We start from the raw sequence: 54,587 nt of genomic DNA, 5'->3' as shown, positions 1-54,587 counted from the left end.
GCAGGCGCGAGCACAGCGAGCACGTGGTCTTGCCCTCCGGGATCAGCTCCTTGACCACCGAATAGGTGTCCTTTTCGACGATGTGGTACTCCACCCCCAGTTCCTTGAGGTAGGTGGGCAACACATGCTCGGGGAAACCCGGCTGCTTCTGGTCCATGTTCACCGCGACGATCTCGAACTTGATCGGCGCCACCTTCTGCAGGTGCAGCAGCACGTCGAGCATGGTGTAGCTGTCCTTGCCTCCGGACAGGCAGACCATGACCTTGTCGCCATCCTCGATCATGTTGAAGTCGGCAACGGCCTCCCCGGCCTGGCGGCGTAGACGTTTCTGCAGTTTGTTCTGGTTGACCGTAAGAGTGCCCATGGCGCTTGAAATCCGCGAGGTGTGACGAAAGGCCGGCATTTTACGCAAAAACCCGGGGCGGGCGAAGTGCCCTGCGTCTTCTACGGTTATCGACCAACCAGCAGGGCCGCTGTCATGCAGCACAGCGATTAAGCCCGGGGTTTACAGCGCGATTTGCTCTAAAGCCCCTGCTCCTGCGTGTTCCAGTCCTTTCTATACTGCGACATAAGGTCGCACACCTGAAGACCTTTACCGACTTGGCCACTGGCCCGTAGGCGCTCCGTTGGGGGGCGACAGCAATCACGTAGGAGTGACTGACTATGATCCATCACGTCGTGGGGCTTTTCACCCACCCAGATCAAGAATGGAAAGAAATCCGTGGCGACCAAGAGGAAAGCATCAGCCACATGTACCTCACCCACACGCTGATCCTGGCGGCGATTCCGGCAATTTCCGCGTTTATCGGCACGACCCAGGTGGGCTGGGTCATCGGCAGTCGGGCGCCCGTCATGCTGACCATGGAAAGCGCGCTCTGGATGACCATCATGTCGTACCTGGCGATGCTGGGCGGGGTCGCGGTCATGGGCGCGTTCATTCACTGGATGGCCCGCACCTATGACGCTACACCGAGCCTGGCGCGCTGTGTCGCCTTTGCCACGTACACCGCCACGCCGTTGTTCATCGGCGGCCTGGCCGCGCTGTATCCACATATGTGGCTGGGCATGATCGTCGGCACCGCGGCTATCTGCTACACGGTCTACCTGTTGTATGTCGGCTTGCCGACCTTCATGAACATTCCAACGGACGAAGGGTTTCTCTTCTCAAGTTCAGTGCTTGCCGTAGGGCTGGTGGTGTTGGTGGCGATCATGGCCTTCACCGTCATTGTCTGGGGCCTGGGCGTCGGCCCGGTCTATACCAACTAAACCAACATTCAACGCAAGCCGCTGGAGCGAGCAAGGGACGCCGCCCATGAAACAAACGAGGATCTGCCAATACCGGCCGCCGCAAGGCGGCCTTTTGCTGGGACCACGACCATTCGGCAGCCAGGCGATTCGCAATGGCCTGGGTTTGCAGCATACTTGTGGCCTCTGGAGATCCGTTAAGCATGCCCGAGCAACTCAATACCCGCGTCGAAGACTGTTTCCAACAAGCCGAATCCTTTTTCAAACGCCCTTTCAAGCGCCCGGTGGTCAGCCTCAAGTTGCGCGGGCAGAAGGCCGGCGTGGCACACCTGCACGAAAACCTGCTGCGCTTCAATCCGCAGTTGTACCGCGAGAACAGTGAAGATTTCCTCAAGCAGACCGTGGCCCACGAAGTCGCGCACCTGATCGCACACCAGTTGTTTGGCGAGCGCATTGCACCCCACGGTGAGGAATGGCAACTGATCATGCGCGGCGTCTATGAACTGCCGCCCGACCGTTGCCATACCTACGCTATTAAACGCCGCAGCGTGACCCGCTACATCTACCGCTGCCCGTGCGCCAACAGCGACTTCCCGTTTTCGGCCCAGCGCCATAGCCTGGTACGCCAGGGCCGGCGTTACCTGTGTCGGCGTTGTCGGCAGACATTGGTGTTTACCGGGGAGTCGCGGGTCGAATAGTGGGATAGGCAGAGCCTTACCTGGCCCTATCGCGAGCAGGCTCGCTGCGAACCTGCGTCACCTCTAGAGAATGACCTTGGTCCGCCGCAAATCGTCGATCCGTTGCTCGCTGTAACCCAACTCGTGCAACACCTGGCTGGTGTGCGCCCCCAGCGTCGCACCGATATTGCGTGGTTGCGGCAAACCTTCGGAGAACTTCAACGGGCAAGCCATTTGTGCCTGGCTGCTGCCATCGCCGCGCGGTACCTGGGTCACCAGCTCCCGTGCCTTGAGCTGGGGATGGGCCACCGCTTCGGCCACGCTGAGTACCGGCTCGACACAGGCATCGACGTCGGCAAACAGCGCACACAGGTCGCTGAAGTCGCGCTTTTCGAATTCGATCTGCAAGGCCAGCTTCAGGGCCTGTTGCTGTTCGGGTTTAGGCGACAGCCCCTGGGCCGCCAACTCGGGACGACCGAGGGCGGTGCACAATTGCTGCATGAAGTTGGGCTCCAGACTGCCCACCGACATCCAGCGTCCATCCCGGCTGCGGTAGTAGTCGTAGAAGCTGCCACCGTTGAGCATCTGCTCCTCGCACCCCGGCTCCACGCCACACGCCAGGTACCCCGCCCCGGCCATCGCGTTCAGGCTGAATGCGCAGTCAGTCATGCTCACATCCAGGTGCTGGCCCTGCCCGCTCTGCTGCCGGGCAATCACCGCGGCCAACAGGCCGATCACCCCGTGCAGTGAACCACCAGCGATGTCCGCCGCCTGGAACCCCAGCGGTAACGGCCCGCTGTCGGCACGCCCGGTGTAGCTGGCCAGGCCAGCCAGCGCCAGGTAGTTGAGGTCGTGCCCGGCGCGGTCCTTGTAGGGGCCGGTCTGGCCGTAGCCGGTGATCGACACGTAGATCAGTCGCGGGTTGATCGCCCTCAGCGCCTCATACCCCAGCCCCAGCCGTTCCATTACCCCGGGGCGAAATTGCTCCAGCAAGATGTCGTGGTCCTGCAGCAGTTGCTTGACCACCTCCAGCGCCGCGGGTTGCTTGAGGTCCAACGCCAGGCTGCGCTTGTTGCGGTTGAGGTAGGCGTGGCTGGCCGAGATGCCCTGGTCATGGGGCGGTAGCACCCGCAGCAGGTCCATGCGGGTTGGCGATTCGATGCGCAGCACCTCGGCCCCCATGTCCGCCAGCAACAGCGAGGCGAAGGGCCCCGGCAACAGTGTCGAGAAATCCAGAACCTTGAGTGATGCCAGTGGACCCTGCATAAGCCATCTCCTTGAGCGATACCTGCAGACTAGGCAGCCGTCCGCCTGACGGCAATCACCTTAACCGTCAGGACGGGTGACCTTTGCGCTCAGGGCGCTGCCGCGAGCAGGTTTGGCTCCCGCCCCGCAGGCAACAAAAAACCCGCCGTAGCGGGTTTTTCATTGACGTGCGTGAGTTACTTCAAGGAAGTCGGGGCCGGGCCTTCGGCCACACCCAGGTCATCCATTTCACGATCATCGGAGATACCACGACCACCGGACGCCAGCTCGACTTGCAGCTTGTCTTCGTCCAGCTCCTTGACCCACTTGGCCACCACCAGGGTCGCAACAGCGTTACCCACCAGGTTGGTCAGCGCCCGCGCTTCGGACATGAAGCGGTCGATACCGAGGATCAGCGCCAAGCCGGCCACCGGCAGGTGGCCAACAGCCGAGAGGGTTGCAGCCAACACGATGAAGCCACTACCGGTCACGCCTGCAGCACCTTTGGAGGACAACAACAGCACCAGCAGCAAGGTGATCTGGTGAGTGATGTCCATGTGGGTGTCAGTCGCCTGGGCGATGAACACGGCCGCCATGGTCAGGTAGATCGAAGTACCGTCCAGGTTGAACGAGTAGCCCGTTGGAATCACCAGGCCTACCACCGATTTCTGTGCGCCCAGGCGTTCCATTTTGATCAGCATGCGTGGCAGCGCCGATTCGGACGAGGAAGTACCCAGTACGATCAACAGCTCTTCACGGATGTAGCGGATCAGTTTCAGTACGCTGAAGCCGTGAGCACGGCAGATCGCACCCAGTACCAGCACCACGAACAGCACGCAGGTGATGTAGAAGCAGATCATCAACTGGCCCAGTTGCACCAGCGAGCCAACGCCGTAGGCACCGATGGTGAAGGCCATGGCACCCAGCGCACCGATTGGCGCCAGTTTCATGATCATGTTGATGATGTTGAACATCACGTGGGCGAAACGATCGATGAAGTCCAGCACCGGCTTGCCGTAGGCACCCAGGCGGTGCAGGGCGAAACCGAAGATCACCGAGAACATCAGGACCTGCAGGATGTCACCGTTGGCGAAGGCGCCGACAATGGTGTTCGGGATCACGTTGAGAATGAAGCCGACGATGCTCTGGTCCTTGCCGGCCGTGACATAGGCCGCGACTTTGGAGGCGTCGAGGGTGGTCACATCGATGTGCATGCCGGCGCCCGGTTGCACCACGTTGACCACGACCAGGCCGATCAGCAGGGCGATGGTGGAAACGATTTCGAAGTAGAGCAGCGCGTAGCCGCCGGTTTTGCCCACCGACTTCATGTTCTGCATGCCCGCGATACCGCTGACTACGGTGCAGAAGATGATGGGTGCAATGACCATCTTGATCAGTTTGATGAACCCGTCACCCAGTGGCTTGAGCGCCACCCCGGTCTGCGGATAGAAGTGACCGAGCAAGATGCCGATAACGATGGCAACGATTACCTGGAAATACAGGGATTTGTACAGTGGCTGACGAGTCGTCATTGCAAAGTTCCTCAAGAGCACCGCGTTGTCATCATCCATCTGATGCAAACGACGCCTAAAGTGCGAACCCTCCTGCACTGGAGGGATTTGTTGTGGCGAGCTGCGCGCTGGCAGACCTCTTGGCCTTATTGCAGAGCTCGTGCCACCTTTGCCAAATCCCTCACAAGCCGCTTGCCACAAGGGCTGCAGCACTTTCCACGGTGCGGCGCGCAGGAGCCACTTGGCGGATTCCCGCCCAATGCCCGAATCGAGTCCTGCAATTTGGCGGAAATCCGCCTTGTCCCATCCGGGAGGGCTGGCTAAGATCCGCCACTCAATGGCCGGACCCCACTCCCCATGCGCGAACGCACCATCGCCAGTCATTTCGCCCGCGCCGCCACCGGTGGCGCCCGGCGGATGGGCTATGACTATGCAGAGCTGTTGCACCAGCTCGGGATCAGCGCCGAATTGCTCGACGAGCCCCGCGCCCGGATCGCGCCGGAGCAATTCAGCGCCCTGTTGCAAGGCCTGTGGCTGGCGCTGGATGACGAGTACCTGGGCTTGGCCCGCAGTCCCAGCAAGCGCGGGACTTTCGCCATGATGTGCCACGCCCTGATTCACTGCAGCACGCTGGAGAAAGCCTTGGGGCGCGGCCTGTTGTTTTACAGCCTGTTTGCCGACTCGCCAGGCCTGACCCTGACCCGGGAAGAGCAATGGGTGCGCTTGAGCCTGGATGATTCGCAGCTGCGCGACCCCGATCACTTTCTCAGCGAAAGCCTGCTGGTGATCTGGCATCGCCTTGGCAGTTGGTTGATCGGCCAGCGCATCGCCCTCGAGCAGGCCAGTTTCAGTTACCCGAAACCCGGACATGGCGCCGAATACGACCTGCTGTTCCCTTGCCCACTCGAGTTCGCCGCCCAGCGCACCAGCCTGCTGTTTCACAGTCGCTACCTGGGCATGCCGCTGTTGCAGGACGAACGAACCCTCAAGCACTTTCTGGAACGCTCACCGGCCGACCTGCTGTCACGCCCGGATGACGGCGACAGCCTGAGCAGTCAGTTGCGCCGCCTGCTCAGCCGTGACAGCAGCCGCTGGCCCGATCTGGAAGCCGTGGCGGCGCACCTGCACATCAGCCCGCAAACCCTGCGTCGGCACTTGCGCGAAGAGGGTTCGAGTTTTCAGGAATTGAAGGATCAGTTGCGCCGCGATATCGCGATCTATCATCTGCGTCGCGCCGACCTGTCGTTGCAACAGATCGCCTGGCAATTGGGCTTTTCCGAACCCTCGGCGTTTCACCGGGCGTTCAAGAAATGGACCGGCCTGACCCCGGGCGCCTATCGCGCCCAGGACAGTTGAAGCGCGGCTTCACGCCAGCGGGAAATGAATCCGGAAGGCCGCCCCGCCCAGGGCCGAATCGCCAAGGGTCAGCTGGGCGCCGTAGCTTTCGATGATGTCCTTGACCACAGCCAGGCCAATGCCCTGCCCCGGATGCTGGCGGTCCAGGCGTTCGCCACGCTGGAGGATCCGCGCCCGTTGATCCTCTGGTACACCCGGCCCGTCGTCTTCAACGCAGACTTCGATGCTGGCACGGGTCTGACGCAGGCTGATCCGCACTTCGCCGAGACATAGACGGTAGGCGTTTTCCAACAGGTTGCCGAGCATTTCCAGCAAGGCACCCTGCTCGATCGGCACATAACAGGACTGCGGCAAGTCGAAGCTGGTACGCACCCGTTTGTCGCGATAGACCTTGTCCAGGGTGTCGCACAGGCTCTTGAGTACCGGCTGTAACTGCACCTGGTGCCGCACCAGCCCGCTTTTACGCAGGCTGGCACGCTGCAACTGGTAGCTGATCTGCTGGCTCATGCGCTCGATCTGCGTTTGCAGGACCCACGCCTGCTCGCGCTCTTCGGGACGCTGGGCCATGTCCTCGCTGACGCCTTGGAGGACCGCCAGGGGGGTTTTCAGACTGTGGGCCAGATCGTCCAGCGAGTCGCGGTAGCGGCTGCGTTGCTCGCGCTCGCTGCTCAGCAAGCGGTTCAGCGAGCCGGTCAGGCGCAACAGTTCGCGCGGGTGTTCTTCACTGAGGCTTTCCAGGTCACCGCTTTCAATCTGGTCGAGCTCCTGGCTCAGGCGCCGCAACGCGCGCAGGCCCCAGGTCAGGCCGATCCACAGCAGCGCCAGCAACACCAGCAAGGCTGCGCCAAATCCCAGGTAGAGATTTTCCCGCAGGCCTTCGAGTGTCTGCTGGTACTCGCGCACCGGCTGCAGCGCAACGATACTGAATGCCGCACTTTTGCCGCCCAGCAGTTTGACTTCGACGTCATAGACGAAGAACTCCTGGCCGTCGGCCTCACGAATACGCGCAAACTCATTGCCGCGCCCGTCATAACGCGGCTTGTAATTGATGTGTTCGTCCTGGGTCGCCCGCGAGCGCCAGACCAGTTGCCCTTCGCGGTCGTAGATGTAGCCCAGCAGGCGACTGTCGGCGAGATTGAAGCGCTCGTCCGGCAACTGCGAAGGCATCATCAACTGTTTGTTCTCGATCCGTGCCGCAGAAATCAGCGTGGTGACGTCCGAGGCCAGGCGCTGTTCGATCGAATCTTCCAGCGCCAGGCTGAAGGCGCCCTGCATGGCTGGCAACAGCGCCAGCATGAACAGCACCGCCAAGGTGGTAGCTGCCAGCATCAGGCGCAGGCGAAGGGAGCGAATCACTGGCAGCGCTCGTTGAACAGGTAGCCCAGGCCTCGCACGGTCTCGATCGGCTTGAACCCGGCCGGCGCTTCAAGCTTGCGCCGCAAACGCCCGACCAGCACTTCAATCACGTTCGGATCGCGCTCGTCGTCATCCGGGTAGAGCTGCTCCATCAGGCGGTCCTTGGCGACCACTTGCTGATGATGGCGCATCAGGTACTCGAGGATCCGGTATTCATAGGCGGTCAGGGCCAACGGCTGCTCGTCGAGACTGGCCTGCTTGCGGTTGAGGTCCAGCAACAGCGGGCCGGCGATTATCGTCGACTGGGTAAAACCGCTGGAGCGGCGCAGCAAGGCATTCAGGCGCGCATCCAGCTCTTCGAACTGGAATGGCTTGACCACGTAATCATCGGCACCAGCGGCGAGGCCTTCGACCTTGTCCTGCCAGTTGCCGCGTGCGGTGAGGATCAGGATCGGGAAGGTCTTGCCTTGCGATCGCAACTGGCGAATCAGGTCCAACCCCCCCATGCCCGGCAGGCCGAGGTCGATCACTGCCAGGTCATGGTTGTATTGACCGGACTGGTACAACGCCTCTTCGGCGTTGGCCACGGACTCGACCACATGGCCATTTTCAGTCAGGCGGGTATGCAGATGATGGCGCAATAGCGCCTCGTCTTCGACGACCAGTAATTTCATAACGCTCTCCCAGGCAAATCAACCACTCCACGGGTGCCATGCACCCAGCTTACCGACATGCCTGCGCCGGATCACCTCTAGGGCCGATCCGGCGCAGGTCCTGCTTGCCCGATGATTAGAAAGCGTAGTTGGCGGACAGGTAGGTCTGGGCGCTGCTGTCCAGGCTCAAGGAGCCCCGCTTGCTGCCTTGGGCACTCATTTCAGTGCTGGCATTGCTGCGCAGGTAACGGTACCCCAATTCCACCGAGGCGTTCTTGGAAACCTGTTGCAGGACACCGCCTTGCACGCCCAGGGCATAACCGATATCGCTGTCGCGGCTGTAGCCCGGCGAATCCTGGGTGAGTTTGGTCAGGCCGGCGCTAGCGCCAGCGAACAGCTTGGTGCTGCTGGTCACGGGCAGGAACAGGTCGTAACTGCCGAGGAGGTTTTCCTGGCGCAGCTTGATGCCGTTGTGGCTGCCGGAAACGTTGTCGTAGGTGGCGTAGTAACGACGGTCATTGTTCTGCTGACCGAGACGCAGACCCCAGGTGGTGTCCTTGCCAATCACACCGTTGGCATTCGGGTGATCGAGGTTGCTGTTAAGCAGGCTGGATTTTTTCACCTTGTCGCTGGTCTGCCCCAGGGTCAGGCTGGCGAAGTTGTCGTCAGCGGCGTGAACCACGGCGCTGGCGCCCAGGACAGTCATGGCCAGAATGAGCTTTTTGAAGTGGGTCATGTTGAGTTTCCTCGTTCGCAATGTGTTTTTAGGTGATGCGCTCAGGTTAACCACCCCCCACTGAACTCCCCCTGAACACACGCTGAACCCTGGCTGAACAAGCTCGACACTCCTCAGCACTACCCAGCCACGCGACTAATCGGCAAAATGCCGCAATGAATCCGCCCCCCTCCCTGCCCGCCTGCTGCACGCCGCTCGACGACCAATGGCCGTTGCCTGATTCGCTGCCTGGCACAGTCCTGCTCAGCACACGCTTCGATCCCTCATTACTGGCGCTCGACGATTTCCGTCGCAGCCAGATCGAGCCGCCACCGAGCATCCAGCGCTCGGTGGCCAAGCGTCAGGCCGAGTTTCTTGCGGGGCGACTGTGTGCACGTGCTGCACTGCAAAAATTGCAGGGGCTGGACTGCAGTCCGGCAATTGGCGAAGACCGGGCGCCGGTCTGGCCGCCCGGCATCTGCGGCTCGATTACCCACAGCACTGGGCACGCCGCCGCCATCGTTGCGCAAAACACCGACTGGCGCGGCCTGGGCATGGACCTGGAAAACCTGCTCACCACCGAGCGTGCCGAACGCCTGGCCGGTGAGATCCTCACCCCGGCGGAGCTCAAGCGGATGACGGCCGGCCGGCGCGAACAACTGGCCTTGTGGGTGACCCTGACGTTCTCGGTCAAGGAAAGCCTGTTCAAGGCCCTGTACCCCATCGTCCAGAAACGCTTCTACTTCGAGCATGCCGAAGTGCTGGAATGGACCGACCGCGGGCAGGTGCGCCTGCGCCTGCTGACGGACTTGTCCGGTGAATGGCGCAATGGCACCGAGCTGGATGCGCAGTTCGCGGTAAAAGCGGGGCAATTGTTGAGCCTGGTGAGTATCCGGGCCTGATTAGACAGGTCAGCGCTCGGGCTTTTCCTGGTTGCGCGGCCAGCTCAGGCTGAAACACGCCCCGCCCAGGTTCTTGCTCTGGCTGATCAACGCGCGCCCGCCATGCCAGTGCACGATCCGGCGCACGATGGACAACCCCAGACCGTGCCCCCCCGAGGCTCGGGTGCGGCTGTCGTCCAGGCGCAGAAAGGGTGTGAAGATTTTTTCCCAGGCACTTTCCGGCACTCCCGGGCCGTCGTCCTCGACATCCACCCGGCAGCGCTGCTGCCCGACCTGATAGCTGATCGAGACCTGCCCCTGGGCATGGCGCATGGCATTGCCCACCAGGTTCTGCAACGCCCGGTGCAGGTAACGCGGCTCGGCCTCGACCCAGGCGCCGTCGCAGTCGGCTGCCGACAGGCACAACCCGCGCTGCACCCGGACCTCGGCGCGTAGTGGTGCCAGTTCGCTGATCACTTGATTGACCAGGGCATCGAGGTCGACCCGCTGAAAAACCAGCGCCGGCGAACCCTGCTCCAGCCGTGCATAGGTGAGCATCTCGTCCACCAGGCCATCGAGGTCCTGGATGTCGTGGTCCATGCCTTCGAGGTACTTGTCCCGCGCTTGCGCGGTGGACGCCGTGCTGATCATCTCCAGGCCAAACCGCAAGCGCGCCACCGGCGTACGCAACTCATGGGACACTGCACGCACCAGTTCGCGCTGGATCGCCAGCAATTGCTGCAAGTGCTCGGCCATGCCGTTGAACGCTGCCGCCAGCCGCCCTACCGAGTCCGCGCCCCGGGTCGGCACACGGGTTTCCAGGCTGCCCTTGGCGATGCGCGTGGCGGCCGACTCCAGGCCGCTGAGGCGCCGCTCCAGCTGGCGTACCAGCAGGTAGACGATCAGGCCGATCAGGCTCAGCCCCAGGGCCGCAATCAACACCAGCCACTGCGGCGGATACGGATTCATCTGGTACAGGGGGCCGATTTCCAGCACCCATGGCGTGCCCACCATCCCGGCAAACACCCGGATCGAATCGCCCTCCTTGCCCAGCGCCATCACGGTGTCGCCCTCGGACACCCGGCGGCTCTGGTCTTCGTCCATGTCCGCCTGGTCCACCGTGACCAGTTGCAGCTCGAAGCCAAACCCCTTGTCTTTTTTCAAGGCCTCCAGGCGCTTCGGTTGTTCGGCCACCGGGTAGCGCACCAGTTCATCAGCCAACAGATAAATAGTCGCCCGTGCCAGTTGCTCGCTGATCTGCTGCACTTCCCCCGTCAGCACCAACTGCTCCTGCTCGCTGACCAGCCGGTAGACCTTTGCCGCATGAGGCCCGGTCTGTTCCACCAGCGCCTGGCCACGCAATACCCGGGTGCGTTCGCCCAGATCGAGGCCGGTTTGGCTGAAGGTCTGCAGGTTGAGGGGAATACCCAGCAAGCGCTCCCACACCAACAGCGCACGCCGGCGCTCGGTGAGGTTCATCGGCTGCAGGTTGTCGGCCATCAGGGAAAACGTACCGTGGGCCAGGCGCTCGCGGTATTGCTCGCTGCGCACTTCGTTGAGCAGGTGCAAGGCCAGGACCCCGAGGGCGGCCACCAGAATCAGCGCCGCACACATGCCGCCGTAGATGCGCAGGAAGATCGAGTTCACAGCGGCTGGTCTACGCAGGCTTCGGGAACGAACAGGTAGCCCTTGCTGCGGATGGTCTTGATCAGGCGCGGGTGGTCCGGGTCATCGCCGATTTTCGGGCGGATGCGTGAAATGCGCACATCGATGGAGCGATCCTGGCCGTCATAGCCGATGCCGCGCAACGCGGTGAAAATTTCCTCGCGGGACAAAATTCGCCCGGCATTGGCCACCAGCAGCCAGAGCAGGTCGAATTCGGCACTGGTCAATTCGATGCCCTGGTCATGCAGCCAGGCTTCGCGCAGGGCGTTGTCGACCACCAGCGGGCCGAACTGCAGGCGCCGCAGCTTTTGCGGCGCGGCCGGTTCGGGCGCCTCGCTGCGCCGCAGCAAGGCCTGGATGCGCGCCAGCAGCAGCCGCGGACGCACCGGCTTGCACACGTAGTCATCGGCGCCCATGTCCAGACCCTGGATCTGATCCATGTCATCGGTGCGCGCCGTGAGCATCAGGATCGGCCCATCGTAGTGGTCGCGAACCTTGCGGCAGATGGTCAACCCGTCTTCGCCGGGCAGCATCAGGTCAAGGATCACCAGGTCCGGCTGCTCGGCAATGATCCGCGCCGCCGCCAATGCGCCGTTGCCTTCGATGGTTACCTGCAATCCATTGCTTTCCAGGTACTCACGAGTCAACTCAGCCAGGCGCTGGTCGTCCTCGACAATCAATACCTGCCAGGCTTCTTGCTCCACGGGTGACCTCTGCTTGCCAGAACACTATTAAGGAAGGCTCCACTCATCTTTTTGTCATCTTTGAAGTGGATAAGACTGCTTACACAGCGCCCGATTGTAGCAACGCCCACCCTTGAGAACACAAGCTGGCAAATGCGCTCGGTAACCGGGATTTTTTGTGATAGGGTTCGCGCCCGCAAAAATCCCCCCAGGCTATTTTTCTGGGTAATAAACAGTGACAAACGGTCGACCCCAGCAGGGTCGCGGCCTACACGACGATTGGCTGTTTCATACACATTTTACGCACAGCTTTATCCACAGGTAGTACGTTGCAATCACCCCCCAAAACGCATTATCTTGTAGCTCGCGCTCAGAAAAACCCTACATATAGGGTTTTGAGGCAAAAACCAAACACAAATCAGACAAGAAACTCAAGTGCTTTTCTTGCATGTTTTTGGTTGAACCAAACTCTTTTTCAGAAGCCCAAACCGCTCCCGCGGATGGCAACTGTTTTTCCGCCCAAAACGGCAAAAACGGTACGGGTGTTGCAGTCGTTTACTGTCACCCCAACGGAATTCGGTTTCCAGCCCCTGGCTTGAAACCAAAGACTTCGGCATGGAAGCGGCGCCCGACGGCCCCTTCCTACTGTCCCGAAGTTGTTATGCCCGGCGCTTGCCGGTTGTAGTGCTTCAGGACGGAACGGTGGGCACCTTCATGGTGCCCAAACAAACATAGAGAATGTGGAGACACCCATGCAAACCGACACAACTCGCGAGAACCCGCAGGGCACCTTGCCGCAGGGCGCAGATTCGAATTCCGATCTGTCCGCCACTGCGCCAGGCCAACTGCGCGTGATCAAGCGTAACGGCACTGTCGTTCCTTACACCGATGACAAGATCACCGTCGCCATCACCAAAGCGTTTCTCGCAGTTGAAGGCGGCACCGCTGCCGCCTCGTCGCGAATCCACGACACCGTTGCGCGCCTGACCGAGCAGGTCACCGCGACCTTCAAGCGTCGCATGCCATCGGGCGGCACCATCCATATCGAAGAAATCCAGGACCAGGTCGAACTGGCCCTGATGCGTGCTGGCGAGCAGAAAGTAGCTCGCGACTACGTGATCTACCGTGACGCCCGCTCCAAGGAGCGCGCAGTCCGCGCCCCGGCCGAAGACGCGGTGCAGGCGCACCCTTCGATCCGCATCACCCGCGCCGATGGCACTTTCGCGCCACTGGACATGGGCCGCCTGAACACCATCGTGACCGAGGCCTGCGAAGGCCTGGAAGAGGTCGACGGCGACCTGATCCAGCGCGAAACCCTGAAAAACCTGTACGACGGCGTGGCCCTGACCGACGTCAACACCGCCCTGGTGATGACCGCGCGGACCCTGGTCGAGCGTGAGCCGAACTACTCGTTCGTCACCGCCCGCCTGCTGATGGACACCCTGCGTGCCGAAGGCCTGGGCTTCCTCGGCGTCGCCGAAAGCGCGACCCACCACGAAATGGTCGACCTGTACGCCAAGGCACTGCCGGCCTACATCGCCAAGGGTATCGAATTCGAATTGCTGAACCCGATCCTGGCCACCTTCGACCTGGAAAAACTGGGCAAGGCGATCAACCACGAGCGCGACCAGCAGTTCACCTACCTGGGCCTGCAAACCCTGTACGACCGTTACTTCATCCACAAGGATGGCGTGCGCTTCGAACTGCCGCAGATCTTCTTCATGCGCGTGGCCATGGGCCTGGCGATCGAAGAGAAGCACAAAGAAGACCGTGCGATCGAGTTCTACAACCTGCTGTCGTCCTTCGACTACATGTCGTCGACCCCGACCCTGTTCAACGCCGGCACCCTGCGTCCACAGCTCTCGAGCTGCTACCTGACCACCGTGCCGGATGACCTGTCGGGCATCTACCACGCGATCCACGACAACGCCATGCTGTCGAAATTCGCCGGCGGCCTGGGCAACGACTGGACTCCGGTACGTGCCCTGGGTTCGTACATCAAGGGCACCAACGGCAAGTCCCAAGGCGTGGTTCCGTTCCTCAAGGTAGTGAACGACACCGCCGTAGCCGTCAACCAGGGTGGCAAGCGCAAAGGCGCTGTGTGCGCCTACCTGGAAACCTGGCACATGGACATCGAAGAGTTCATCGAGCTGCGTAAGAACACCGGTGATGACCGTCGTCGTACCCACGACATGAACACCGCCAACTGGATCCCTGACCTGTTCATGAAGCGCGTCTTCGATGACGGCCCGTGGACCCTGTTCTCGCCCTCCGAAGTGCCAGACCTGCACGACCTGACCGGCAAGGCCTTCGAAGAGCGCTACGAGTACTACGAAGCCCTGTCCCAGTACCCGGGCAAGATCAAGCTGTTCAAGACCATCCAGGCCAAAGACCTGTGGCGCAAAATGCTCTCCATGCTGTTTGAAACCGGCCACCCATGGCTGACCTTCAAAGACCCGTGCAACCTGCGCAGCCCGCAGCAGCACGTAGGCGTGGTCCATAGCTCGAACCTGTGCACCGAGATCACCTTGAACACCAACAAGGACGAGATCGCCGTTTGCAACCTGGGCTCGATCAACCTGCCGAACCACATCGTCAACGGCAAGCTGGACACCGCCAAGCTGGAACGCACCGTGAACACCGCCGTACGCATGCTCGATAACGTTATCGACATCAACTACTACTCGGTGCCACAAGCGCAGAACTCCAACTTCAAGCACCGTCCGGTCGGCCTGGGCATCATGGGTTTCCAGGACGCCTTGTACCTGCAGCACATCCCTTACGGCTCCGACGCTGCCGTCGAATTTGCCGACAAGTCGATGGAAGCGGTCAGCTACTACGCGATCCAGGCCTCCTGCGACCTGGCCGACGAGCGTGGCGCCTACGAGACGTTCCAGGGTTCGCTGTGGTCCAAGGGCATCCTGCCACTGGACTCGCAACAGATCCTGATCGAAGCCCGTGGCCAGAAGTACATCGACGTTGACCTGAACGAATCCCTGGACTGGGCACCGGTACGTGCCCGTGTACAGAAAGGCATTCGTAACTCCAACATCATGGCCATCGCACCGACCGCGACCATCGCCAACATCACTGGCGTATCGCAGTCGATCGAACCGACCTACCAGAACCTCTATGTGAAATCGAACCTGTCGGGCGAATTCACCGTGATCAACCCGTACCTGGTTCGCGACCTCAAGGCTCGTGGCCTGTGGGACTCGGTCATGATCAACGACCTGAAGTACTACGACGGTTCGGTGCAACAGATCGAGCGCATCCCGCAAGAACTCAAAGAGCTCTACGCGACTGCCTTCGAAGTGGACACCAAGTGGATCGTTGACGCGGCCAGCCGTCGTCAGAAGTGGATCGACCAGGCCCAATCGCTGAACCTGTACATCGCTGGCGCATCGGGCAAGAAGCTCGACGTGACCTACCGCATGGCCTGGTACCGTGGTCTGAAAACCACTTACTACCTCCGTGCCCTGGCCGCGACCAGCACCGAGAAGTCGACCATCAACACCGGCAAGCTGAACGCTGTTTCCAGCGGCGGCAACCACGGTGACGACTCGGTCCTGGCAGCTCCAGCAGGTCCTGCACCAGTGCCGAAGGCTTGCGCCATCGACGAGCCGGATTGCGAAGCTTGCCAATAAGCTAAGCCCGTAGGCGCCACCCGGCGCTTACCCAAAACCCCCGCCAGGTCCTCCGGACTTGCCGGGGGTTTTCTTTTGCCTGCCCATCCGTAGGAGCAAGGCTTGCCCGCGAACAGCCCCTGCGGACGCTGGCTGCCAGCGAATATCGTATTGTTGCTGAGTGCATCGCGGGCAATGGTCGACTCGTTGGTGGTTGAAGGTACATTCTCCAGACCAAAAAAAACCGCCTCGATCGAGGCGGTTTTTTTGTTGCGAGTAACCGGGTTATTCAGCCAGCTTGAAGGTAATGAAGCTCGCGCGCCCCTGGCGCAGGACCCGCATCGACACCGAACGATTCTTCGGCAGTGCCTTGGCGATCTCCGTGAACTCCTTGGCCGATACGATCGCCTGATTGTTCAGGTGCGTGATCACATCGCCTGGCTGCAGGCCGATCAATGAAGCAGGACCGTCCTGGACCTCCTTGATCACCACGCCGCCCTTGAGGTCGAACGCCTTCTTCTGCTCGTCGCTGAGCTCAATCACAGCCACGCCCAGACGATTACTGCTGCGCTCGACACCGTTTTTGGCCAGTGCATCGAGCTCCTTGCCTTCTTCCGGAATCGCGCCAACCGTCAACTCGACGTTTTTGCGCTTGCCGTCGCGAATCACTTCAAGGTTTGCCTTGGCGCCGGCCTTGAGTGCGCCCACCAGGTGCGGCAGGTCTGCCGACATGACGATCGGCTGATCGTTCATGCTCAAGATCACGTCACCCACCTGCAAACCACCCTTGGCTGCCGGACCGTCGTCCTGGATCTGGGCCACCAGCGCGCCGGCCGGCTTGTCCAGGCCGAAGGACTCGGCAAGATCCTTGTTCACTTCCTGGATCACCACACCCAGCCAGCCACGGCTGACTTTGCCACCGCTTTTGAGCTGGTTGGAGACATCCATTGCCACATCGATCGGGATGGCGAACGAGACGCCCATGAAACCACCGGAACGGGTGTAGATCTGGGAGTTGATCCCCACCACTTCGCCCGCCAGGTTGAACAGCGGGCCACCGGAGTTGCCCGGATTGATCGGCACGTCGGTCTGGATGAACGGTACGTAGTTTTCGTTCGGCAGGCTACGGCCGATCGCGCTGACGATGCCTTGGGTCACGGTATGGTCAAAGCCGAACGGCGAACCGATGGCGACTACCCATTGCCCGGCCTTGAGGTCCTGGGATTTACCCAGTTTCAGCACCGGCAGGTCCTTGCCTTCGATTTTCAGCAGCGCCACGTCGGAACGCGGGTCGGTGCCGATCAACTTGGCCTTGAGTTCACTGCGATCAGCCAGGCGCACGAGAATTTCGTCGGCATCGGCGATCACATGGTTATTGGTCAGGATGTAGCCGTCCGGGGAAATGATGAAGCCCGACCCCAGGGATTGCGCTTCACGCTGGCGGCCACCGCCAGGGGAACGCTGCTGTGGCGGCATACCGCGCTCGAAGAACTCGCGCAGCATCGGTGGCAAGCCTTCCAGGTCAGGCATCTGCTGGTTAGACACTTTGCGGTCGGGCAATTTTTGCGTGGTACTGATGTTCACCACGGCTGGCGAGGCTTGCTCGACCAGTTGGGTGAAGTCCGGCAGTTCGGCTGCCTGGGCAGCAACGGTCTGACCCAGCACCAAGACGGTGGCAAAAATAGTCAGGTAGGATTTTAAACGTGGTATCGACATACGGCTCCCGTTACGACGAGCATGGTTAAGCGATAGGGAACAAGAAACACCAGGCAACCGCCATCGGTACTTTTGTTCCGGGAACAACTATACAAGGCCAGAGCCGAGGGGCTCTGACCTATAGAAAATTTTAAGAAGTTTTGCAAACTGAAATGCTCACCAAACATTTCGACATCTCGATTGTGGAACCAGCCATGACTGACCTTTTCCACAACCAACCCGTCGTTCGATGAGCGGCACTGGGTCGACTTACTGCTTGGACGTCGATGGAGCGGTGCGCATGGACAGCGCGATCCGTTCGGCGGTGCCGATCGGAATTTCCCCCACCACGGTCACCATCATCTCACCATCGGGGGTGGTCAAGCGCCGTGAAACGGCAACGGTGGGCCCAAGCTGGGTTCGAGTATCAGTGACTACTTCGCCATTGAGCGGCTCGAGGAACACCGAGAAACGCGCCAGGCCGTCGTCATACATCAGGCTACTAACCTGAGCCTTGGTCTGCGGATCCTTGTGGGCGCTGCTGCTGGTCAACTCGAAGCCCGGCGGTAACCAATCGGAGTGCCAGGCCTGGGCGGTCTTCGCGGCCGTGGCCTTGTTACTGTCCAGCGCCACGGTCTTGCACTCGTCACTGGCCTGCAGGTCCTGGTCGCCCGGCACGTCGGCGGTGTCCAGGCGGGTAAACTGGAAGCGCTCCAGCAACTGGCCTTTTTCATTGAGTAGCAAGGATTTGAGCGGCAGACCGGTTTCCCGATCCAGGTGCAATTCAAAACCGTAACGATGCTGGTCACGGGGCGTCAGCGAAACAATCACCGCCGCGCGCCCGGCCACGCGCGACTTGCCGATGACGGCAAGGTCGTACCAATTCTTCAGCTTTTGTGGGTCAAGTGCTCGAGCGGACGCGTCGGGGGTGTCCTCCAGCCCTGCCACCAGGCTGCCGCTCACGCATTGAGTACGTCCATCAATGCGTACGACTTCCTGGGCCGAGCCGTCGAGCTGCAGTAAACGCTCGCGGACTTTGCCATCCTGGACACGATGCCAGATGTTGTGGGTAGAAAAACTACCGTTACGCTCGTAAATGAAAGTGCCTTGAAAGCTCTGCTGCTGCTCGGCCTGGCTCAGACGGTTCAACCAGTCTTGAGCCTCATCGGCATGGGCTGGAACAACGAACCAGCCACTGAGCAAAAGCGTAAGTAGAGGTATGGCGCGCATGATCCTCCTTAACGGGTTTCCTGGCTCGCTGCACGAGCATAAGGCAGGGCACTTTCAGTACCTTTGAGTGCAGCTTGTTGAGCATGTTGACGCAGATAACCCGGCAGACGCTGATCGTGCCAGCCTGGCTGACCTTGCAAGACACCATTGGCCATCGGGCCTGTGGCTTGCGAACTCTCATTGTAGCCTGCCAAAACGGCTGGGCCCTTGACTTGAGGAACGGTCAGACCCGGTTGAGTGGATTGCTGGGCCAATTCGACGCCGGCGATCTCATCCTGGTTGTACAGACGCACACCTGCCAGCACCGCAACAGTCACGGATGCTGCAACGGCCAGGCGACCCAAGCTACGCCACGGTCCACGGCTGACTTTCGCTGGCACGGCTTCATCAGCCAGCGCTTGCGAGACGGCCGAAGCCAGGTCCAGACGGGGGATCAGCAAGTCCTTGTGCATCACTGCCCGGGCAATCTGGTAACGCGCCCAGGTTTCGCGGGTTTCAACATCGTCGAAGGCATTCAACACCCGACGCAATTCCAGTTCGTCCGCTTCGTTATCCATCACTGCGGACAGCGATTCCTGCAGGGCTTCCCGACTCATGGCGTTCCTCTCTTGGCTGTCGCCGCTGTCTTTAGTTTTCCTGCAACAGTGGTTGCAGGGCTTTATCGATGGCCTCCCGAGCGCGGAAGATCCGGGAGCGCACGGTACCCACCGGACATTGCATGACGCTCGCAATGTCCTCGTAACTCAGACCATCAAACTCACGTAAAGTTAGAGCGGTACGTAAATCTTCTGGCAGTTGCTGAATGGTTCGATGGACGGTGCCTTCGATCTCATCCCGCAGCAATGCACGCTCTGGTGACTCGAGATCCTTGAGGCCATGATCGCCGTCGTAGAACTCCGCATCTTCAGAGCTAACATCGCTATCCGGCGGCCGGCGGCCGCGTGAAACCAGATAGTTCTTCGCCGTGTTGATGGCAATGCGGTAAAGCCACGTATAAAACGCGCTGTCCCCGCGAAAATTTCCAAGTGCACGGTAAGCCTTGATAAAGGCCTCTTGCGCAACATCCTGGGCTTCATGGGTGTCGTGCACAAAACGCACGATCAACCCGAGAATTTTGTGCTGGTATTTCAGCACTAGCAGATCGAAAGCACGCTTGTCACCGCGCTGAACGCGTTCGACCAGCTGCTGATCCTCTTCCTGGGTTAGCATGAACACTCCTCGATAAGCTCGGAGGAGGCTTGCATGACTAATCGTTCAGGCTTGCAAACATAGACTCGGGCTTTTCGCAAAAGTTCTCCCCCTCCAAGCAAGTTTCCTGCGCGCGCTGATTTGGCACACACGAAAAACGCAGCACCGGCTTGGCCGGCTGCGCGAATAATCTTGTTGTCGAATCCATACGCATTGACCGGAACACAGATCCTGCGTGAAACCGACGTCGTCCCTCGTTTCAGGCAACCTTCTATTGAGTTTAGGGCCTTGGCAAAAGTTCCCAATCTTTATAGCCGGGTGAAACCAACAATGTGCAACCACGAAGCGAAAAAGCAGGGTTTGTCGCCGAAAACTTGAGCATTTCGCCTACTCACGAGGTAAAACACCCGACATAGGCATCCGTCTTTTGCGTCACAGTAGTTTCACATTGCCACGAAGGCTCGGCTATTGTGCCGATCCACCCCTCTATATACTAGTGCGCTGTGTGGCTGTCTCGACTCGCCGATTCAGGTGTCTTGCGCCAACCCCGTCCCGGGTCGCTTTGAGCGGAATCCTGAAATGAGCCAACAGTTTCAACACGATGTTCTGGTGATTGGCAGCGGCGCTGCCGGTCTGAGTCTGGCACTGACGTTGCCTGATCATTTGCGCATTGCGGTATTGAGCAAAGGCAACCTTGCCAACGGCTCGACCTACTGGGCCCAGGGCGGTGTTGCTGCCGTGCTGGACGATACCGATACCGTTGAATCTCATGTCGACGACACCCTCAACGCCGGCGGTGGCCTGTGTCACGAAGACGCGGTGCGGTTCACGGTAGAGCACAGCCGCGAAGCCATACAGTGGCTGATCGATCAGGGCGTGCCCTTCACCCGCGACGAACAGTCGGGCACCGAAGACGGCGGTTTTGAGTTCCACCTGACCCGTGAGGGTGGTCATAGCCATCGGCGTATCATTCACGCCGCCGATGCCACCGGCGCCGCAATCTTCAACACCTTGCTGGCGCAAGCGCGGCTACGCCCGAACATCGAACTGCTGGAGCAACGGGTCGCCGTTGACCTGATCACCGAAAAACGCCTCGGCCTGGAAGGCGATCGCTGCCTTGGTGCCTATGTGCTCAATCGCGGCACCGGCCAGGTCGACACCTACGGCGCGCGGTTCGTGATCCTCGCCTCCGGTGGCGCGGCCAAGGTCTACCTCTATACCAGCAACCCCGATGGCGCTTGTGGCGACGGCATCGCCATGGCCTGGCGCTCGGGCTGCCGGGTGGCCAACCTGGAGTTCAACCAGTTCCACCCGACCTGCCTGTACCACCCGCAAGCCAAGAGTTTCCTGATCACCGAAGCCCTGCGCGGCGAGGGAGCGCACCTCAAGCTGCCCAACGGCGAGCGTTTCATGCAGCGCTTCGACCCACGGGCCGAGCTGGCACCACGGGATATCGTGGCCCGGGCCATCGACCACGAAATGAAGCGCCTGGGGATCGATTGCGTCTACCTGGACATCAGCCACAAGCCCGAAGCCTTCATCAAGAGTCACTTCCCAACGGTCTATGAGCGCTGCCTGGAATTTTCCATCGACATAACTCGCCAACCGATCCCGGTCGTCCCTGCGGCGCACTACACCTGTGGCGGCGTGATGGTCGACCAGCAGGGGCGCACCGACGTCCCCGGCCTCTATGCCATCGGCGAAACCAGCTTCACCGGCTTGCACGGCGCCAACCGCATGGCCAGCAACTCGCTGCTGGAATGCTTCGTCTATGCCCGCTCGGCAGCCGCGGACATCCTTGCGCAACTGCCCCAGGTGTCGATCCCCTGCGCCCTGCCTGTTTGGGACGCCAGTCAGGTCACCGACTCCGACGAAGACGTGATCATCGCCCACAACTGGGATGAACTGCGGCGGTTCATGTGGGACTACGTCGGCATCGTGCGCACCAACAAGCGCCTGCAGCGCGCCCAGCACCGCGTGCGCCTGCTGCTGGACGAGATCGACGAGTTCTACAGCAACTATAAAGTCAGCCGCGACCTGATCGAGTTGCGCAACCTGGCCCAGGTGGCCGAACTGATGATCCAGTCAGCCATGGAGCGCAAGGAAAGCCGTGGCCTGCATTACACCCTCGATTACCCGGACCTGTTGCCGCAAGCGCTGGACACTATCCTGGTGCCGCCCACCTACGCCGACTGAACTTGAGCCGTACCCGCAGGCGCCGGTGAACATCCGGCGCCAGGGCATCGCGCGGTACACAGATCGAACGCACCCAGCGCTCGCCACTCAGGCGAAAGCGCAGCACCACGATCAACGGCAAGGCCAGGCTGTCGGGGCGCAATTGCACGGCCTGCCAGCCACCGGCCCGGCTCCACAACTGCCAGCCATCGGCATCGCGGCGCAAGCCACTGAAGGCTGTGGGATGAGTCAGGAGAATCTGCCGCGGCAACACCCAGGCGCCGTGCGCCAGGCACAGCAAGACACCCGCCAGGCGGGCCCACAGGGCAACATCGAGTAGAAACAGCGAGCCCAGCGCGAACAGCTGGGCCAGGAGATAGGCCGCCAGCAGTTGCCGTGAGGCCTGCCAGCGGCATTCGAAACTACTTGGGCTGGACACGATCCAGGATCATCCGGACCATACGTTGCAGCTCGGGATCTTCCGATTCGGAACGCTCCATGAACCAGCCGAACATGTCCTGATCTTCGCATTCGAGCAACCTGACGTAGCAGTCGCGATCGACCTGGTTCAGGTGCGCATAAACCTCTTTGACAAAGGGCACCAGCAACACGTCAAGTTCAAGCATGCCGCGGCGGCTGTGCCAATAGAGGCGATTGAGTTCAACATCTTCGACCATGGAGCGCTCCTCAAATAGAGCGCAAGTATACAGCCCCGATCCCGGTCGAACAGTCGGCTTTGGTCGGGCGCCTCCAGGCTTTTGTAAACTACCCATTTCCAGAGCACCCCCTTATGATGTCCTCCAGACCTTTTACCCTGCGATGACCCATGGCTGATTCCGCTTTTTTCTGCACCTTGTCCCATGAAGGCGTGCTCGCCGTCCGCGGCAGCGATGCCAGCAAGTTTCTTCAGGGCCAATTGACCTGCAACCTCAACTACCTGAGCGATACCCAGGCGAGCCTCGGCGCCCGCTGCACCCAAAAGGGCCGCATGCAGTCGAGCTTCCGCATCCTGCTGGAGGGTGACGGGGTGTTGCTGGCGATGGCCAGCGAGTTGCTGGAGCCGCAACTGGCCGACCTGAAAAAGTACGCCGTGTTCTCCAAGTCCAAACTCACTGATGAAAGCGCCGCCTGGGTTCGTTTTGGCCTGGTAGAGGCCGATGCCGCACTGACGGCACTGGGGCTCGACCTGCCGCCAGACACCGACTCGGTCGCCCGACACGCCGGCCTGATCGCCATTCGGGTCTCCCCTGGCCGCACTGAACTCTGGGCCCCGGCCGCACAGGCACAGAGCCTGGCGACGCAACTCTCGAGCACCCTCGCGCAAGGCAGCCTCAACGATTGGTTGCTGGGCCAGATCCGCGCCGGCATTGGCCAGGTGATGCCCGCCACTCGCGAGCTGTTCATTCCGCAGATGCTCAACCTGCAGGCGGTAGGCGGCGTGAGCTTCAAGAAAGGCTGCTACACCGGCCAGGAAATCGTCGCACGCATGCAGTACCTGGGCAAACTCAAGCGCCGCCTGTATCGCCTGCAACTAGACGCCAGCGACTTGCCCGAGCCAGGCACCGCCTTGTTCGCGCCAACCCACGGCAGCTCCATTGGCGAAGTGGTCCTCGCCGCACACGCCGAACAGGGCATCGAACTGCTGGCAGTGCTGCAAGCCGAAGCGGCCGAAGGTGCCAACCTGCACCTGGGCGCGCTCGAAGGCCCGACCCTGCACCTGCTCGAACTGCCTTACCAACTGGATCGCGATCGCGAGATCCAGCGTTAATCCGCAGTACTTTGTCGCAACACCTAGAGAAACGAAATGAGCAAGCTGGCGGAAAAGGTCCAACAGGATTTGGTTGAGGCCATCGATAACGATGACCTGGTTCTGCCAACGTTACCGGAAGTGGCCCTGCAGATTCGCCGGGCCGCCGAAGACCCGGATATCAGCGTCACCACCCTGAGTAAAGTCATCGGCCGCGACACCGCGCTGTCGGCGCGCCTGATCAAAGTGGTCAACAGCCCCCTGCTGCGCGGCGCCCAGGAAGTCACCGACCTGTACACGGCCATTACCCGGCTGGGCATCAACTACAGCAGCAACCTGGCCATCGGCCTGGTCATCGAGCAGATCTTCCATGCCCGCTCCGATGTGGTCGGCCAGAAAATGCGCGACGTCTGGCGCAAGAGCCAGGAGATCGCCGGCATCAGCTACTCGTTGTGCCGTAGCCACACCCAGCTCAAGCCCGACCAGGCGGCGCTGGGTGGCCTGGTACACCAGATCGGCGTGCTGCCAATCCTGACCTACGCCCAAGACCACTATGAGCTGCTCTCGGACCCGGTCAGCCTCAACCATGTGATCGAGCGCATCCACCCGCTGCTTGGCGACAAGCTGCTGCAGGTCTGGGAGTTTCCGGAAATGCTGGTCCACCTGCCGGGGCAATACCTGGACTTCAAGCGTCAGCCCGAGGCTGTCGACTACGTCGACCTGGTGCAAGTGGCGACCGTGCATGCCCATCTGGGCAGCCACCACCCGCTGGCCCAGATCGACATCAGCAGCCTGCCCGCCTTCAAACGGTTGGGGATCAACCCGAACAAGCCCATCCCCTGTGCCGAACTGGAAGACTCGCGCACGATGTTTTATTGAGCCGCACGCCCGCCCCGGCGGGCTTTGCGTGGAGCTGGCGGGACAGCTGGCTGTGGTTGGCAAAAATTTACCGATACCCGGCAAAAAAAATCTATGCCGGCCAAAGCCCCATAAACTCTCGCTCTGCCCGAAAAAGCAGGTCTCATGGCCACTAACTGGGCTACTTCGTCGCACCACAAGCCGTAAAAAACACCTATAATGCGCCGGTAAATCGGGCCTGCAACACCTCCTTACATGAGGGTGAAAGCCGTGCTGAAGCCATCGCCGGATGCTGACCATGTCGACTCCGCCCTTCAGCGACTTCAGGACACCCGTAGACATTTCTGTTTTTTGCCTGCGTACCGCTGCAACAAACGATTCCTTTAGATCCACCGCGGCCACCAGGCCGTGTGAATAACCGACCTTCAGAGTTTTCACACGGGCAACTGGCCCTCACGCAGGAGACGACACGTCATGCTGAGCTGGGACGAATTCGATAAAGAAGACGGCGAAGTTGTCGCCAAAGGCGCCAATGCTGGCCACGCAACAGAAGCCAACATGGACCGCCTCGACAGCGCCGGTGGTGCTGCTGCGCTGGAAGCGCGCGCCGTGACCGCCAGCGACTCGGCCGCGATCGTTCGCGCCAAGGCTGCCCTCGACAAACTCGACGTCGCCGAAGGCCTGGCCGAACTCGAAGGCGCCTCTGCCCGCGTTGCGGTCGACGAGAAGCGCATGATCAACTGCCGCGCCGACCTCAACCAACTCGTCCCATTCAAATACGACTGGGCCTGGCAGAAGTACCTGGACGGTTGCGCAAACCACTGGATGCCGCAAGAAGTCAACATGACCGCCGACATCGCCCTCTGGAAAAACCCGGAAGGCCTGACCGACGACGAGCGCCGCATCGTGATGCGCAACCTGGGCTTCTTCTCCACCGCCGACTCCCTGGTTGCCAACAACCTGGTTCTGGCCGTGTACCGCCTGATCACCAACCCGGAATGCCGCCAGTACATCCTGCGCCAGGCGTTCGAAGAGGCGATCCACACTCACGCCTACCAGTACTGCATCGAATCGCTGGCCATGGATGAAGGCGAGATCTTCAACATGTACCACGAGATCCCATCGGTCGCGAAAAAAGCCACCTGGGGCCTGAAGTACACCCGTTCGATCTCCGATCCGAAGTTCGAAACCGGTACCGTCGAAACCGACAAAGAGTTGCTGCGCAACCTGATCGCCTACTACTGCGTTCTGGAAGGCATCTTCTTCTACTGCGGCTTCACCCAGATCCTCTCCATGGGTCGGCGCAACAAAATGACCGGCGTCGCCGAGCAGTTCCAGTACATCCTGCGCGACGAATCCATGCACCTGAACTTTGGCATCGACGTGATCAACCAGATCAAGATCGAAAACCCGCACCTGTGGGATGCCGAGATGAAGGAAGAAGCCAGCCAGATGATCCTGCAGGGCACCCAACTGGAAATCGAATACGCACGCGACACCATGCCGCGCGGCGTACTGGGCATGAACGCGGCGATGATGGAGGACTACCTCAAGTTCATCGCCAACCGTCGCCTGTCGCAGATCGGTTTGAAGGAAGAGTACCCAGGCACCACCAACCCATTCCCATGGATGAGCGAGATCATGGACTTGAAGAAAGAGAAGAACTTCTTCGAGACTCGGGTTATTGAATATCAGACTGGTGGGGCATTGAGCTGGGATTGATTCCTGACGCTCATCACTGCTGAGTCGATGATCTTAAAGAGCCCTGGATGCGTAATGCCTCCAGGGCTTTTTTGTGAGCCTTTACTGGTTGCTCCACTGATAACGGCAACCGCGGGCAAGCCTTGCTCCTACATCGGTGCACCAGGGTTGAAAACCATCAGCGCATCCCGCTATTAATACCTCTCCCCTCCAGGACTCGCGCCGCCATGAAATTCGACCTCGCCTACTGCATCAGCCTCGACGCCAAGCTGTCGATCTATGACGTGCGGGACCTGAATTTTGACGAGACGATGGCGTTCGACTCTGCGAAGGAACACTTCCAGTGCCCCAACGATGCCTGCCGCTTGGCCTTTGGAACCACCAATGTGCTGGGGACGATCAATGCCAAGAGCGTGAACTACATCCGCACGCCGCATTTCAAGAATGTGCCCAGCACCCGGCATGTGGAGGGCTGTCCATATGTCAGCCTGAAGACGTCGAGTACCGAGGGAGTGGAAACGGATGACGGGATTGAGGAGCATTTCCCGTCAGAACTGTTGCTGACCCGGCGTCAGTATGTGCGCATGCCCGCTAGCACCGAGGTGACTGCCGACAGGGTGCAGGATCAGATGCCAGCGACTCCGTACATCAGCCAGGGCGAGCACCCGATAGCAGAGTCAACGCCAGACAAGACCAGCGTGTTTGCCCATCCGGTGGAGTGTTTCGTTTCCAATTTCGAGAACAAGGACCTGCTCAAGCGCATGCCGCTGAAGATTGGCGAGCACACGGCGTCCTACGCCTCGTTCTTCAAGAAGATCGAATACCTGCAGGACAACAAGGGCCTGATTTACTGGGGCAGGATCAAGGAGATCAAGGACTACACCCAGAGCTTTCGCATCGACTTCGAGAAAAAGGCCTGGCTCGAGAAGAAGCCCTACTCGGTGACCCTGTACCTGGGCAAGAAGCTGATCGACAGCTACCGCAAGCGCCAGGCGTTCCTCGAGGAGATCAAGCACGCCATCGAGAGCGAGCAGGAGCTGTATTGCTTTTTCTACGGCGTGACGCCGGAGTTGAAGCAGGTGCCAAGCAAGAAAAACCCCGAGCAGACGTTCGGGGTGTTCAGTGCCAACATCGAGAATCTGGATCACTTCATCATTCGGCAAGCGCCGCAGTTGCACGCCAAGTAATCGTGGCGTGACGCTCAATTCATCGAATACCGGCACAAGCGTCTAGCGCCTGCCTCGACCGCACGATATCGCATCAATCAAAAAAATGAGTTTGATCCGGGCGCAAAACAACTGTACAAAAACACAGTGCTAATTGATTTGCCACTCTCGAGCCCGGAGAAACCCCATGGCCTCTATTGCGATGAAAATCACCCTGGAACGTATCGCCCTGTTCCAGTTCACCCCCAAACACAGCGCCCAGGCCCGTGCGATGCTGGGTTGGTCACTGGAGCAATTGTCCCGCGAGTCCGGGGTCAGCGTAGAAGCGATAGCGCGGTTCGAAGCCGGCGCCGAAGTGCTCGACGTCACCCGCCTGGCCCTGGCCTACAGGCTGGAGGCCGAGGGCCTGGTGTTCTTTCCCGGTTTTGCCCCGGGTCGGGGCATGAGCGTCAGGGGATCGGCACCGGATCCGGTGGGGCGAGCGGATTTCGCGATGATCGAGTGATCAACTCAAGTATTGCCAGCCCTAGCCATTGGCAACTGCCTGCTCACCCTGCTCTTCAACCTCAAGCCACCAAGCCTGCCCGTGTTGCGGCTGGTTGAGGTTGAAGGCTTCACCCATTTGTGGGGTGGTGATGGACACATTGTGTTCCCAGGCCAGGGCCAGGATACGGTCGAAAGGTTCGTGCCAGGCGTGCATCGACAAATCGAAGGTGCCGTTGTGAATCGGCAACAGCCAACGCCCCTTGAGGTCGAAGTGGGCTTGCAGGGTTTGTTCCGGTTGCATGTGGACCAGTGGCCAATCGACGTTGTAGGCACCGGTTTCCATCAGGGTCAGGTCGAAGGGTCCGAACTGCTCACCGATCGCCTTGAAGCCGTCGAAATAGCCGGTGTCACCGCTGAAGAAGATGCGCTTGTCGCCGTCGATGATCACCCATGAAGCCCAGAGGGTACTGTTGCCATCGAACAGGCCGCGACCGGAAAAATGCTGGGACGGTGTGGCGATGAAGTGAATCCCGTCGATCTGCGTGCCTTCCCACCAGTCGAGTTGACGCACCTTGTTGGCATCGATACCCCACTTGATCAAGGTCTCACCTACGCCCAACGGTGTGATGAAGTGGCGGGTCTTGTCTGCCAGCTCGATGACGGTCTGATGGTCGAGATGATCGTAGTGATCGTGGGACAGGATTACTGCTTCGATCTCAGGCAACTCATCAAGACTGATCGGCGGCTGATGAAAGCGCTTGGGGCCGGCCCACTGAACCGGGGAAGCACGCTCGGCGAAGACCGGGTCGGTGAGCCAGAACTTATCGCGCAACTTCAGCAGGACAGTGGAGTGGCCTAGCCGGAACACGCTGTGGTTGGGCGCGCTGTGCAACTGCTCGCGGGTCAGGCCTTGCACCGGAATCGCTCCGACTGGCCGAGTGTTACGCGGTTTGTTGAACAACATGTTCCAGAAGATTTGCACAGTCTTGCGCAAGCCAGGTTGGCGTACCGCTGTAGGGTTGCGGTAGCGGCCCTGCTCCTGGCGGGAGGTTTTCAGTTCTGTGGCGCTGTCCGCCTGGTAAGAGAAAGTGGCCATGTTCAAATGACTCCAGAAAAACCGCTGTAGCCGGTGATTTTCTTTTTCGGACAATAAAGGGCCAATGCACGCACGCGTCAGCCGCAAACTCTAATTTTAACCGCACAACTACACTGCACGGTGTAGTTTCAAGATTGCAACAAACCCTGGAATAAGTAAACTGCTGAGTGTAAGTGCTCACCCACTCTGCCGAAGCGTATTTATGACAGCTCCCCAGCGCCTGACCGACCGTAAACGCGAAGCCATTGTCCAGGCGGCGATCAGCGAATTCCGTAGCAACGGTTTCGATATCACCAGCATGGACAAGATTGCGGCGACGGCGGGGGTATCCAAGCGCACCGTGTACAACCACTTTGCCAGCAAGGAAGAGTTGTTCGCCGAAATTCTCCAGCGTTTGTGGACCAACATTTGCGCCCAGGAAGACAGCGTCTACAGTCCCGGACAACCGCTGCGTGAGCAACTCGGGCAGCTACTGCACGGCAAACTGGCACTGTTGGCAGACAACAGCTTCCTCGACCTGGCTCGAGTGGCTATCGCCGCCACTATCCACTCACCCGAGCGTGCCCAGGACATTGTCCTGCGCATCGGCGAACGCGAGGAAGCCCTGACCGCCTGGATTCGTGCGGCACAGGCTGATGGCACACTCAAGCCGGTCGATCCCGACTTCGCCGCCCAGCAGTTGCATGGGATGCTCAAGGCCTTCGCCTTCTGGCCACAGATCTCCATGAACCAGCCAGTTCTGTCCGCCGAGATGCAGAGCACTGTCATCGAGTCGGCGCTGGACATGTTCCTGGCCTGTTATCAGCGCTGATCCGCCGCGCCAGCTACCCTGTACTACGCTGTCATGCCGCGGGCAAGTGCCGGGTGCGTGCACCTGGCCATCATCTGGCTGATGATCGCATCTGCAATAAATGACACTATTGACCTGTTTCTTCGATGGATCGCAGCCCAGGGTAAAACACCACAAAGTGTTTCAGGGCGACATGAGCGCAGTGAGCTATGCAAAATCAACGTGGCAAAGGCCTGTCATTTGCCAAACGTATCTATAAACCGCGGATTATTGGCCTGGGCATTGGCTGCATCAGTGTCGCCGCGGCGCTTTATCCCTTGGGAGTGCCCACCTGGGTCTGGGTACTGCTGGGCTTCAATGCCGTGTGCTGGGCGCACCTGGCCTATCATCTGGCGACCCGCTCCGCGTTCCCCTACCAGGCGGAACGTCGCAACCTGCTGGTCGACTCGTTGCTGGGCGGTTTCTGGGCCGCGACCATGCACTTCAACCCGCTGGCCACCGTGACCATCCTCTCGATGATGGCCATGAACAATGTGGCCGCCGGTGGGGTGCGCCTGTTGGTCCAGGGCAGCCTCGCCCAACTGCTGGGCATCGGCATTTCATGGGCGCTGCTGGGGGCCGGCTTCTCACCGCAAGTCAGCCAGCTCCAGGTGTATGCCTGCCTGCCGATGCTGACCCTCTACCCGCTTGCGGTGGGCATGGTCTGCTATCGACTGACAATCAAGCTGTCCGAGCACAAACGCGCCCTGAGTGCCTTGAGCCGCACCGACAGCCTGACCGGCCTGCTCAATCACGGCGCCTGGAAAGACCTGCTGCAAGACAGCTTCCACGAGTGCCAACGACAACAAGTCCAGGCCACCATTGGCCTGATCGACATCGATCACTTCAAGGCCATCAATGACACCTACGGGCATATTGTCGGCGACGGCGTATTGCGCCAACTCAGCGCCGAACTCAAGCTCAACCTGCGGCAAAACGACCTGGCGGGACGCTACGGCGGCGATGAATTCTGTGTGATTCTGCCGAACCTGCCCCAGGACCAGGCCATCGAGGTGATGGAGCGTCTACGCCTGGTCTTCGCCGACTATCGCCACCCAGCCATCGCGCAGTTGAAGGTCAGCTTGAGCATTGGCCTGGCCACCTATCAGACGAATTTCAGCGAGGCCGGGCAGTGGCTCGAGGCTGCCGACAAGGCGCTGTACAGTGCCAAGAGCAATGGTCGCAACAGAACCAGCAGCGCCCACGCCAGCACCACAGATCCGGCATGAGTGCAGCACCGTGGGGGTTATAGTGAACCTCAGTCCCCCCGGCCTTGCAGAGACCCTCATGAACCCAACCAAAACGCCGACATCCCCCGCAGCACCCGTCGACCACCTGCGTTTTCACCGTCCCCACGCGCATCTGGCCGCGACCTTCGGTAACGACACCTTCGCCTTGAAAGCCGAGGCCTTTGCGCGTTTTTTCGGCACGCCGACCTTTCTCGGTGCCCAGACCCTGATCGTCGCCGCCTGGATCGTCCTCAACGTTACTGGGGTGACCCGCTTCGATGTCTACCCATTCATCCTGCTCAACCTGGCATTCAGCCTGCAGGCGGCCTACGCCGCGCCTTTGATCCTGCTGGCGCAAACCCGTCAGGCCGCGCGCGACAAGGCCCAGTCCGATGCCGACGCGCAACACCGAGAGGCGCTGGCCGTGGCCAATGCCGAACGCCAGGCGCAAGCGGCGCAGAATGCCGCCCAATTGCTGGAACTGCTGGAACAGAACACCCGACTCACAGAAATGACCAAGACCCTGACCGAGCGCATTGAAAACCTCACCTCACAGGTGCATCAGCACGTCCTGGGCCAGCAACCACCCCAAGCCTGACGCTACCCTAGGCGGGCAAACGAATGGCCCGCGCCAGCTCATCGAACAGGGTCACTACCGAGCGCAGCGCGCGGCAGTCCGGACGGGTCAGCAACCACAGGCTGGTGTCGTAGCCCATCAAGGGTTCGGTCAGCGGGCGCAGCCCCTGGCCTGGATCGATCAGAAAGTCCGGCAAGGCCGCGACCCCCAACCCCGCCCGCACCAACTCAGTCACCGCGAGCATGCTGTTGCAGCGATAGCTCGGCTGCACGCCCGGTAGTTGCTGGCGTCGCCAGGTGACGGTGGGATGGTCCGGGAGGAAGTCATCCGGCGCGATCCAGCTCAGGCGTGCGAGGTCGCCCGGATCGACCGACTGCAGGTAATTCACGCTGGCGCACACCCGATAGGACACGGTCGCCAGGCGTCGGCCCACCAGATGCTCTGGTGGCGCCCGGGTCAGGCGCAGGGCAATGTCGGCATCGCGGCGGCTGAGGTTGGCAAAGTCGTTGGAGGTGCTCAGCTCCAGGGTCAACGCCGGATAGCCCGGCATGAAGTACGCCAAGGCTGGCAGCAACAAGGCATGCAAGACCGAGTCGGTGCAAGTCAGGCGCACCGTGCCGCTGATGACTTCACCGCCTTGCTCCACCCCGACCCGCGCCGCATCCAGCGCCTGTTCGGCACGTTCGGCCTGCTCGGCCAGGGTTTGCGCGAGGCTGGTGGGCAAGTAGCCGGCACGGCTTTTCTCAAACAGCGCCTGGCCCAAGCCGGCTTCCAGGCGCCGGACCGCACGAAACACCGTCGAGACGTCAACCTTGAGCAACGCGGCGGCCCGGGCCAGCGAACCGCCGCGGACCAACGCCAGGACCAGCACCAGGTCGGGGTAGTCCAGTTGATAGTGCGTAGCTGCATTGATCACTTGGGTAAACGCCAATATTGATTGCGTGAACGCCAATCTATAGTGCCCCCCAACCACCGACAAGTCTTGGAGACGCCATGTCCAATCCAGCCCACCTGCGCATTGCCCTGATCGGCGACTACGACCCGCAGGTCCTCGCCCACCAGGCCATTCCCCTGGCCCTGAACCTGGCCGCCCAACACACGGGGCGGGACGTGCAGTCGCAGTGGCTGGCCACAGAGCGGATCGACAGCCAGACCCGCTTCAACGACTTCGACGGCTTCTGGTGCGTGCCCGCCAGCCCTTACCGCAACACCGACGGCGCGTTGCGGGCGATTCAGTTTGCGCGGCAAGCGCAGCGGCCGTTCCTTGGCACCTGCGGTGGATTTCAACACGCGGTGCTGGAGTTCGCCCGCCATGTCCTGGGCTGGACCGATGCCGAGCATGGCGAAACCTCGCCCGAAGCCACGCGCGCCGTGATCACGCCCCTGGCTTGCGCCTTGGTCGAGGCCGTCGACAGCATCCAGTTGCGCGAGGGCTCGCTGATTGCCGCGGCCTACGCCAGCCAGCACATCAGCGAAGGCTACCGCTGCCGCTACGGGATCAACCCCGAGTTCGCCGACGCCCTGCAAAGCCAGGGCCTGCGCGCCACGGGCCATGACTCTGGAGGTGATCTGCGGGTCATCGAATTGCAGGGCCATCCGTTCTTCGTCGCCAGCCTGTTTCAACCCGAACGGGCTGCGCTCAAGGGCCGGTTACCGCCCTTGGTCAACGCCTTTGTCGAGGCCTGCGCGAGGAATCCGCGATGATCGCCAGCACCCCAGCCGCCCCCTATTACGCGGTGATCTTTACCTCGCTGCGCACGGCAGGCGATCACGGCTACGACCAGGCGGCCCAGCGCATGGTCGAGCTGGCCCGCGAGCAACCGGGGTTTCTCGGCGTGGAATCAGCACGTGGTGAGGATGGCCTGGGCATCACGGTTTCCTACTGGAGCGACGAAGCGGCGATCCTCGCCTGGATGCGCCACGCCGAACACAGTGCCGTCCGCGAGCAAGGCCGCGCCACCTGGTATCAGGCGTTTCACACTCGGGTGTGCAAGGTCGAGCGCTCGTATGCCTTCGCAACCTAAGCCGGCACCCGCTGGCGCAGCGCCGAAATCTCCGGCACATCGGCGCGGCGCATGTATACCCGCAGGGGTTCGCTGATGTTGATTCGGTCGTCGATGTTCTGATCCAGCAACAGCTGGATCAATTGGCGCTTGAGGGTCATGGCCTGATCCGGGCCTGGGGCCCAGACGAACTCGCTGGTGGGGATGATGCCGTCATCGGCGACGTCCATGCCGAACGAGTCTTCGCTGAAGCGCACGATGTACTGGCCAGTCTTGCGGTTGAGGCCGACAAAGCCGTGGAGTTGGTCGGCGGCCTGGCAGATGAGTTGCGAAGTGATGCGCATGATAAACCTCACGAAAGGTCCCAATGGACCGCTGATCAATGGTTTACACGCAGGGCAAGCATCCGGGTTTCCCTCTGCCGGGGAAACTGCCGGGGCCAAGAATACTGCAAAGTCGCGCACAAAAGCGCGGAAAAAGCGTCTGGAGCGGGGTTTATGTCGGTGCTGCGATAGCACAACTGTCGCTCAGTTGTTAAAAGGTAGTCCTTTGCAAAACGACTGACGAAAGGACCTCGACCATGCCTGTCAACTTCACCCACAGCGCCCTGCTGCTGAGCCTGATGCTCGGCGTCGGCCAGGCACAGGCTCTCAGCCAACCCGGTCCGAACGCGCTGGCCACCGCCAACGGCATCCCGCACCCGGCCGTGATCGCCCACCGCGGCGCCTCCTTCGATGCCCCGGAATCCACCGCCGCCGCCTACAAACTGGCGCGCGACCTGGGGGCCGACTACCTGGAACTGGACCTGCAACGCAGCAAGGACGGCGTGTTGTTCGCCCTGCACGACGACGACCTGCAACGCACCACCGACGTTGCCAGAAAATTCCCTGATCGCAAGGACAGCCCGGCCAACGCCTTCACCCTCGCCGAGCTGAAAACCCTCGATGCTGGCAGCTGGTTCAACAGCGCCTACCCGGACCGCGCCCGCCCTGCGTATGCAGGCCTGAAAATCCTCACGCTGGACGAAGTCATCGACATCGCCCAAGGCAACCCGCTGCACAAACCCGGCTTGTACATCGAGACCAAGGAGCCCCAGCAATTCCCGGGGATCGAACGCGACCTCAAGGACAAGCTGCAAGACCGCGGCTGGCTCAGCCCTGCTGGCTCCAAACTGGCCAAGAGCGCGCTGGGTGTGGGCCAGGGCAAAGGCAAGGTCGTGCTGCAGACATTCGACAAAAACAGCCTGCAGATGCTGCACCAGGAAATGCCCCAGGTGCCGAAGATCCTGCTGCTGTGGGTCGCCGAGGGCAGCATCGAGCCCAAGTCCAAGGTCAAGTTCGCCGAGTCCGGGGACAAGGACAAGGCCACCTTCTATGCCAGGCAGCAACCCAAGGACCACGCCGCCTTCGAGCAATGGGTCGACTACGCCAAGGCCCAGGGCGCAATCGGCACGGGCCCGTCCGCGACCCTGACGCACCTCGGTGACCAGAGTTATGCCAACCTCGTACAGCCCTGGATGAACCAGTACACCCACGACCAGGGCCTGCTGGTGCACGTCTACACCATCGACGAAGACGTCGACTTCCAGAAAGTGATGGACGCCGGAGTCGACGGCATCTTCACCAACCGCGCCAGCGAACTGCTCAAGTACTACCAGCGCCCGGCAACCGGCAGCGTGGCCCAGTTGCTTGAACGCAACGGCTACTGAGTGAGCAACGAGCACGAGTGGAAAGGCCAACTGTGGCTGGGCCGCGACTATGGCCTGGTCCACGGCAGATTGGGGCGCACCGCGCCCCATGCGCACTACGCCCATCAGTTGATCATCGCTGGCGGCCAACCGCTGCAGGTCAGCCTGGAGGGTACCCCCCAGGTCACCGGCCGGCTGTTTATCGAATCGCTGCGCACGCACGCCATCATGCACGGCTCGGACAACGTCCTGTGTATCTACGCCGAGCCCTTGATGTTCGAGGCCCAGGCCCTGCAGGACTGCCTGGCCGACGTCGAGCCGTCCTTGCCGGCCATTGCCCAGGCTGTGCTGCAGTGCCCACGGCGCCCTTTCAACGACCCACGCATCGGCCGTGCCCTGCAGGCCCTGGATGGCTTGCTGGCAGGCAAGGTCTCGGCGGCGTCCCTGGCCGCGCAGGCCCATGTTTCCCTGAGCCAACTGGAGCGGCTGTTCGCCCGCCAGGTTGGTCTACCCGTTCGGCGCCTGGTGCTCTGGCGCCGTCTGCGCCTGGCCATGGCGCTGATGCTGTCTGGCAGCAATCTCACAGTGGCCGCCCACGATGCGGGGTTCGCCGACGCCGCGCACCTGTCGCGCAGCCTGAAGAAAATCTTCGGGGTGACCGCCAGCCAGGGCTTGAACGGCTTGGATATCCGCCTGCTCGACTGAGCCGTTAGCGACGCAACGCCTCTGGCACCTGCGGCTCGTCACTGAATTGCTCGGGCTTGAACGGCTCCAGCAGTTGCTCGACATACCCCTGGGGATAATCCGCGCGATTGCCAATCCCCAATTCACCCTGCCTGATCGAATACGCGCCGGCGTGCAGGGCGGTGCCGAGCAAACGGTCCCACAGATTGAAAAACAGACCGAAATTCACATTGCCCGCTGCACCGTACTTCATGTGGTGCAGGCGGTGGACCGGCGCCCAGGCGAACACCTGGGACAACACTCCCGGGGTCATGTCGACGTTGGAGTGCTGCAACAGCAACTGCAGACTGATGGCGAACGCCAGCAGCAAGGCCACGTCCAGCGGAATACCCAACACGATCAAGGGCAAAAACCCCACCGCCGCCTCGAGCATCTGGTGCAGCGGATGTTTCATCAAGCCGTTGAAGCCATAGAGCCGCTGGACACTGTGATGCACCGCATGCAACCGCCACATCCAGGGCACGTGGTGACTGACGTAGTGGGTCAGGCTGACGCCCGCATCGGCAATCCCGATCGCCAGCAGCAACTGCCCCCACAGCGGCCAACTGCCGGGCCACAGGCCCTCGAACGACAACAGCGCCACCAGCCCCGGCAAGATCAGCAACGCCAGCCCATTGCAGGCTTCGTTGACCAGTGCATGGGCCACATCGCGCCAGCCATCACCCTGGTTGCGGTTCCACTGCGGTTCATACGGCAGCGCCCGTTCGGCCAGGAACGACACCAGCAGGGCACAGAGAAAAATCACCAGCAGCCACCCGGGCGAACGGCCTGCGACACCGACTACAGCGATACCGAGAGCGAGGAATCCACCCAGGAAAACCGGGGCATACAGCGTTGTTAACCAGCGTTTCATATGAACCTCCCTTGACGTGGGTCCAGCATGAAACGCTTTGATATGCGAGGATTGAACAAATGGCGCAAAGCGCGGCCGGCGTGGATTAAGGATCAATTAAGTTGCGCCGGTTAACCTGATCCCACTTAAACAGCTCAACCAAGGAATGACCCCATGAAAAAGTTGACCACCCTGTTCACCGCCGCTGCCCTGACCCTGACCGCCGGTTTCGCCATGGCTGACGTGCGCCCGGACCAGATCCCGGGGCTGCTCAAGGCCGGCACCGTCATGGACTTTGAAAAGCTCAACCAGGCGGCCCTCGCCCAACACCCAGGCACCACCGCGGCCAACATCACCGACACCGAACTGGACCATAACGCCACCACCGGCGCCTATGTCTACGAAGTGGAAATCCGTGATGCCAAGAATGTCGAGTGGGACGTCAAGCTCGACGCCAAGACCGGCGCAGTCCTGAGCAACGTGCAAGACAAGTAAAAACACGCTGCAAAAAAGCCGCACAACCTTTGGGATGTGCGGCTTTTTTACGTGGACGAAATAGCCACACCTCAAAACTGCACAAGGCGTACGCTGGTTGGCTAGACTCCGACCAGCCCCCCTTTGCAGAGACCCTTGGCCCATGAGCCCAACAGTGGCAGCCGATATCGCGACCATCGGTCGCATCAGTGCAGTGCCCGCCATGCTCCAGGTCATTCGAGACATGACGGGCCTGCGTTTCGCGGCGGTGGCGCGGGTCACCGGAACCTCCTGGACCGCCTGTGCGGTGCTCGACCAGCTGGATTTCGGCCTGTTGGTGGGCGGCGAACTGGACATTGCCAGCACCCTCTGCCACCAGGTTCGCGCCAGCCATCTGCCGGTGGTGATCGACAAGGCCAGTGACGATCCCCTGTATTGCCAGCACCACACCCCCAGGCTGTACCAGTTCGAAAGTTACATCTCGGTGCCGGTGTTCCGCACCGATGGACGTTTCTTCGGCACCATTTGCGCACTCGACCCCAATCCCGCCGAGCTCAGGTCCAGCACCATCCAGAGCACCGTGGAATCTTTTGCGCGCCTGCTGTCGTTGCAGATCGAGGCCGAAGAGAACCTGCAGCAAACCGAGGCCCAGCTACGCGAGGAACGCCACTCGGCCGAGTTGCGTGAACAGTTCATCGCCGTGCTCGGCCATGACCTGCGCAACCCGCTGTTTGCCATCACCATGGCTGCCGAGCGCGCGTTGCACAAACATCCCAACCCGACCACCGACACCCTGCTCCAGCACATACTCGACAGCGGACGCCGGGCCTCGCAACTGGTCGAGGACATCCTCGACTTTGCCCGTGGGCGCATGGGTGGCGGAATTCCGGTGGTGATCGCCGCCTGCCCGGACCTCGAACAAACCCTGCAGCAGGTGATCAGCGAAGTGCGTTGTGTCCATCCACGGCGCCAGATCATCGCCCGTTTTGGCGAGCTGACGGCCATTCACTGTGACCGCGAAAGAGTCGCACAACTGCTCTCCAACCTGGTCGCCAACGCGGTCGTCCATGGCGCCGCCGATGGCACCATTGAAGTCAGCGCACAGATCGAACAGGGGCGTTTTGTGCTCCGGGTAAAAAACCAGGGCCAGATTGCCGAATCAGTCCTGCCCCAGTTGTTCCAGCCCTACTCCAGACCGGCCAGCGGAGCGCCCCAGGCCGGCCTCGGCCTGGGCTTGTACATTGCCAGCCAGATCGCCCGCTCCCATGCCGGTGACCTCGAGGTGACCTCCTCTGAACAGGACGGCACCCTGTTCACCTTCAGCCTGCCGCTCACTGCCCAGCACTGAGCAGCCAACGCCTCAGGCACTCAGGCGCGCCGTCACTGCATTGAGTTGGCCAGACAGGCCGTGCAGGTTATTGCTCGCCGCTTCAGTGCGCTGCACGTTGTCCAGGTTGGTGCTGGCGATGCTGGTGATCTCGGTCAGGTTGCGTGAAATATCCTCGGCCACCGAGGTCTGCTCCTCGGCTGCGGTGGCGATCTGGCGGTTCATGTCGCGAATCGCTTCCACCGACTCGGTGATGCGCTCCAGCATCAGCCCGGCCTGGGTCACCTGCTCGACACTCTCGTTGCTGCGCGACTGACCGCTTTCAATCGCCAGTGCCGCGTCCACGGCACCGGTCTGCACGCTCTGGATGATCTGGTTGATCTCGATGATCGAGGCCGCCGTGCGTTGGGCCAGGCTGCGTACTTCATCGGCGACCACGGCAAAACCGCGCCCGGCTTCACCGGCGCGCGCCGCTTCGATGGCCGCGTTGAGCGCCAGCAGATTGGTCTGTTCGGCAATCCCGCGGATCACTTCCAGGACCTTGCCGATACGCCCGCTGTCGGTTTCCAGGCGGCGGATCACGGTGGCGGTGTTGGCAATTTCCCCGCGCATCTGGGTGATCGAATCAATGGTGCTCTGCATCACCAGTTCCCCCTGCTGGGCCGACTGGTCCGCATCATCCGCCGCGCGCGCGGCAGCGGCGGCATGGCGCGCAACCTCCTGGGCGGTGGCGGACATTTCGTTCATCGCGGTCGCCACCTGATCGGTGCGGCTGAACTGCTCGTTGGTGCCCTGGGACATCAGCCCGGCGATGGAATTGAGTTCGCCGCTGGCGCTGTCCAGGTCCGTGGCACTGCGCTGCAGGCGGGCAAAGGTTTCAGCGAGAAAGTCGCGCAGGGTGTTGGCGGCGACCGCCAGGCGACCCAGCTCATCCTGCCGATCACTGGCGACCCGGGCGCTGAATCGGCCCTGGCTCAACTGGGCAACATAGTCGATCAATTGGCGGATCGGCTCCACCAGATGACGATTGACCAGCCACAGGCTGAACAGCCCGATCAGCAGCGCCGAGACCAGCATCACCACCATCCCCAGCAGCACAGTGCGCTCGGCACTGGCGCTGATCTGCAGTGATTGCTGGTTGCCGCGCTGGCGCAACTCACTGACCAACTCGCTCATCTGCTCGCTGGTGGCACGGTCCACCCCCTTGACCGCATTGTCGCCGGCGGCTGGATCGGCACCCGCCGCCAGATACGCCGCGCGACCTTGCTGGTAGGCGCCACCCAGGACTCGATGGGCCTCGCGCAGACTATCGATGCGCGCCTTCAGTGCGGGCTCGAGCCCGGGTTGGCGCACCAGTTCGCCAAGGATGTTCTGCACGTCGCCCTGGCGCGCCTGGAACTGCGCCCAGTACTTGTCCCCTTCAGCCGGTTGCTTGCCGCGCAACAGTACGTTTTTCCACTCCTGGACCTGCACCTTGAATTGCAGGTTGGCCTCGTCGATCAACTGCGAGGTATGCAGGGGACCTTCGATCAGGTTGCGGTAACTCTGCACCCCGGCGGAGAGGAAGTGAAAGCTGGCCAGGGCGATCAACAACATCGCCAACAGGCTACCGCTCAGCAACGCGAGGATTTTGGCTCTCAGGGATTTTTGCAAAAACATCGAGTGATATCTCATGACAGGAATAAGGCGGACACCGAAGTGCGCAGACCAGCCTAGCCGTCATCGGCCCTGACGAGGATTTCTTGAGTCGCGCTGACCAGCGGTTTAGAGCCTCGGCCGCCGTTCGTCAAAGCGTCACGAAACGGTCAGATTGGCTTGCCATGATGCCGCTCAAGCGCCGCTGTGAATTGCATGGCGGCCGGAGACGCCATGAACCACAGCATCGACCAACGCCACCGCGACGCCGATCTTTTTGGCCTGCTCTACGGGTTCAGCTTTCGCCCCGGCGAACCCGCTCGGGAAATCACCTCGGCCCAGGCCCTGCAGCGCCTGCAACAGCCCGACAGTGCCGATGAGTTTCTCTGGCTGCACCTGAACCTGGCCCACGCGGCCTGCGAGCGCTGGATGAAAGCGCACCTGGCGTTACCCGAAGAATTCTTCGAAGCCCTGCATGAGGGCTCGCGCTCGACCCGCATCGAGCACGTCGACTCGGCCTTGCTGGCGGTGGTCAACGATGTAGTGTTCAACCTCAGCAACCTGGTGTCATCGGATGTCTCGACTCTGTGGGTCTGCGCCCGCAGTCGGCTGATCATCAGCGCACGCCTGCAACCGCTGCACTCGGTGGACAAACTGCGCTCCTCGGTCAAGGCCGGTGAGCGCTTTCGCTCACCCCTGGAGTTGCTGGTGCATCTGCTGCGCGACCAGGGCGAGGTGCTGACCCAGATCGTGCGCAAGACCAGCCTCAGCGTGGATCAGGTCGAGGACCAGTTGCTGTCCTCGCGACTGTCCACCAACCGTGCCGAACTCGGTGCCAACCGTCGCGTGCTGGTGCGCCTGCAACGCCTGCTGGCGCTGGAACCCGGTTCCCTGCTGCGCCTGCTCAACCGTCCGCCGCAGTGGTTGCAGAAGGACGACGTCAAGGAGTTGCGCAAATCCACCGAAGAATTTGCGCTGATCATCAACGACCTCACGGCCCTGGGCGAGCGGATCAAGCTGCTGCAGGAGGAAATCGCCGCCAACCTCAACGAACAGAGCAACCGCACCCTGTTCACCCTGACCGTGGTCACCGTACTGGCCCTGCCGATCAACATCATTGCCGGCTTCTTCGGCATGAACGTCGGCGGCGTACCGCTGTCTGGCGACCCGCACGGATTCTGGGTGTTGGTGGCGCTGGTCGCCAGCTTTACCGTGATTGCCGGACGCTGGGCGTTTCGCAAGCGTGGGGATTGCTGACGCCGTCTGTGCACTGCGGCCGTTAACGCAGCCTCGCGGGCTCGACAGCTACAAGGTTGGGGTCACCACGGTTGTCGCCTGCCTGCGCGAGAGTGCGAACTGCAACCCGAACGCCAGCACCCCGGTCAACGGCGCGGAGAAGCTGCTCAGCCCCGGACCGGCAAACATCAGCATCAGCCCCAGCGCCGTGCCGCCAAACCACGCCACCAAACCTGCCGGGTTGTAGGCCGAGACACGCGCAAGCGACGCCACATCACTGCGCCCATAGAGGATCTGCGCCAGCGCCACGCCGACCCAGGCCACCACAAAAATCCCTTGATAGGCCAGCGCCTTCAGCAGGTAGGCAAACACATCGGCCAGCATCAGGGCGTAGACGATCACCCCCACCGCCAGCGCCCACACCAGGTACGAACCCCGTACACCGAACCGGCCGAAAAACGCCTGCATGTTCAGCGTCGCCAGGTAGTAGTTGGCGGTGTTGATCCGGGTCTGCGTGGCCCAGACAAACAACAAGCCCCACAGCCCCATCAGTTGCAGGATTGCCATTACCACCGAGACTTCGTTCAACGCGCCCTCATGGGGAATGCTGCTGACCAGGTAAATCCCCGCCGCGCCATTGAGCAAAAAAGTCACCGCGTAGAACGGCATGCCGAAGTTCCAACGGCCGTGGTACGTCTGATCCTCGGGCTTGCCGAAGCGGGCATAGTCGAAGGTGAACAGCATCAACACCCAGACGCCCATGTACGCGACGAAGCAATCCCACCAGCCAAATGCACTGGGATTGGCCGGCCCGAAATCCAGCCACTGCGGCTGGTAACCGTAGCGACTGATGGACAAACCCACCGCCACCAGCAGACCGCCGAGATAGATCGGCAATAACACGCCATTGAGCTTGTCCAGCCAGTGCTGCACGCTCCCCAGGATCATCGGCACGCTGTACAGCACCACCAGCAAGGCGGCCAGCGGGTAGACCAGTTCCGGGTACAAGTGGTTGAGCGCCACGGCGATCACCGAACCCTCGAACACCGCGTAGTAGATCGCCGTAGAAAAGAAGATCAGCGTCGCCAGGCAGGCACCGGTGCTGCCAAACAACAACCGCGAAAACAGCGCCACGGACAGGCCGCTGCGAATCGCAAACCGACTGAGCACACTGTTGATCAGCCCGTAGCTGAGCACCGACAGGAGCATGCCGATCAGCGCATTGCGGGTGCCATAGGATAAAGCCAGCGACGCGCCGACCACGATGTAGAACATGGCGCTGCACACGGCCCACCAGGCCATGGTCAGGGACAGTCGGCCCATGCGTGCTCCAGCAGGGACCGGGTGGTTGGCCGGGTCCTGCCCGGTTTGACTCGATTGCGATAAAGCAGCCATATGCGTGAACTCCAGAACCAGTCAAAGGTTGAAGCGCGGGCAGCCGTCACCGCACCGAAGTGCGGCGTTGGCGTACCGTTTGGCATGGCCCGCGCGATGCGGCGGGCAGAATCAGGAAGGGAACAGCTTGCTCAGGCAGCTGAGTTTTTTCTTGTAGGATCGTCGTGCTTCCAGCGCCTGCTCCAGGGTCACCGCGACAAACCGCGCCTTCTGGTTGGGCTGCATCTGGCCGATCAGGTCGAGGTCAGCGCTGATCACCGTACCAATCATCGCGTAGCCACCACCGGACACCGCATCGCGGTGCAGCACGATCGGTTCGAGCCCGGCCGGAACCTGGATCGAGCCGATCGGGTAACAACTGTCGACGATGTTCGACGGATCGGAGCCGGCCCCGAACGGCTGCTCTCGGGGTTGGAAACTCAAGGCGCTGCCACCCTTGAAGCGATAGCCGATGCGGTCCGCCTCCGAGCCGACCGTCCAGGGCTCAGCGAAAAAGCTGCTGGCCGCCGCTTCGCTCAGGCGCTCGTAGTACAGGCCCGGCACCACCCGCAAGCTGATTTCGCCCCCCAGCGACTGCCGCAAGGCCATGGGCAGACTGGCCCCCGCACGGCTCTTGCCACTGGCAACACCCACCGGCAACTCGTCACCGGCCACCAAGCGGCGACCCTGGAACCCGCCCAGCGCTCCCAACGCATAGGTTGAGCGACTGCCCAACACCAGCGGCACATCAATGCCACCGGCCACCGCCAAGTACGCGCGGGCACCGGCCTTGGGGAAATCAAAACGCAGCACTTGGCCGGCCTTGACCGTGAACGCGGTGTCGGCATGCATTTCCACGCCATCGACCCGTGGTGTCATGTGCGCACCGCACACCGCCACCAACGCATCTTCGGCAAACTCCAGCTCCGGCCCCAGCAGCGTGCACTCCAGCGCCGCTGCCCCGGCCGGGTTGCCCACCAGTTGGTTGGCGGCGCTCAAGGCGTATTGGTCGAGCGCACCGGAGGGCGGAATCCCCAGGTGGTAGTAACCTTCGCGGCCCAGGTCCTGTACCGAGGTGGCAAGACCGGGTTTGAGTACCTTGATCATGCCAGCACCTCCTGCAACGACTTGGGATAACCAACGGGGTCGGCGAGGAACGCGTCCAGGGAAAACTCCACCGGTCGAATCCGCAGGTCGAAGCGCCCCGCATCCACTTCGGCCACGGCCTGGTCATAGGCCGCGCGATCCATGGGCTTGAACTGCACGATGTCGCCGGGGCGGAAAAACACCATGTGCTCTTTCAGGTACGCCAGGTTCTGCTGCGGATCGTAGATCGGTGCCGGCGTCACGCCAAACATCTGATAACCACCGGCGCCACGCACCGAGTAGATACAGCCGAAGCAGCCGCCGTGGCCCAGGGTCAGCTTCGGCGTGTCGGTGCGCGGCCGCAGGTACTTGGGCACCTGCAACTGGCGCTCGCGCTCGACCATCTGGAACATGAACGGCAGGCCGGCGACAAAGCCGACCATCGAGACGAACCAGGGCGCACCACTGTGGGCGGCAATGAACGCATCGACGTCCGCCAGGCCATTGATTCGCGCCGCGTACTCCAGGTCCGTGGCACTCGGGTCCTGATGCCGGTCGCGAAAACGCATCAGGGTCTCGTGGGTCCAGGGGTCGTTGTAGAGCACCGGAATCTCGATGATCCGCGTGTGCAGGGTGCGTTCGGCAATCGCTTCGGCCTCTGCGCCCTTGACCGCTTCGAGCAGGTCATGGGGCGCGATGCGGTCCGGATCGAAGCGAATCTGGAACGAGGCGTTGGCCAGGCACACATCCAGCACGCCATCCAGGGCCAGGCGCTCGACCGCACGGGTCACGGCCATGCCCTTGAAGAATGCTTCCAGGGACATGCTGTCACTGACTTCGGCGAACAGATGTTCATCGGCGCCAAAGCTGTAGCGGATCGGCTTGTTCATGCTGCACCTCCACTACGGCGCGCGGCCAGCCAGGTTTCCAGGGTGCCGGTGTGGAAGTCGGCGTCCTGCAGCCAGGGTTGCTCCAGCAGCTCGGCATGCAACCCCAGGGTCGTCGCCATGCCGCTCAAGCGGGTCTGGGCCACGGCAACCCGCGCCCGGGCCAACGCTTGTGCACGGTCGCAACCGTGGACAATCAGCTTGGCCAGCAGCGAATCATAATACGGCGGCACCCGATAGCCTTGATACAGATGGCTGTCGACCCGCACGCCCGGACCTTGCGGCCACGACAACTCTTCGACCAGGCCTGGGCTGGGGAAGAAGTCCCGCGCCGGGTCTTCGGCATTCAGGCGCATTTGCAGGGCCGCGCCATTGAGTCGGATATCACTCTGGCGCAAGCCCAATGGCTCGCCGCCGGCGATTCGCAACATCGCCTGAACCAGGTCGATGCCGGTGATCAGCTCGCTGACCGGGTGCTCGACCTGAATCCGCGTGTTCATCTCGATGAAGAAAAACTCGCCGCTGGCGTCGTCATACAGGTACTCCAGGGTCCCGGCGCCTTGATAGCCGAGGGACTCGGTCAAGCGTACGGCGCTGGCACAGAGGGTTTCGCGCTGTTGCTGATCGAGGGCCGGCGACGGCGCTTCCTCGAAGATCTTCTGCCGCCGCCGTTGCAGCGAACACTCGCGCTCGAACAGGTGCACCGCGTGTTTACCGTCGCCCAGCACCTGCACTTCAATGTGCCGGGCACGGCTGATGAAACGCTCCAGGTACACCGCGCCATTGCCAAAGGCCGCCTGGGCTTCGCGCTGGGAACGGGGGAACTCTTCACGCAGTTGCGCGGGACTCTGCGCCAGGCGAATACCCCGTCCACCTCCACCGGCCGAGGCTTTGATCAGCAGGGGGAAACCCACCAGCTCGGCTGCCGCGAGTGCGGCCTCGACGTCGAACAACTCACCAGGCGAACCCGGTACCACCGGCACGCCGGCAGCTTGTGCGGTGCGACGCGCCTCGGCCTTGTCGCCCATGCGGCGGATCGTTTGTGGGCTGGGCCCGACAAAAATTGCCCCGGCGGCCTGGACCGCTTCGGCGAAGTCGGCGTTCTCCGAGAGAAACCCATAGCCTGGGTGCACCGCGTTGGCCCCAGTGGCCTTCAAGGCGCCCAGCAGGGCCTCGACATTCAGGTAGCTTTTGTCGGCACGGGCCGGGCCGAGCAGGTGCACTTCGTCGGCCAAACGCGCGGCCTGGGAATCGAGGTCTGCCTCACTGCACGCGGCAACGGTGGGAATTCCCAGTTCCTGGGCGGCGCGGATAATCCGCACGGCGATTTCGCCACGGTTGGCGACCAGCAGTTTCGTGATGCCTTGGGTCATGATCGTGCCCTCACTCGTCGTCGAGTGTTGCGACGACCTGACCCGGTTCCACCGGATCGCCGTCTTCTATCAGGAATGCACTCAGACGACCGGCCGTCCCGGCGGTCAGTTCGGAAAACTGCTTCATGACCTCGATCAGGCCAATCACCGTGTCGGCGCTGACCTGCGCACCGACCTCGACGAAGTTCGCCGACTCCGGCGTGGCTTTGCGATAGAAGGTCCCTGGGAGTGGGGTGATAACTGTGTGTTCGGCCATGTCTGTTCCTTTTGGAATAGTTGTAGAAAGGCAGGCAAAAAATTCATCGATGGGCAGCCCGGACGTCTGTAGCGCCCGGTACCAAACCCAGCTTCAGCGAGGGGCGCGCACCGTGATCCCGGCTGCGTCCAGCGCCTTGCGTGTCGCCTCGACCAACGCCAGGGCACCCGGCGTATCGCTGTGCAGACAAATTGAGTCGAAGTCGATCGCCAGGTCCTGGCCCTCGACCGTGCGCACCAGGCCTTCCTGGCAGGCACGCAGCACCCGCGCGGCGACCTGGTCCGGATCGTGGGCGCGCACATTGCGGGTAAAGACAATGGAGCCGCTGAGGTCGTACTCGCGGTCGGCGTAGAACTCGCGAATCACCGGCTGGCCGAGTTCTGTCGCGACGCGCCAGATGACTGAGCCGGGCATGCAATACAGCAGCAGGTCGGGCTCCAGGCGCTGCAGGTTTTCCACCAGCAACCGAGCCGCTTCCTCGTCCCGTGCCAGGTGCATGTACAACGCGCCGTGGGGCTTGATGTGTTGCAGGGCCACGCCCTGGACTCGCGCCAGTTCGCGCAGGGCGCCGAGTTGATAGAGCATGTCGTCGACCAGTTCCTGGGCCGGTGCATTGATGTGCCGGCGACCGAAACCTACCAGGTCGCGGAACCCCGGGTGTGCACCGATGGCCACGCCGAGGCGCTTGGCCTGTTCGACGGTGCGGCGCATGGTGCCGGGGTCGCCGGCATGGAAACCGGTGGCGATATTGGCCGAACTGATGAACCCCATCAGCTCAGTGTCGACACCATCGCCGATGGTCCATGGGCCGAAGCCTTCACCCATGTCCGAATTGAAATCTACTGCCTGCATGACACGTGCTCCTGACGCTTGTGACTTCATGCAGGCCACGTTAAATTCCGCTCAACCCCTTGGGAAGATCTATTAACAGATAGGGTATCTTCTGAAAAACAGATACCTGCTCAATCGGAGTCTCAATGTCACTGACCCTGCGCCAGGTCCGCTATTTCGTCGCCACCGCCGAGATCGGGCAGATTTCCCAAGCGGCGATTCACTTGAATATCTCGCAGTCAGCGGTGACCACCGCGATCAAGGAACTGGAGGGCATGCTCGGCACCCTGCTGTTCCAGCGCTCGGCCCAGGGCATGAGCCTGACCGATGCCGGCCGGCATTTTCTCAACCGCGCCTACGTGATTCTGCGCAGCGTCGATGATGCCCTCAACAGCCCGCTGCCGGATGTGCGTGCCAGCGGCCGGCTGCGCCTGGCAGCCAGCTACACGGTCATCGGCTACTTCCTGCCCCACCATCTGCAACGCCTGGAACACTGGCACCCGGATGTCGCCATCGAAGTCCACGAACAGGAGCGCCAGGCCATCGAACAAGGCTTGCTGGAGGGACGTTTCGACATGGCGGTGGTGCTGACCGCGAACCTCACGCACCCCGATATCGTCTCGGAAATCCTGTTCAACTCCGAGCGACGCCTGTGGCTGCCCAGCCATCACCCGCTGTGCGAGCGCTCGGCTGTCAGCCTGGCTGATGTGGCCCAGGAGCCCTACATCCTGCTGACCGTCGACGAGGCCGAGCAGGCGGCAATGCGCTACTGGGAACACGCCCACCAGCAACCGAAAGTGCGGGTGCGCACCAGCTCCGTGGAAGCGGTGCGCAGCATGGTCGCCAATGGCAGCGGCGTGGCGATCCTTTCGGACCTGGTGCACCGCCCCTGGTCACTGGAGGGCAAGCGCATCGAGACCCTCACCATCACCGATCCAGTGACCCCCATGAGTGTGGGCCTGGCCTGGCACCGCGAGCGGGAATTTACCCCGGCGATGCAGGCGTTCCGGGATTACTTCCACGATGCGTTCCTGGCCCCGCAACAACTGTCGAGCAGACGCTGAGTTGGGACGCACTTGCAAGATCAGGTCAATCACGACACTGCCCGTGCCAGCAACATCCGCTCCCGCAGCACGTCATAAACCCAGTGGTAGACATAGGTGTACGGCAGGAAAAACAGCAGCACCCCGATGTCGAGAATCAGCGCCTGCAGCAGGCTGACGTTCAGCCACCAGGCAATCAGCGGCACACTGATTGCCACCAGGCCGCCCTCGAACAGTAAGGCATGCAACACCCGGGTCGCGGCACTGGGCACCAGCGCCAGACGCTTGAGCAAGCGGTCGAACAGTCCGTTGAACAATACGTTCCAGGCCAGGGCAATCAGGCCGATGGCAATGGTCGCGACACCCATGTCGACCAGCGGCTTGTCCATCAGCCACGCCAGCAAAGGCGTACACAGCATGACCGCCAACAGTTCAAAACCGATGGCTTGCAACACACGTTCAGTGAGGGATTTATGAGGACTCATGAGCCGGCTCCGGTGGGTGAATGTGTTGCCATCATCCGGCACAGCACCGATACTTCATAACCATTAACCATCGATCAAGGCGATAGTTCATGGCCTCACATGAAGTCCTGCTGGCATTCGTCCAGGCAGCCACCCAAGGCTCGTTTTCCGCGGCGGCGCGCAAGCTGGGCAAGAGCCAGTCGACCATCAGCGCGGCGGTGGCCAGCCTGGAAATCGACCTCGACCTGACACTGTTCGACCGCAGCAGCCGCAAGCCCGCCCTGACCTTGGCCGGGCATGTGTTGTTGCAACGCGCCGAGGACATCCTCGCCGCCACCAGCCGCCTGGAAATGAGCGCCGCGCAATTGTCCCTGGGGGTTGAACCGAAGCTCACCGTCGCGCTTTCCGACACCTACCAATCGGATCGCTTCGAAGCCGCCTTGCAGGCTTTCGAACAGCGTTATCCGGACCTCGAACTGGAATGCCTGATCGCCGAATGCGACGACTTGGTTGCCCTGGTGCAACGCGGGCGCGCGCACTTGGCCTTCGCCGAAATGCAGGAGCGCTACCCGCCGGACCTGGACAGCGCCACCGTCGATGAGCACACCGAGATCGCCCTGTTCGTCGCGCCCACACACCCGTTGGCGAGCCTGCAGAAAATCGATCGGCAAACCCTGCAACAACACCGCGAATTGCGCCTGGCGACCATCATCAATCCGTATGAGGTCCGGGCCCAGGGGCGGGTCTGGTCGGCCCCCAGTTACCTGATGCTACTGGAAATGGCCCAGGGTGGGTTCGGTTGGGCACCCCTGCCGCGTTGGCTGGTCGAGCGTTTTGGCGCCGGCACTTTGCAGGAGCTCAAGGTTCGCGGCTGGCCCCGACCGGTCTCGGTGGATGCGCTCTGGTCACGCTTGCACCCGCCGGGTCCGGCAGGCCGCTGGTTGCTGGACAGGATGCTCGAGTGACGCCCGCCTCAGGTGCGCGCCAACTCGACCAGGCGCCGCTCGATGAAACGGCGCTCCGGCACTTGCTGGGTCAGTTCCAGCGCACGCTGATAGGCCGCCCTCGCCTCCGCAACGCGACCCAATTGCCGACAGAACTCGGCACGCGCCGAATGCGCCAGGTGGTAATCGAGCAACTCGCCACGCTGCAAAATCCCATCGACCAGGGTCAACCCCGCCAAGGGCCCGTCACGCCGGGATAGCGCGGCGGCCCGATTGAGTTCAATCACCGGCGAAGGCAGCGCCTGCAGCAAGACGTCGTACAAACCGACGATCTGCGCCCAATCCGTGTCCCCGGCGGTGGGTGCCTCGGCATGCACCGCCGAGATCGCCGCCTGCAGGCAATACGGGCCGATTTCCCCCCGGCCCAGCGCATGCTCGATCAAGGCACAGCCCTCGGCGATCATCTGCGCGTCCCACAGCGAACGGTCCTGTTCATCGAGCACGATCAACTCTCCGCTGGCCGAAGTGCGCGCCGGGCGCCGCGACTCGTTGAGTAGCATCAGGGCCAGCAACCCCATCACCTCCGGCTCCGGCAGCAACTCCAGGAGCAGGCGCCCCAGGCGAATCGCCTCGCGGGTCAGGTCTTCGCGGGTCAGTTCACTGCCCACCGAGGCCGAGTAACCTTCGTTGAACACCAGGTAAATCACCCGCAGAACGCTGTCCAGGCGCTCGGGCAACTCAGCCAGGGACGGCACTTGATAGGGGATCCTGGCGTCGCGAATCTTCGCCTTGGCCCGCACGATTCGCTGGGCAATGGTGGCCGGCGCGGCAAGAAAGGCGCGGGCAATTTCTTCGGTGGTCAGGTCGCAGACTTCACGCAGCGTCAGCGGCACTTGCGCATCGGCGGCCAGTGCCGGGTGACAACAGGTGAAGATCAAGCGCAAGCGATCGTCTTGCACGTCCTCGACACTCCATTGCGCCTCCTCGAGCTCTTCGAGTTGCGCCACCAATTGTGCTTGGGACGCGGCAAACCGGGCCCGTCGACGCAGGCCATCGATGGCCTTGAAGCGCCCGGTGGACACCAGCCAGGCCCGCGGATTGTCCGGCACCCCGTCCCGCTGCCAGCGTTCGACCGCGACGAAGAAGGCTTCCTGCAGGGCCTCTTCGGCCAGGTCGAAATCCCCCAGCAAACGAATCAGGGTGGCGAGGATACGCCGCGAGTCGTTGCGGTAGACCGTCTCGACCAGCGCCTTGACCGCCTCGTCCGGCATCAGTCCGGCATGCCGCTGGTCACCAGGGTCTCCAGCCGGTCGAGGCTCTGGCCCCAACCGTCATGAAAACCCATGCCCTCGTGGGCCTGCCGATCGGCCTCGCTCCAGTGCATGGCGCGTGCGGTGTAGAGGGTCTTGCCGTCGACGTCGTCAAAGGTCACTTCAGCGGTCATGAACGGTTTGCCCGAAGGAATCCAGCCAGGTGCATAGGCATCGGTGAACACCAGCCGCTGCGGCGCATGAATCTCCAGGAACACCCCGCTGGTGGGGTACTCGCTGCCATCGGGTGCGCGCATCAGGGTGCGAAACCGGCCGCCGACCCACAGGTCCATTTCGCACTCCGGCGTGGTCATGCCGTGCGGCCCCCACCATTGGGCGAGCCACTGCGGCTCCGTCCAGGCACGGAACACCTTGCTGCGCGGCGCATCGATCAGGCGGCTGATGGACAACTCGAAGGCTGCTGGCTGGGCGCCAGCGTGAGGGATGCTCATACATAGACTCCTGCTTGATTGTTGTTCTTAGGGTGCTGATCAGGGATTCAGCTGGCGTACCGGACGAACTTCCACGCTGCCGACCCGGGCCGCCGGAATCTTCCCGGCCACCTGGATCGCCTCATTGAGGTCCTTGGCCTCGATCAGGTAGAAACCGGCCAATTGCTCCTTGGTTTCGGCGAACGGACCGTCGGTGATCGACAGCTTGCCGCCCCGCAGGCGCACCGTGGTGGCGCTTTGCACTGGCTGCAAGGCCTCGGCGGCGAGCATCCGCCCACTGCCCTGGACCGACTCGGCATACGCCATACACTCAGCGTCTTCGGGGCTGTCAGGTGAACTGTGCAGCACACGCTCGTCGCTGTAGACCAGGCATAGATATTTCATCAGGCTCTCCCACATCAGGCTGATCAACTATGGCTGCAGATTGCAGGTTGGGTAAAAAACCCGACGATCAGGGCTGCAGTTCGAACAACGCCGCGCCACTGGCCATGTCGAAGGGCGCCGACCAATGCTCGTGGACGATTCGCCATTGCCCGCCGATCCGCTGATAGCCGGCGGTGGCACGCATCCAACTGCCCTTGACCTGACCCTGCTCATCCGCCCCGCCGCAGTGCACCAGCCAGTGGGCGAAAGCCAGGTCCTGGCCTTGCACCACCTGCAGTTGTGCGAACTCGAACAGGTGCGGTCCCGGGCAATAGTTCAGGCACTCCTCCCAGTGTGCGCGGTAAGCCGCCTTGCCCTTGAATTGCAGGGCCTTGACCGCATCGAACGAGACGATGTCGTCGGCATAAAAGCCCATCAGCGCCTCAAGGTCCTTGGCGACTATCGCTTGTCGGTAGCGTTCGATCAGGGTCTGGATCTCAGTGTTTTCGGTTAACGCATTCATGACGCAACTCCGAGTGTTTACTGTGAAGACACTCTTAGTCGACTGGTGCAAAGGCAAATCGACAGGCCAAAAAAAATAATTGCGAGTGCGCCAAACTGGCTAAAATCCGAGCCTCAGTTTTTCGCCGCAGGGATCCCGCCAATGGCCACGCACCTCGTGCCCTACCAACAGCTTTCGGCGCTGCAACGCCAACAGGTGGAGTGCATCGAGATCGATCCGTTGCAGAAGTCATTCGCCGGCGATATCCATGGCGCGCTGCACTCGCTGAGCGCAGCCGCAGGCGATGCCATCCGCGGTTTTGCGCTGGTCGCCGACGACATCCCCGTGGCCTTCCTGCTGCTCAAGCGCCCGCCCTTCCTGCCGGCCTGGGCCAGCCAGGACACCGCCACCCTGCATGCCTTGCAGGTCGACCGTCGCTGCCAGGGCCAGGGCTATGGCAAGGCCTGCCTGCAAGCCCTGCCCGAGGTTGCGCGGCAGGCCTGGCCCGAGATCAATGGCCTGGAGTTGTCCGTGGATACCCACAATGAGGCGGCGCTGGGGCTTTATCTCAAGCAGGGCTGGATCGACAGCGGGGACGCCTACAAAGGCCGGATCGGCTATGAGCGGCGCATGGCCCTGGCCTTCTGAATCAACCACACGTGCTGTGCATCACTGATGCGGACGCCAGTCCCTACAGGTCCAGCGCCATCTCGTGCCAGGCCAACCCGCCATGCTCCGAGGCGGAATCCTTGAGGTAGGCAAAACCGAACCCGGCATACAGGCCAACGTGCTGCTCGCGGCACATCAGGTTGATGCGGATCTTGCCCAACTCGCGCATGTGCGCGATAAACGCGCTCATCAACTGCTTGGCCAGGCCCAGCCCCTGGAAGTCCGGGTGCACCACCACCGACATGATCACCACCTGTGGACCGTCGGGGTCATGGCCGATCATTTCCTTGAAGGCTTCGTCGGCCATTTCCACCTGGTAGGCGGCGCCGGAATTGATGAAGCCTGCGACGACACCCTCGACCTCGGCCACGATAAAACCCTGTGGCCAGGTCTCGACGCGGGTGGCGATTTTCTCCCGGGTGGCCGCTTCATCGCCCTCGTAGGCCTCGGTTTCGATGGCGAAACAGCGGTCCAGATCAGCCGGCGTGACCTGGCGAATGACAGTCGTGGGAGCGTTCATGGCGGGGGTCCAGTCAGCGAAAAAAGGGGGCGCAAGCATAATTCAATCCGCCGCGCATATCGATCCTGCGCCCCGTTCTCGCGTGGCTCAAGCGGCTTTGAGGGGTACCCAGATCTCCAGCACGCCCTGCCCGGTTTGCGGGTCGAAGTCGGCGCTGTAGCGCTCGAACTCGGGTGCATCCGCGGCCTCGCGGCCTGAGGCCGGCAGCCAGTTTTTCCAAATGTACTCAAAGGTTTGCGCCAGACTGTCGAGGCCACCTTGATGGGTGAACACTGCATACTGCTGGGGCTGGATTTCCACCCAGCGATAGGTCTCGGGCAGGTCGTCAAGCTTGCTGATTTCGACCCCGGCGACGTACTCGAAGCCACCCTTGCCATCCGGGTTGCAACACACGCCGTAGGTCAAGTCGCCCGTTTGCCCCGGCACCTTGCCGATGTGCGGAATAAAACGCTCCCAGAGCTTGGGAATGCCCTCGGTGGCGTCCACGGCAAATCGTCCGCCCAGTCCGGCGATCAGCATAAAATGCCCCGTTTCGAAGCGCGGCTGCGCCGCTACCTGCTGTTTTGGCTGATCCACGAATCACCTCCTGCCACTGAAAATTGGGTTCGGCTGGGAGTATAGAAGCGAAACCGAATTCCCCCAGTCAAAGCCCAGGAAGTTCTGCCACGCCAGCCGCACCGATAAACTCCTGGTAACCCGATAGGATCACGTAGACCGCGAAATAGCAGAAGATCGCTGCAGATGCCAGGTAGCTATAGCACAGTAGTTTATCGCCCAGCAACTTGCCGCCCTGGGTCGCAGCCAGGCATAAGGCCAGGCACCAGAGAATTCCGGCGCAAAAGAACCCGGCCAGGAACAACCCGGCACTGGCCAGGCTGCTGCCGCCTGCGCGGGCAATCAGGGTCCCGCCCACCGCGGCGAACCAGAGAATGGCGCTGGGTGAGGACATCGCCAGGAAAATCCCGCGAAAGAACTCCCGACGATG

The 54,587-nt window shown here is 61.6% G+C and carries 57 protein-coding genes and 1 pseudogene (2 of these 58 cut by a window edge); 24 read left to right on the top strand and 34 right to left on the bottom strand.

Annotation, left to right across the window (positions count from 1 at the left end; translation table 11 throughout):
* Positions 1-364: the start of a tRNA 2-thiocytidine(32) synthetase TtcA gene (ttcA, locus tag ACM6IP_RS04805; RefSeq protein ID WP_414861057.1), read on the bottom strand. Its footprint begins 461 nt before the window's first position; only the first 364 of its 825 coding nucleotides appear in the window; its start codon is at positions 362-364; its stop codon lies beyond the left edge, outside the window.
* A gap of 299 nt (positions 365-663) precedes the next feature.
* Between ttcA and ACM6IP_RS04800 the strand changes: the two genes are divergently transcribed.
* Positions 664-1,266, top strand: a complete 603-nt coding sequence (locus ACM6IP_RS04800; RefSeq protein ID WP_159997502.1) for a Yip1 family protein — start codon at positions 664-666, stop codon at positions 1,264-1,266.
* A gap of 182 nt (positions 1,267-1,448) precedes the next feature.
* On the top strand, positions 1,449-1,943 hold the full coding sequence (locus ACM6IP_RS04795; protein ID WP_095169746.1) for a SprT family zinc-dependent metalloprotease: 495 nt from the start codon (positions 1,449-1,451) through the stop codon (positions 1,941-1,943).
* Positions 1,944-2,006: 63 nt separating this feature from the next.
* Here ACM6IP_RS04795 and ACM6IP_RS04790 read toward each other — a convergent pair whose 3' ends face one another.
* Together ACM6IP_RS04790 and ACM6IP_RS04785 are read right to left on the bottom strand one after the other, a co-directional pair.
* Positions 2,007-3,188 carry a CaiB/BaiF CoA transferase family protein gene (locus ACM6IP_RS04790; protein ID WP_414861056.1) on the bottom strand — a complete coding sequence of 394 codons (1,182 nt, stop codon included), beginning with the start codon at positions 3,186-3,188 and terminating at the stop codon, positions 2,007-2,009.
* Positions 3,189-3,364: 176 nt separating this feature from the next.
* Positions 3,365-4,699, bottom strand: a complete 1,335-nt coding sequence (locus ACM6IP_RS04785) for a dicarboxylate/amino acid:cation symporter (protein ID WP_095169846.1) — start codon at positions 4,697-4,699, stop codon at positions 3,365-3,367.
* Positions 4,700-5,035: 336 nt separating this feature from the next.
* On the opposite strand from ACM6IP_RS04785, the gene ACM6IP_RS04780 reads away from it, so the two are divergent.
* Complete coding sequence (locus ACM6IP_RS04780) at positions 5,036-6,034, top strand: AraC family transcriptional regulator (RefSeq protein WP_414861055.1); 999 nt, start codon at positions 5,036-5,038, stop codon at positions 6,032-6,034.
* Positions 6,035-6,043: 9 nt separating this feature from the next.
* Here the strand turns inward: ACM6IP_RS04780 and ACM6IP_RS04775 are convergent, their stop codons facing one another.
* From ACM6IP_RS04775 to ACM6IP_RS04765, 3 genes are all read right to left on the bottom strand, one after another.
* Positions 6,044-7,390, bottom strand: coding sequence for an ATP-binding protein (locus ACM6IP_RS04775; RefSeq protein WP_095169749.1), 1,347 nt, complete (start codon positions 7,388-7,390; stop codon positions 6,044-6,046).
* Positions 7,387-8,064 carry a response regulator gene (locus tag ACM6IP_RS04770; protein ID WP_095169750.1) on the bottom strand — a complete coding sequence of 226 codons (678 nt, stop codon included), beginning with the start codon at positions 8,062-8,064 and terminating at the stop codon, positions 7,387-7,389. Before ACM6IP_RS04770 ends, ACM6IP_RS04775 begins: the two co-directional genes overlap by 4 nt.
* Positions 8,065-8,179: 115 nt before the next feature.
* Positions 8,180-8,779 (bottom strand): hypothetical protein, encoded by a 600-nt coding sequence (locus ACM6IP_RS04765; RefSeq protein WP_414861054.1) that lies wholly within the window; start codon positions 8,777-8,779, stop codon positions 8,180-8,182.
* A gap of 155 nt (positions 8,780-8,934) precedes the next feature.
* Between ACM6IP_RS04765 and ACM6IP_RS04760 the strand changes: the two genes are divergently transcribed.
* The gene (locus tag ACM6IP_RS04760) at positions 8,935-9,660 is read left to right on the top strand and encodes a 4'-phosphopantetheinyl transferase family protein (protein WP_095169752.1); all 726 of its coding nucleotides are present in this window, start codon (positions 8,935-8,937) and stop codon (positions 9,658-9,660) included.
* 9 nt (positions 9,661-9,669) lie between these two features.
* Here the strand turns inward: ACM6IP_RS04760 and ACM6IP_RS04755 are convergent, their stop codons facing one another.
* Both ACM6IP_RS04755 and ACM6IP_RS04750 read right to left on the bottom strand, forming a co-directional pair.
* A complete protein-coding gene (locus tag ACM6IP_RS04755) occupies positions 9,670-11,286 on the bottom strand; it encodes an ATP-binding protein (RefSeq protein ID WP_095169753.1) in 1,617 nt (538 codons plus the stop codon).
* Positions 11,283-12,008: a response regulator gene (locus tag ACM6IP_RS04750; protein ID WP_095169754.1), complete on the bottom strand. Its 726-nt coding sequence runs from the start codon at positions 12,006-12,008 to the stop codon at positions 11,283-11,285. Before ACM6IP_RS04750 ends, ACM6IP_RS04755 begins: the two co-directional genes overlap by 4 nt.
* A gap of 731 nt (positions 12,009-12,739) precedes the next feature.
* On the opposite strand from ACM6IP_RS04750, the gene ACM6IP_RS04745 reads away from it, so the two are divergent.
* Positions 12,740-15,634, top strand: a complete 2,895-nt coding sequence (locus ACM6IP_RS04745) for a ribonucleoside-diphosphate reductase subunit alpha (protein WP_095169755.1) — start codon at positions 12,740-12,742, stop codon at positions 15,632-15,634.
* A 264-nt stretch (positions 15,635-15,898) separates the two neighbouring features.
* Here ACM6IP_RS04745 and ACM6IP_RS04740 read toward each other — a convergent pair whose 3' ends face one another.
* The 4 genes from ACM6IP_RS04740 to rpoE all read right to left on the bottom strand — a co-directional run bounded on the left by ACM6IP_RS04740 (position 15,899) and on the right by rpoE (position 19,747).
* Entirely contained in the window at positions 15,899-17,329 is a 1,431-nt protein-coding gene (locus tag ACM6IP_RS04740; protein WP_095169756.1) for a DegQ family serine endoprotease, read from the bottom strand.
* A 249-nt stretch (positions 17,330-17,578) separates the two neighbouring features.
* Complete coding sequence (locus ACM6IP_RS04735) at positions 17,579-18,538, bottom strand: MucB/RseB C-terminal domain-containing protein (RefSeq protein ID WP_095169757.1); 960 nt, start codon at positions 18,536-18,538, stop codon at positions 17,579-17,581.
* A gap of 8 nt (positions 18,539-18,546) precedes the next feature.
* Positions 18,547-19,134, bottom strand: a complete 588-nt coding sequence (locus ACM6IP_RS04730) for a sigma-E factor negative regulatory protein (RefSeq protein WP_095169758.1) — start codon at positions 19,132-19,134, stop codon at positions 18,547-18,549.
* Between the two features lie 31 nt (positions 19,135-19,165).
* Positions 19,166-19,747: an RNA polymerase sigma factor RpoE gene (rpoE, locus tag ACM6IP_RS04725; RefSeq protein WP_003172477.1), complete on the bottom strand. Its 582-nt coding sequence runs from the start codon at positions 19,745-19,747 to the stop codon at positions 19,166-19,168.
* Between the two features lie 558 nt (positions 19,748-20,305).
* Between rpoE and nadB the strand changes: the two genes are divergently transcribed.
* Entirely contained in the window at positions 20,306-21,922 is a 1,617-nt protein-coding gene (gene nadB, locus ACM6IP_RS04720; RefSeq protein WP_095169759.1) for an L-aspartate oxidase, read from the top strand.
* On the opposite strand, the gene ACM6IP_RS04715 is transcribed toward nadB, so the two are convergent.
* Both ACM6IP_RS04715 and ACM6IP_RS04710 read right to left on the bottom strand, forming a co-directional pair.
* Positions 21,891-22,340, bottom strand: a complete 450-nt coding sequence (locus tag ACM6IP_RS04715; protein WP_159997514.1) for a protein YgfX — start codon at positions 22,338-22,340, stop codon at positions 21,891-21,893. The genes nadB and ACM6IP_RS04715 overlap by 32 nt on opposite strands.
* The gene (locus ACM6IP_RS04710; RefSeq protein WP_095169761.1) at positions 22,324-22,578 is read right to left on the bottom strand and encodes a succinate dehydrogenase assembly factor 2; all 255 of its coding nucleotides are present in this window, start codon (positions 22,576-22,578) and stop codon (positions 22,324-22,326) included. The genes ACM6IP_RS04715 and ACM6IP_RS04710 overlap by 17 nt, the downstream gene beginning before the upstream one ends.
* A 149-nt stretch (positions 22,579-22,727) precedes the next feature.
* Here ACM6IP_RS04710 and ACM6IP_RS04705 point away from each other — a divergent pair, with 149 nt between their 5' ends.
* From ACM6IP_RS04705 to ACM6IP_RS04685, 5 genes are all read left to right on the top strand, one after another.
* The gene (locus tag ACM6IP_RS04705; protein WP_095169762.1) at positions 22,728-23,669 is read left to right on the top strand and encodes a YgfZ/GcvT domain-containing protein; all 942 of its coding nucleotides are present in this window, start codon (positions 22,728-22,730) and stop codon (positions 23,667-23,669) included.
* Between the two features lie 36 nt (positions 23,670-23,705).
* Complete coding sequence (locus ACM6IP_RS04700) at positions 23,706-24,527, top strand: HDOD domain-containing protein (protein ID WP_095169763.1); 822 nt, start codon at positions 23,706-23,708, stop codon at positions 24,525-24,527.
* A gap of 453 nt (positions 24,528-24,980) precedes the next feature.
* On the top strand, positions 24,981-26,228 hold the full coding sequence (locus tag ACM6IP_RS04695; RefSeq protein ID WP_095169764.1) for a ribonucleotide-diphosphate reductase subunit beta: 1,248 nt from the start codon (positions 24,981-24,983) through the stop codon (positions 26,226-26,228).
* Positions 26,229-26,434: 206 nt separating this feature from the next.
* A complete protein-coding gene (locus ACM6IP_RS04690; RefSeq protein WP_159997518.1) occupies positions 26,435-27,394 on the top strand; it encodes a hypothetical protein in 960 nt (319 codons plus the stop codon).
* Between the two features lie 166 nt (positions 27,395-27,560).
* Complete coding sequence (locus tag ACM6IP_RS04685; protein WP_095169766.1) at positions 27,561-27,878, top strand: helix-turn-helix domain-containing protein; 318 nt, start codon at positions 27,561-27,563, stop codon at positions 27,876-27,878.
* Positions 27,879-27,899: 21 nt separating this feature from the next.
* Here the strand turns inward: ACM6IP_RS04685 and ACM6IP_RS04680 are convergent, their stop codons facing one another.
* A complete protein-coding gene (locus tag ACM6IP_RS04680) occupies positions 27,900-28,955 on the bottom strand; it encodes an MBL fold metallo-hydrolase (RefSeq protein WP_414861053.1) in 1,056 nt (351 codons plus the stop codon).
* Positions 28,956-29,157: 202 nt separating this feature from the next.
* Between ACM6IP_RS04680 and ACM6IP_RS04675 the strand changes: the two genes are divergently transcribed.
* The 3 genes from ACM6IP_RS04675 (at position 29,158) to ACM6IP_RS04665 (ending at position 31,611) form a co-directional block, all read left to right on the top strand.
* On the top strand, positions 29,158-29,766 hold the full coding sequence (locus ACM6IP_RS04675) for a TetR/AcrR family transcriptional regulator (RefSeq protein WP_095169768.1): 609 nt from the start codon (positions 29,158-29,160) through the stop codon (positions 29,764-29,766).
* A gap of 188 nt (positions 29,767-29,954) precedes the next feature.
* The gene (locus tag ACM6IP_RS04670) at positions 29,955-31,013 is read left to right on the top strand and encodes a diguanylate cyclase (protein ID WP_095169769.1); all 1,059 of its coding nucleotides are present in this window, start codon (positions 29,955-29,957) and stop codon (positions 31,011-31,013) included.
* 58 nt (positions 31,014-31,071) lie between these two features.
* On the top strand, positions 31,072-31,611 hold the full coding sequence (locus ACM6IP_RS04665; protein WP_095169770.1) for a DUF1003 domain-containing protein: 540 nt from the start codon (positions 31,072-31,074) through the stop codon (positions 31,609-31,611).
* Positions 31,612-31,618: 7 nt separating this feature from the next.
* Here ACM6IP_RS04665 and ACM6IP_RS04660 read toward each other — a convergent pair whose 3' ends face one another.
* Positions 31,619-32,569: a LysR family transcriptional regulator gene (locus ACM6IP_RS04660; RefSeq protein WP_414861052.1), complete on the bottom strand. Its 951-nt coding sequence runs from the start codon at positions 32,567-32,569 to the stop codon at positions 31,619-31,621.
* 14 nt (positions 32,570-32,583) lie between these two features.
* Between ACM6IP_RS04660 and ACM6IP_RS04655 the strand changes: the two genes are divergently transcribed.
* Together ACM6IP_RS04655 and ACM6IP_RS04650 are read left to right on the top strand one after the other, a co-directional pair.
* Complete coding sequence (locus ACM6IP_RS04655; RefSeq protein WP_414861051.1) at positions 32,584-33,294, top strand: CTP synthase; 711 nt, start codon at positions 32,584-32,586, stop codon at positions 33,292-33,294.
* Positions 33,291-33,614, top strand: coding sequence for an antibiotic biosynthesis monooxygenase family protein (locus tag ACM6IP_RS04650; RefSeq protein WP_414861050.1), 324 nt, complete (start codon positions 33,291-33,293; stop codon positions 33,612-33,614). The genes ACM6IP_RS04655 and ACM6IP_RS04650 overlap by 4 nt, the downstream gene beginning before the upstream one ends.
* Here ACM6IP_RS04650 and ACM6IP_RS04645 read toward each other — a convergent pair.
* Positions 33,611-33,937: a DUF2025 family protein gene (locus tag ACM6IP_RS04645; RefSeq protein WP_095169774.1), complete on the bottom strand. Its 327-nt coding sequence runs from the start codon at positions 33,935-33,937 to the stop codon at positions 33,611-33,613. The genes ACM6IP_RS04650 and ACM6IP_RS04645 overlap by 4 nt on opposite strands.
* Positions 33,938-34,173: 236 nt before the next feature.
* Here ACM6IP_RS04645 and ACM6IP_RS04640 point away from each other — a divergent pair, with 236 nt between their 5' ends.
* Together ACM6IP_RS04640 and ACM6IP_RS04635 are read left to right on the top strand one after the other, a co-directional pair.
* Positions 34,174-35,301: a glycerophosphodiester phosphodiesterase gene (locus ACM6IP_RS04640; protein ID WP_401129491.1), complete on the top strand. Its 1,128-nt coding sequence runs from the start codon at positions 34,174-34,176 to the stop codon at positions 35,299-35,301.
* Positions 35,302-35,985, top strand: coding sequence for a helix-turn-helix domain-containing protein (locus ACM6IP_RS04635; RefSeq protein ID WP_414861049.1), 684 nt, complete (start codon positions 35,302-35,304; stop codon positions 35,983-35,985).
* A 4-nt stretch (positions 35,986-35,989) separates the two neighbouring features.
* Here the strand turns inward: ACM6IP_RS04635 and ACM6IP_RS04630 are convergent, their stop codons facing one another.
* Positions 35,990-36,877: a sterol desaturase family protein gene (locus ACM6IP_RS04630; RefSeq protein WP_414861048.1), complete on the bottom strand. Its 888-nt coding sequence runs from the start codon at positions 36,875-36,877 to the stop codon at positions 35,990-35,992.
* Between the two features lie 153 nt (positions 36,878-37,030).
* On the opposite strand from ACM6IP_RS04630, the gene ACM6IP_RS04625 reads away from it, so the two are divergent.
* Together ACM6IP_RS04625 and ACM6IP_RS04620 are read left to right on the top strand one after the other, a co-directional pair.
* Positions 37,031-37,351 carry a PepSY domain-containing protein gene (locus tag ACM6IP_RS04625; protein ID WP_095169778.1) on the top strand — a complete coding sequence of 107 codons (321 nt, stop codon included), beginning with the start codon at positions 37,031-37,033 and terminating at the stop codon, positions 37,349-37,351.
* Positions 37,352-37,493: 142 nt separating this feature from the next.
* On the top strand, positions 37,494-38,678 hold the full coding sequence (locus ACM6IP_RS04620) for an ATP-binding protein (RefSeq protein ID WP_414861047.1): 1,185 nt from the start codon (positions 37,494-37,496) through the stop codon (positions 38,676-38,678).
* A 12-nt stretch (positions 38,679-38,690) separates the two neighbouring features.
* On the opposite strand, the gene ACM6IP_RS04615 is transcribed toward ACM6IP_RS04620, so the two are convergent.
* Together ACM6IP_RS04615 and ACM6IP_RS04610 are read right to left on the bottom strand one after the other, a co-directional pair.
* Positions 38,691-39,395: a methyl-accepting chemotaxis protein gene (locus tag ACM6IP_RS04615; RefSeq protein WP_414861059.1), complete on the bottom strand. Its 705-nt coding sequence runs from the start codon at positions 39,393-39,395 to the stop codon at positions 38,691-38,693.
* A gap of 228 nt (positions 39,396-39,623) precedes the next feature.
* Positions 39,624-39,734, bottom strand: a pseudogene (locus tag ACM6IP_RS04610) (hypothetical protein); the annotation flags it as partial.
* A gap of 792 nt (positions 39,735-40,526) precedes the next feature.
* Here ACM6IP_RS04610 and ACM6IP_RS04605 point away from each other — a divergent pair.
* Entirely contained in the window at positions 40,527-41,549 is a 1,023-nt protein-coding gene (locus tag ACM6IP_RS04605; RefSeq protein ID WP_095169781.1) for a transporter, read from the top strand.
* Positions 41,550-41,597: 48 nt separating this feature from the next.
* Here ACM6IP_RS04605 and ACM6IP_RS04600 read toward each other — a convergent pair whose 3' ends face one another.
* The 6 genes from ACM6IP_RS04600 to ACM6IP_RS04575 all read right to left on the bottom strand — a co-directional run bounded on the left by ACM6IP_RS04600 (position 41,598) and on the right by ACM6IP_RS04575 (position 47,356).
* The gene (locus tag ACM6IP_RS04600) at positions 41,598-42,851 is read right to left on the bottom strand and encodes a purine-cytosine permease family protein (RefSeq protein ID WP_256585508.1); all 1,254 of its coding nucleotides are present in this window, start codon (positions 42,849-42,851) and stop codon (positions 41,598-41,600) included.
* Between the two features lie 183 nt (positions 42,852-43,034).
* Complete coding sequence (locus ACM6IP_RS04595; RefSeq protein WP_414861046.1) at positions 43,035-44,009, bottom strand: biotin-dependent carboxyltransferase family protein; 975 nt, start codon at positions 44,007-44,009, stop codon at positions 43,035-43,037.
* Entirely contained in the window at positions 44,006-44,878 is an 873-nt protein-coding gene (locus tag ACM6IP_RS04590; protein ID WP_095169784.1) for a 5-oxoprolinase subunit B family protein, read from the bottom strand. The genes ACM6IP_RS04595 and ACM6IP_RS04590 overlap by 4 nt, the downstream gene beginning before the upstream one ends.
* On the bottom strand, positions 44,875-46,248 hold the full coding sequence (locus tag ACM6IP_RS04585) for an acetyl-CoA carboxylase biotin carboxylase subunit (protein WP_414861045.1): 1,374 nt from the start codon (positions 46,246-46,248) through the stop codon (positions 44,875-44,877). The genes ACM6IP_RS04590 and ACM6IP_RS04585 overlap by 4 nt, the downstream gene beginning before the upstream one ends.
* A 10-nt stretch (positions 46,249-46,258) precedes the next feature.
* Complete coding sequence (locus ACM6IP_RS04580) at positions 46,259-46,504, bottom strand: acetyl-CoA carboxylase (protein ID WP_095169786.1); 246 nt, start codon at positions 46,502-46,504, stop codon at positions 46,259-46,261.
* Between the two features lie 93 nt (positions 46,505-46,597).
* Positions 46,598-47,356, bottom strand: a complete 759-nt coding sequence (locus tag ACM6IP_RS04575) for a 5-oxoprolinase subunit PxpA (protein WP_095169787.1) — start codon at positions 47,354-47,356, stop codon at positions 46,598-46,600.
* A 125-nt stretch (positions 47,357-47,481) separates the two neighbouring features.
* On the opposite strand from ACM6IP_RS04575, the gene ACM6IP_RS04570 reads away from it, so the two are divergent.
* A complete protein-coding gene (locus tag ACM6IP_RS04570; RefSeq protein WP_095169788.1) occupies positions 47,482-48,399 on the top strand; it encodes a LysR family transcriptional regulator in 918 nt (305 codons plus the stop codon).
* Positions 48,400-48,428: 29 nt separating this feature from the next.
* Here the strand turns inward: ACM6IP_RS04570 and ACM6IP_RS04565 are convergent, their stop codons facing one another.
* The gene (locus ACM6IP_RS04565; RefSeq protein ID WP_095169789.1) at positions 48,429-48,863 is read right to left on the bottom strand and encodes a multidrug/biocide efflux PACE transporter; all 435 of its coding nucleotides are present in this window, start codon (positions 48,861-48,863) and stop codon (positions 48,429-48,431) included.
* Positions 48,864-48,952: 89 nt separating this feature from the next.
* Between ACM6IP_RS04565 and ACM6IP_RS04560 the strand changes: the two genes are divergently transcribed.
* A complete protein-coding gene (locus tag ACM6IP_RS04560; RefSeq protein ID WP_401129512.1) occupies positions 48,953-49,807 on the top strand; it encodes a LysR family transcriptional regulator in 855 nt (284 codons plus the stop codon).
* Positions 49,808-49,815: 8 nt separating this feature from the next.
* On the opposite strand, the gene ACM6IP_RS04555 is transcribed toward ACM6IP_RS04560, so the two are convergent.
* The 4 genes from ACM6IP_RS04555 to ACM6IP_RS04540 all read right to left on the bottom strand — a co-directional run bounded on the left by ACM6IP_RS04555 (position 49,816) and on the right by ACM6IP_RS04540 (position 52,434).
* Positions 49,816-51,057 (bottom strand): RNA polymerase sigma factor, encoded by a 1,242-nt coding sequence (locus ACM6IP_RS04555; protein ID WP_414861044.1) that lies wholly within the window; start codon positions 51,055-51,057, stop codon positions 49,816-49,818.
* Positions 51,057-51,548 (bottom strand): SRPBCC family protein, encoded by a 492-nt coding sequence (locus ACM6IP_RS04550; RefSeq protein WP_414861043.1) that lies wholly within the window; start codon positions 51,546-51,548, stop codon positions 51,057-51,059. Before ACM6IP_RS04550 ends, ACM6IP_RS04555 begins: the two co-directional genes overlap by 1 nt.
* A 39-nt stretch (positions 51,549-51,587) precedes the next feature.
* Complete coding sequence (locus ACM6IP_RS04545) at positions 51,588-51,932, bottom strand: YciI family protein (protein WP_159997554.1); 345 nt, start codon at positions 51,930-51,932, stop codon at positions 51,588-51,590.
* 67 nt (positions 51,933-51,999) lie between these two features.
* Complete coding sequence (locus tag ACM6IP_RS04540; protein ID WP_414861042.1) at positions 52,000-52,434, bottom strand: YybH family protein; 435 nt, start codon at positions 52,432-52,434, stop codon at positions 52,000-52,002.
* A 141-nt stretch (positions 52,435-52,575) separates the two neighbouring features.
* On the opposite strand from ACM6IP_RS04540, the gene ACM6IP_RS04535 reads away from it, so the two are divergent.
* Complete coding sequence (locus ACM6IP_RS04535) at positions 52,576-53,061, top strand: GNAT family N-acetyltransferase (RefSeq protein WP_095169794.1); 486 nt, start codon at positions 52,576-52,578, stop codon at positions 53,059-53,061.
* Positions 53,062-53,104: 43 nt separating this feature from the next.
* On the opposite strand, the gene ACM6IP_RS04530 is transcribed toward ACM6IP_RS04535, so the two are convergent.
* From ACM6IP_RS04530 to ACM6IP_RS04520, 3 genes are all read right to left on the bottom strand, one after another.
* Positions 53,105-53,602, bottom strand: coding sequence for a GNAT family N-acetyltransferase (locus tag ACM6IP_RS04530; protein WP_414861041.1), 498 nt, complete (start codon positions 53,600-53,602; stop codon positions 53,105-53,107).
* A gap of 87 nt (positions 53,603-53,689) precedes the next feature.
* Complete coding sequence (locus ACM6IP_RS04525) at positions 53,690-54,178, bottom strand: GyrI-like domain-containing protein (protein ID WP_414861040.1); 489 nt, start codon at positions 54,176-54,178, stop codon at positions 53,690-53,692.
* 67 nt (positions 54,179-54,245) lie between these two features.
* Positions 54,246-54,587 carry the 3' portion of a LysE family translocator gene (locus ACM6IP_RS04520; RefSeq protein ID WP_414861039.1) on the bottom strand. It continues 321 nt past the right edge of the window, so only the last 342 of its 663 coding nucleotides appear in the window; its start codon lies off the right edge, out of view; its stop codon occupies positions 54,246-54,248.

The sequence above is a fragment of the Pseudomonas sp. IT-P176 genome, from assembly GCF_949767245.1.
Classification (GTDB): domain Bacteria; phylum Pseudomonadota; class Gammaproteobacteria; order Pseudomonadales; family Pseudomonadaceae; genus Aquipseudomonas.
Note: the sequence above shows the minus strand (reverse complement) of the source record. Positions and strands in the feature narration are given on the sequence as shown.

What these genes read in the sequence shown, in the direction of transcription:
- ACM6IP_RS04800 (WP_159997502.1), top strand. Translation starts at nt 664, where the DNA reads ATGATCCATCACGTCGTGGGGCTTTTCACCCACCCAGATCAAGAATGG.
- ACM6IP_RS04795 (WP_095169746.1), top strand. Translation starts at nt 1,449, where the DNA reads ATGCCCGAGCAACTCAATACCCGCGTCGAAGACTGTTTCCAACAAGCC.
- ACM6IP_RS04790 (WP_414861056.1), bottom strand. Translation starts at nt 3,188, where the DNA reads ATGCAGGGTCCACTGGCATCACTCAAGGTTCTGGATTTCTCGACACTG.
- ACM6IP_RS04785 (WP_095169846.1), bottom strand. Translation starts at nt 4,699, where the DNA reads ATGACGACTCGTCAGCCACTGTACAAATCCCTGTATTTCCAGGTAATC.
- ACM6IP_RS04780 (WP_414861055.1), top strand. Translation starts at nt 5,036, where the DNA reads ATGCGCGAACGCACCATCGCCAGTCATTTCGCCCGCGCCGCCACCGGT.
- ACM6IP_RS04770 (WP_095169750.1), bottom strand. Translation starts at nt 8,064, where the DNA reads ATGAAATTACTGGTCGTCGAAGACGAGGCGCTATTGCGCCATCATCTG.
- ACM6IP_RS04765 (WP_414861054.1), bottom strand. Translation starts at nt 8,779, where the DNA reads ATGACCCACTTCAAAAAGCTCATTCTGGCCATGACTGTCCTGGGCGCC.
- ACM6IP_RS04760 (WP_095169752.1), top strand. Translation starts at nt 8,935, where the DNA reads ATGAATCCGCCCCCCTCCCTGCCCGCCTGCTGCACGCCGCTCGACGAC.
- ACM6IP_RS04745 (WP_095169755.1), top strand. Translation starts at nt 12,740, where the DNA reads ATGCAAACCGACACAACTCGCGAGAACCCGCAGGGCACCTTGCCGCAG.
- ACM6IP_RS04740 (WP_095169756.1), bottom strand. Translation starts at nt 17,329, where the DNA reads ATGTCGATACCACGTTTAAAATCCTACCTGACTATTTTTGCCACCGTC.
- ACM6IP_RS04735 (WP_095169757.1), bottom strand. Translation starts at nt 18,538, where the DNA reads ATGCGCGCCATACCTCTACTTACGCTTTTGCTCAGTGGCTGGTTCGTT.
- ACM6IP_RS04730 (WP_095169758.1), bottom strand. Translation starts at nt 19,134, where the DNA reads ATGAGTCGGGAAGCCCTGCAGGAATCGCTGTCCGCAGTGATGGATAAC.
- rpoE (WP_003172477.1), bottom strand. Translation starts at nt 19,747, where the DNA reads ATGCTAACCCAGGAAGAGGATCAGCAGCTGGTCGAACGCGTTCAGCGC.
- nadB (WP_095169759.1), top strand. Translation starts at nt 20,306, where the DNA reads ATGAGCCAACAGTTTCAACACGATGTTCTGGTGATTGGCAGCGGCGCT.
- ACM6IP_RS04710 (WP_095169761.1), bottom strand. Translation starts at nt 22,578, where the DNA reads ATGGTCGAAGATGTTGAACTCAATCGCCTCTATTGGCACAGCCGCCGC.
- ACM6IP_RS04705 (WP_095169762.1), top strand. Translation starts at nt 22,728, where the DNA reads ATGGCTGATTCCGCTTTTTTCTGCACCTTGTCCCATGAAGGCGTGCTC.
- ACM6IP_RS04700 (WP_095169763.1), top strand. Translation starts at nt 23,706, where the DNA reads ATGAGCAAGCTGGCGGAAAAGGTCCAACAGGATTTGGTTGAGGCCATC.
- ACM6IP_RS04695 (WP_095169764.1), top strand. Translation starts at nt 24,981, where the DNA reads ATGCTGAGCTGGGACGAATTCGATAAAGAAGACGGCGAAGTTGTCGCC.
- ACM6IP_RS04690 (WP_159997518.1), top strand. Translation starts at nt 26,435, where the DNA reads ATGAAATTCGACCTCGCCTACTGCATCAGCCTCGACGCCAAGCTGTCG.
- ACM6IP_RS04685 (WP_095169766.1), top strand. Translation starts at nt 27,561, where the DNA reads ATGGCCTCTATTGCGATGAAAATCACCCTGGAACGTATCGCCCTGTTC.
- ACM6IP_RS04680 (WP_414861053.1), bottom strand. Translation starts at nt 28,955, where the DNA reads ATGGCCACTTTCTCTTACCAGGCGGACAGCGCCACAGAACTGAAAACC.
- ACM6IP_RS04675 (WP_095169768.1), top strand. Translation starts at nt 29,158, where the DNA reads ATGACAGCTCCCCAGCGCCTGACCGACCGTAAACGCGAAGCCATTGTC.
- ACM6IP_RS04670 (WP_095169769.1), top strand. Translation starts at nt 29,955, where the DNA reads ATGCAAAATCAACGTGGCAAAGGCCTGTCATTTGCCAAACGTATCTAT.
- ACM6IP_RS04665 (WP_095169770.1), top strand. Translation starts at nt 31,072, where the DNA reads ATGAACCCAACCAAAACGCCGACATCCCCCGCAGCACCCGTCGACCAC.
- ACM6IP_RS04655 (WP_414861051.1), top strand. Translation starts at nt 32,584, where the DNA reads ATGTCCAATCCAGCCCACCTGCGCATTGCCCTGATCGGCGACTACGAC.
- ACM6IP_RS04650 (WP_414861050.1), top strand. Translation starts at nt 33,291, where the DNA reads ATGATCGCCAGCACCCCAGCCGCCCCCTATTACGCGGTGATCTTTACC.
- ACM6IP_RS04645 (WP_095169774.1), bottom strand. Translation starts at nt 33,937, where the DNA reads ATGCGCATCACTTCGCAACTCATCTGCCAGGCCGCCGACCAACTCCAC.
- ACM6IP_RS04640 (WP_401129491.1), top strand. Translation starts at nt 34,174, where the DNA reads ATGCCTGTCAACTTCACCCACAGCGCCCTGCTGCTGAGCCTGATGCTC.
- ACM6IP_RS04630 (WP_414861048.1), bottom strand. Translation starts at nt 36,877, where the DNA reads ATGAAACGCTGGTTAACAACGCTGTATGCCCCGGTTTTCCTGGGTGGA.
- ACM6IP_RS04625 (WP_095169778.1), top strand. Translation starts at nt 37,031, where the DNA reads ATGAAAAAGTTGACCACCCTGTTCACCGCCGCTGCCCTGACCCTGACC.
- ACM6IP_RS04620 (WP_414861047.1), top strand. Translation starts at nt 37,494, where the DNA reads ATGAGCCCAACAGTGGCAGCCGATATCGCGACCATCGGTCGCATCAGT.
- ACM6IP_RS04615 (WP_414861059.1), bottom strand. Translation starts at nt 39,395, where the DNA reads ATGTCCGCCACCGCCCAGGAGGTTGCGCGCCATGCCGCCGCTGCCGCG.
- ACM6IP_RS04605 (WP_095169781.1), top strand. Translation starts at nt 40,527, where the DNA reads ATGAACCACAGCATCGACCAACGCCACCGCGACGCCGATCTTTTTGGC.
- ACM6IP_RS04600 (WP_256585508.1), bottom strand. Translation starts at nt 42,851, where the DNA reads ATGGGCCGACTGTCCCTGACCATGGCCTGGTGGGCCGTGTGCAGCGCC.
- ACM6IP_RS04595 (WP_414861046.1), bottom strand. Translation starts at nt 44,009, where the DNA reads ATGATCAAGGTACTCAAACCCGGTCTTGCCACCTCGGTACAGGACCTG.
- ACM6IP_RS04590 (WP_095169784.1), bottom strand. Translation starts at nt 44,878, where the DNA reads ATGAACAAGCCGATCCGCTACAGCTTTGGCGCCGATGAACATCTGTTC.
- ACM6IP_RS04585 (WP_414861045.1), bottom strand. Translation starts at nt 46,248, where the DNA reads ATGACCCAAGGCATCACGAAACTGCTGGTCGCCAACCGTGGCGAAATC.
- ACM6IP_RS04580 (WP_095169786.1), bottom strand. Translation starts at nt 46,504, where the DNA reads ATGGCCGAACACACAGTTATCACCCCACTCCCAGGGACCTTCTATCGC.
- ACM6IP_RS04575 (WP_095169787.1), bottom strand. Translation starts at nt 47,356, where the DNA reads ATGCAGGCAGTAGATTTCAATTCGGACATGGGTGAAGGCTTCGGCCCA.
- ACM6IP_RS04570 (WP_095169788.1), top strand. Translation starts at nt 47,482, where the DNA reads ATGTCACTGACCCTGCGCCAGGTCCGCTATTTCGTCGCCACCGCCGAG.
- ACM6IP_RS04565 (WP_095169789.1), bottom strand. Translation starts at nt 48,863, where the DNA reads ATGAGTCCTCATAAATCCCTCACTGAACGTGTGTTGCAAGCCATCGGT.
- ACM6IP_RS04560 (WP_401129512.1), top strand. Translation starts at nt 48,953, where the DNA reads ATGGCCTCACATGAAGTCCTGCTGGCATTCGTCCAGGCAGCCACCCAA.
- ACM6IP_RS04555 (WP_414861044.1), bottom strand. Translation starts at nt 51,057, where the DNA reads ATGCCGGACGAGGCGGTCAAGGCGCTGGTCGAGACGGTCTACCGCAAC.
- ACM6IP_RS04550 (WP_414861043.1), bottom strand. Translation starts at nt 51,548, where the DNA reads ATGAGCATCCCTCACGCTGGCGCCCAGCCAGCAGCCTTCGAGTTGTCC.
- ACM6IP_RS04545 (WP_159997554.1), bottom strand. Translation starts at nt 51,932, where the DNA reads ATGAAATATCTATGCCTGGTCTACAGCGACGAGCGTGTGCTGCACAGT.
- ACM6IP_RS04540 (WP_414861042.1), bottom strand. Translation starts at nt 52,434, where the DNA reads ATGAATGCGTTAACCGAAAACACTGAGATCCAGACCCTGATCGAACGC.
- ACM6IP_RS04535 (WP_095169794.1), top strand. Translation starts at nt 52,576, where the DNA reads ATGGCCACGCACCTCGTGCCCTACCAACAGCTTTCGGCGCTGCAACGC.
- ACM6IP_RS04530 (WP_414861041.1), bottom strand. Translation starts at nt 53,602, where the DNA reads ATGAACGCTCCCACGACTGTCATTCGCCAGGTCACGCCGGCTGATCTG.